Source organism: Actibacterium sp. D185-2 (genome assembly GCF_054954595.1).
Window position 1 is genome coordinate 1 of the sequence record NZ_JBPWNX010000018.1, and the last position, 49,457, is coordinate 49,457.

Here is a 49,457-nt window from a genome sequence, read left to right on the forward strand (position 1 = left end):
CCCTCGCCGGGAGGCAGGCTTTCAGGAGAGGGCCGCTTGCAGCGGTCCTCGCCAGAAACCCCGCCCCAATTTTCGGCACCAGACCGGATAGGGCATCACCACAAGGAGGCCAGACATGGCTAAAGAGCGTTTTGACATCAAACAGCACGTCACCGACACGATCATTGCGCAGATCGAGGCGGGCACCCCGCCATGGCGCAAGCCGTGGACGGGCGACATGAGCTGCGCGAGCTTTCCCTTGCGGCACAATGGCAATTCATATCAAGGCATCAACATTCTGATGCTTTGGGCGACGGCGCATGTTCGTGGCTACAATTCCGCGCGCTGGATGACCTTCAAACAGGCCCTTGAGCTTGGCGGTTGCGTGAAGAAGGGCGAGAAGGCGACGAAATCTGTTTTCTATGGCTCGATTGAGCGCGAGGACGAGAATGCGGCAGATGGCGAGGACGGCAAGCGCCGCATCCGGTTTGCCAAGACCAACAATGTTTTCAATGCCGACCAGATCGAGGGCTTGCCGGAAGCCTACTACATCCGCCCGGAACCGCCCCGCGATCTTGGCACGGAGGCCGACGCCGAGCTTGACGCTTTCTTTGCCCGCAGCGGGGCGGAAATCATCACCACGGAGGAACCGCGCGCCTATTTCCACCCGACGAAAGACCACATCCATATGCCTCCGATTGCGACATTTTACAGCGCCGCCGGATACTATGGGACACTTGCCCACGAGCTGACCCATTGGGCTTGCGGCGAAAAGCGGCTTGCCACTCAGAAGGCCCATGCGAACCGTAAGGAATACGCATTTGACGAGCTGGTGGCCGAGATCGGCGCATGTTTCCTTGCCGTTCAGCTTGGCGTCGAGCCGCAGTTTGACCAGAGCGCGGCATATGTCGAGGGATGGCTTGAGGCCCTGAAATCCGACAAGGAAATGATTTTCAAGGCTGCCGCCGAGGCACAGAAGGCCGTGGACTACATCAACGAAAAGGCCCGCGTCTCCGAGGGTGAAAAGCAGGTGGCCGCATGAGCGGCCCCCACACCCTGCCCCGCCTGTCCTGCCGTAAATTCGGCAGGATAAACCCGCCGGTCTATTTCGCGCCGGTGACGATCGAGGGCGAGGGCTCTTGCATCTGCTACGCTTGCGCCGAGGCGCGGCAATGGCTGGACCAAGACGGCAACTTGCGCCCCGGCATCGAGCTTTGAACCTGTCAGCCCCCGCCCACGGCGGGGGTTTCCTTTGCCCTGGTGCTATGTTTGACGGGGCCGGGGCCACGCTTGCGCGCGGCCCCGGCCCCGCCCGGCGCTTCGCGCCGAGCCTGCTTTCGCAGGCGCAAGGTCAGAGGCAGGTGAAGGGCATGGGATCGCCAAGCTCAACCTCGGTCGAGCTGTCGCCAATCGTAACCGTGACTGTCTGATGCACGCGGAATCCGGCGATCAGAGTTTCCCATTCCACGGGGTTGGCCGTCGCTTTTCCGTAGCGCCCATGCACCATTGCCGCGCCAATCCTGTTGCCATCGGGAAAGCTGAAGCCCACCTCGGCCGACAGGTCGGGGTTGTCCCCGGATTCGATCAGGACGGCGCTTTCCGTGGTCCCATAGACCGTGTTCGGATCACAAACCAGCGAGACCACGACGCCCGCATTCTCCGTCCGGTAGAGATCGACCCCACGCTCATGCTCATGTTCCCAGGCACTTGCCACAGCGGGCGATGCCGTCAGAATAATTACGCTGCAAATCAATGCTTTATGAAACTGCATAGGCTGCCTCCTTTTGGGAGACAGCCTAGCATTTTTGGAACAAAAAGGGAAGATTATTCAAAGGTTTCGGCGGTTTCCGACCATTTGTCTTGCCACACGTCGAAAGAGGCAACCGCGCGCCCCTCGGCGTTCTTCAAGGTGATTTCCCCGCGCGTCTTCGGATCGCGCATGTAAGCCGCGCCAAACTCGCGCAGGGTCTTCGAGCTAGTCGAGTAGACCGTGCCAAGGCTTCGCCCGTCTTCCTCGGCCGACAGCGAAAACATTGGTGTCTTACTCATAGATGACATTTTCCCTACGCTCGTCCTTCCAGCGCGGAAGTATCTCGCCGGTGTTCCACTCGTAGAGCCATCCGACGATTTCGCGCGTCCTGGCATCGAGGATGCGCTTGATTGCTTTCGCTTCCAGTCTTTTTTGCCTCGGCATGGTTTTCACTCCGTTTTTTTTTGATCCACGGAGCGCCCCGTTCCCGCGCCTTCTTCATCATTAAAGGGAGGGTAAGCGCCCGCTTACCCCTGCCGAGCGGCGAGCGTGAGAGGATGGGGGTGAAGCAAAATCGACAGGGGTGGTGCGGCCCGCAGGCGCAGCCGAGGACACGGCCCTGTCTATTTTGCTTCAGGGGGAAGGAAGCCAAAACTCCTTCCCCCTTCTATGCAACAACGTGACGCGGCAAGCCGCGTCTTCTAATCCTTCTTATGTCGTAGCTCTTCGATCACTTCATCAAGGCAGGTCCAGAACACGGGTTCGAACTGGCCCCGGACCATCGCGCTATCGGATTGGAGACGAAGCGGATCATGCTTTTCGCGCAAATCGTCCAGGATGTTTGCGGGGAGCCGCTTCGTTGTGTGGTAGCCTTCGCGCATCGGGAGGCGATCTGCCTCGGGCTTTTCGATATATTTGGCCTTCAGCTCGAACTTGGCCGTTGCCCTGCGTCCGGCAAGCACGATCACATCGCGGGCCGCGATCCCCTGCCCTTCCAGAGCATCGAGCTTCTTGCCTTGATCCACCTTCACAGCAGCGTCGAGGCGCGTTTCCCGTTTTTCGGCGGCAGGCTGTGGTGCCTTGGGGGCCTGCGGTTCTCGCTCTTTCTCCACGCGCGGGCGAGCGGGCTTTTCAGCTATGGGCTTGCTGGCAGAGGGAGGGGCGGTTTCAGGATCGGGCTTCGCAGGAGTTGGCGTTTGTTCAGCCGCAGGTTCCACGGGAGCGGAGGGTTTCGGGCTTTCCGGTGCGAAGGCTCCGGCACCTTCGCGATTGGTGCCGAAGTTGGTGGTGTATTCAGGGTTGTAGCCCCTGATGTTCGGGCGTTGCTTGCGGGCCATTATTCGATCCCTCCAATGTCCTGTAGGATCGACAACGCCTCGTCCAAAGCCTCTTCATAGTGCTTAGCGTGGGTGCGCAGCAGAGGGTTCGGATCGTTGCGCCGTGCTTCAGCGAGATAGTGGAGGAAACCGAGGCTGGCGGCGTCTTTATGCTGTTTGCGCTCCATAAAGTAGTTCTGGACGACCGGGAAGGATTGAACCGCTTCCAGCTCAAGTTGCTGTTCGGTTTTACTCATCCGTGCGGGAACGCTGGAAAGAACGACATGGAAGGTCGGCAGGTTTTCGGGATCTTCGGTCCTTCCCCGGAGGTCAACATACCATTTGTGGGTGTCTTGCGTGATTTCCATGTCGTCGTTGGACAGCATCATGGGCACCACAAGAATGTCGCTGAAGGCCGCGAGATCGTCGGCCCAAGCACCAGCGGCCCCAAGCGTGTCAACGAAGATGAAATCCGTTGATCCTTCTTCCCAGGCAGCATCCACCCGCGCCTCGAATGCTTCGGGTGACTTCAGCTCTTCGATGGTGAAATTCGGGTCTTCGATCTTCAGCTTATCAGCCCATCGAAACAAGGCTTGTTGCGGGTCAGCATCTAGGACAAGGCATTTCTTGCCTGCGTTCATAGCTGCACTCGCCAGGGCACGGGTCAGCATGGTCTTTCCGGCGCCGCCTTTGCGCGTCATGACCGTGATGACTTTCATGTTTTCGTTCGGCATTGCTCGGCCTCATGTTCAGTGTTGCTTGTCCGGTGTTCCGGGTTGACTGTCGCTTGTCGCTTGTCGCTTGTCGCTTGTCGCGTGGTTACTGTTGCCTGTCACTTGTCCTCTGTCGCGTGTTGCAGGTCAAGTGTTATCTGTCCAGTGTCCAGTGTCCAGTGTCCAGTGCTGCTTGTTGCCTGTGGTATGTTCCGTGTTGCTTGTTGTTTGTTGCGTGGCAACTGTTCATTGTTACGTGTTACGTGTTACGTGTTACGTGTTACGTGTTACGTGTTATGTGTTGCGTGTTATGTGTTGCGTGCGGGGCGTTAAGGAGGCGATGGAGCCGAAAGGGCCGGCGTGCTGCCTCTCTTCCTCATCGCAATCAGACCTTTCGCTGGGACTGTCTGCTTCGGTCGGGGGCGGCATGGCGCACAGGAGCGCCGCAGCGGCTCGCTGAGGGCGCTTCCGAGGCTTCTGAGGGGGTAGGGTGCAGAGAGGCGCTTCTAGCGCCTCACGGGGCATTTTTAGAGGGGTGGGCCGGAGCGGCCCAGATCGAACCACGGTTCGATCACGGCACGGGCAAGCCGTGCCTGATGCGGAATACAGCCGAACTTAACGGCTTCGACACTCGACACAATCCCCGGATTGCGTCGAAGCCTATTCGTCTGTATGTAGGTGGCAGGAAATAGGGAGTGATTGTTCAGTATGTCATTGCGCCGTCGTCTGACCCGTGAGGAACGGCTCGCCATCGTCCGCGAGAGCGGAAAAGGCGTTTCCGCAAAGGCACTTGCGGCGCGTTTCAATGTGACCGAACGGGCGATCTACTACACGCTTCGCACTGAAAAAGAGCGCCGACGTGAGAGCAGCCATCGCAGCAAAACGATCACCGTCACCGTCTCGCCAGAGGAACTTCAGGCGTTCGACACGCTGCTGGGGAAACATGGGATCAACAGCAGATCGGAAGGTTTGCGTCGATTGATCCAGTGCGCAAACGGCGTTTTCATTCCCGATGAACATCTGTCATCTGAGCTGGGCGGCTTCCGTTCAGCCCTGAATCGGGTCGGCAACAACGTCACGCAGATCGCCAAACGCATGAACGAAGCGAACAAGAAGGGCCTTCGACCGCCCTTCGGGCCGGGCAGTCTATCGCAGATGCGGAGCCTCGCCGGGTTCGTTCTGGACTTTGCCGATCAGGTTCATTCGCTTGCGGAGCGTCGCCGCAGTCACCTGACATTGACAGTCAATGCCGCCCTGAAGGAGCTGGCCGATGGCGAAGAGTAACGCGGTGGCCGCTGTCACTGGTGAGCTTTTCCAGGAGGGATGGAGCAAGGTTCGAGGTTCCATGCAGGGCCTCGGACAGAAGCGGCAGCAGATGGCCCGCGCCGGGGCGGGCCATCGAGCAGCCGTGTTCAAGGCAATCCGGTCTGGCGGAACACACACGCGGGGTCAGCTCGTCAATCAGCTTGAGTATCTGACCACCAAGAGTTCGCATATCGTGGACAGCCGTGGCGTCCTCGATGGGAAGCGCCAGTTGAGCGCCGACGAAATCAAGAGTGTGGCCGATCGTTTCACAGAGCGGTGGGACAAGGGCTTCAACCCCAAGATGGGGCACACGACCCATTTGCTTATGTCGTTCCCGGTTGGCACCCGTGGCGCGGATGTTCGAGACATAGCCAGCGACGTATGCGAGCGGTTCTTCGCAACGGAAGACCGGAATTTCGATTACCTCATCGCGGTTCATGAGGACCGGGCTCACCCTCATGCCCATGTCGTCCTGAACCGGCGATCCCAGGAAGGCGAGTTCTTCTATCTGGGCCGGGATCATCATTTCAACTACGACGACTTCCGCACAGCGATGGTCGAAGAGGCTGAAAAATATGGGGTTTGTCTCGAAGCAACGCGCCGTTTGGATCGGGGTGTAGTAACATATCAGCCGCGCACCAAGGAGGTCTACGCGGCCAAGGAAGAGGGCAGGGAGCCCGTTGGACGTGCCCGCGTCGGGCGCGATCTGGACCGGGCGCTGGCGGAGATCGCCAGCAACACGAAGGTTTACCGCTCACTGGCCGCCGAGGCGTCGGCCGAGAACCGTGAGGATATTGCAAACGCCTTGTTCCGTGCCGGTGAGCTGATGGCGCGGGGCGGGCATCTTGAACAGAATGGAGAAGTTTACATGGCCGAGGAACAGTCCTTTGATGATCTGAGAAGCAGCTTTGCCGCACGGATGGAGCGCGTTGAGGCGATGGTTGCCAGCACGCCCGAGGCGCAACGACCCCAAGCGCAGGCGCGTCTCAACGAAATCTATCGGGGGGTTGCCCACATGCAGCCTCTGGGCGCCCGTTCGCAGACGCTACTTGATGCGCCTTCGGCCGATGGGGTCTATTCCGAGGCCAACGTGAATCGCGATGCCGTCGAACGGCTGCGTGAACCCGAGACACGGGCGCAGATCGAGACGGCGTTGCGTGGCACCGGCATTTCGTCCGAGACGATCATCGCACGGATTGAGACCACAGCGAATAACGCTGCGCTGGAACGTCAATGGCTTTCGGACGATTTGAGCCACATCGCGGAGACTGACGGGCTCAATCTCGAAAAGCGCGAGGATCTACAGCAAGCGGTGGACAAGCTGGACCAGGTGCATGTCCAGCTTGGGACCGCGCTCGAACGGGCGGAGGTTCTGCGCGATGATGGGGTGTTCGAGGACGATCCGGATTATCAAGATTTCCTGCGCGATCAGGCGAACGATGAAGCCTATCGGGAACGTGTAAGCGATGAGCTGCGGACCGAGGTCGGCATAATTCGAGCCGAGAATGAAGGCATTGCGGCGCGGGAGGCTGCCGCCGTGGCGGAGGTCGAAAAGGGCGTTCGTGACAATTTCGACGGGCCGAACAACGATTATGCCACGTTCGAGCCCTTGGTCATTGGCCGGGATCGTGCCGCTCAGGGTGGCACCAATGTCAGCACCAACGCGGAGCTGGGAGTGGCGTTTACGGCCTTGGCGAAAGAGCGTGCGGAGGGAGCTATGTCGGTTGAAGATCAGCGCCGGGCCGATGCTCTATTGCGCGACACCGCCGACAGATACGGTGAACAGATGCGCGACGGGTTGCTGCGCGAGGATACTCGCGAGTTCCGGCCGCATGAGCATGAGGATTTCGAGGGCTACAGTGCAGAGGTAGAGCGGTTCGAGCAGGCCCGCTTGCGCGAGTTCGATGACGCGATCCGCCCCTATGAAGTCGAGACCGACAACGAAGGCAGGGCTTCTCATCAGGCGCATATCGAGCAGGCCAGCCTTGATCGCATGAGCAGCCGCATCCGTGACGAGCTTATGTCAGCAGATCAATCGGAAGATTTCGACACGCGCTATGATCGTGTCCAGGCTATGTCTGAAGATGGTCAGATCGACGCGATGGCGCGGGAGCGGATTGCAAGCGAGCAGGCCGAATATCTCCGAGACAAGCCCGAAATCCTCGCGTCGCCGGACCTGATCTATCGTGACCAGCCCTATCAGGAAGCGATTGTCGATCGCGACCTATACGACCGGATCGAAACGGAGGCCCGCGCCGCCGGAGCCGACGATTCCGCCGATGTGAAGGCGGCTGTAGAAGATGACTTCAAAGCCCGGTATCCGGACATGCCCGATCATCTTGCGCGTGGTCTGGGCCAGACTTACGCCACGGCGATGAGCATTCGAGACAGTGAGCGGGTTTCTGAGATCGCGGCGCAACGTGAGCTGACCAGCACCGGGCGCAGTCCTGAGATCGAGCGTGTCATTGCCCACGAGCGGGATGACAAGATCAACCCGACCTTCGCAGACGAGGCCAGCGGCCGCGCCTATCGCGAGGAAATCGAACGTGAGCTGGATGACGAACGGATAGAGGCATTGCGCGAAGGCGATGCTGATGCCTTGGAGAACGTCATTGATGATCGTCTGGAACGGCTCTACGCCGCGAAAGCCTATCTGCAATCTGATGAAGCGACGGCCAACAGCGAGGCCACCCGCGAGGTCATTTCCGAGATTGCCGATGAAGAATACGATGCGCAGCGTCTGAAGCATGTTCAGAGCCACAGCGAGAAGGGGCAGACGCATGGATAAGGGCAAGATCGCGGTTGGCGTAATCCTTCTGACGCTGGTTTCGGCCGCTGTCGGCTATGTGATTGCGAGCGCCTATCTCACGTTCCGCGACTATGGGCTGTCGGCCGAGATCGACTTCTTCTGGCTGGCGCAGAACTACCTTGAAATGCGCACCGTCCGACCCAACGACTTCGAGCGTGTCAATCTCATTATCGGCGGGTTTGCCCTGGCCGGGATGCTTCTGAGCGCGGTTCTGTCCGGGTCAGCTCTCACTCGTTTCGGGCGGACCCATTGGCAGAAGGCCGCTGAAATGGCCCGCAATGGGTTTTTTGGTAAACCCGGCACTGGGTTTATCCTGGGCAAGATGGGCAAGCCGAAGTCGCGCGGGAAGCTCATCACGTCGAAGGTTTTCCCCCACGCACTGATCGTCGCACCGACCGGGCGGGGGAAAACCACCGGCTTCGTTATCCCGAACCTTCTCACCTTCAAAGGGTCCGCCGTGGTCCTAGACGTGAAGGGGGAGAATTTCGAGCATACCGCCCGGCATCGAGCGTCGGAGGGCGACAAGGTTTTCCGCTTTGCTCCGACCGATTGGCACGACCGGCGCAGCCATCGCTACAACCCGCTGCTGAGGATCTTCGAGCTGGACGATCCTGACCGAAAGCAGATGGAGCTTCAGCTTCTCGCCTCGCTCTTCCTGCAAGCAGACAGTGATCGTGTGCAGGGACTTCTGAAAGGCGGTATCGACCTCTTTGTTGCCGCTGGTCTTCTGGCCTTCGAGCGGAAGCGGCCCACTTTGGGCGAAATCTACCGGATCAGCGCGTCCGGCGGCAACAAGCAGAAGGAGTTCATGAAGCGTCGGGACGAAGTTCGGAACCACGCTGCGAAGCTGATTTTCGAGCGGCTTGCATCCACGAACAATGACACGCTGACCTCTTATGTGTCGCTCCTGATGACCTCGGGCCTCGATCAATGGAGCAACCCGGCGATCGACGCGGCCACCGTTGAATCGGACTTCGATTTCAGGACGATCCGCAAGAAGCCGTTCACCGTCTACCTGGTCGTTGCTCCGAACATGGTGAAGCCGATGGCCCCGCTGATCCGACTGTTCTTCTCCGACCTGATTTCATCGTTGCAAGACAAGGAGCCGGGAAAGGATGAACCTTGGCCGGTGATGATTATGCTGGACGAGTTCAACCGCCTCGGGAAGATGCCCATCGTGGTCGAGAGCATCGAGACGCTGCGCTCCTACAAGGGGCACCTGGCTATCGTCACGCAAACGATCCCGGCGCTGGACGAGATATATGGCGAGAACACCCGCCGGGCGTTGCAGGGCAACGCCGGTGTGAAGCTCTACCTCACGCCGTCCGATGAAAAGACTGTCGAAGAGCTGAGCAAGGCCGTGGGCAAGACAACCAAGCGCGTGGTCACGCGATCCCGGTCGATTGGTCGGAACCCCTTCGAGGGTCGCAGCATGTCCGAACGGACCGAAGAAACGTCTCTCTTGCCCGAGGACGAGGCGCGGCGGATGCCGCTCAATGACATTGTGATGGTTGTGGACGCCCAAATGCCGATCCGGGCAAAGCGCATCCAGTATTACGATGATCCGTTTTTCAAGGCGATTCACGGTGCGCAGAAGGGCGAGTTGCCTTTCCCAGAGCGGATACTGAAAGCCGTCGAGCCAGAGATTGCGGAAGAACCGGAGGAAGAAGCGCAGCCGACGCCGGCGGCCGCGCCGCAGGAAGCGGCCGAGAACCTTTCGGTGAAAGAGGCCAGCGATCAGCCCCATCGAGCGAAGCTGAAAACGTCGAAGCGCAAACGGTCCAAAGCCGTCGCCCAGGCAACGCAGGCGACTCGGGACATGGACGAGCGCCAGCGCGAGTTCGACCTGGCTGTCCAGCAGAGGCTCGATCTGCCCGAGCCGGGCGACGTTACCGACGCTGACGTGCAGGCGCTGCGTGACGCTGATGCGAAGCTGGCAGAGTTCGAGGCGAGTTTCACGGAAGGGCAGGGGGGCGCGCGCGCGACCGCGGCCGAGTAGCCGCGCCCTGTCCGACCGAAGTAAAGCAAAAGGCCCGCTTTCGCGGGCCTTTTTCAATCTCCGAGGCGGTCGGCCCGGTCTTTCATGCGCTGCATCTTAGCGCCGGTGCCGGTTGAAGGCGGGGTATTTCCACCGGCGTCAGTGGTGTCAGATGATGATCTGCGCAGAGAAGTCATCGCGCGACGTGCCATTTGGTTGGTTCTCATGCCGGCGAGATCAGCACCAGACGCATTTCCCATTTTATAGCGATTTTGCGCTTGTTGACTTCCCATCGCGGCTCTCGCGAACTGATAGCTGCCGCCTGCCCCGGCCATCATAGCAGGCATGACGATGTTGCCAGAGATAGAACGCGCGATGAACGGGGTGGCCAGAATGAACCCCTTACCCATGATAACCATCATGAAAAATGGCAACAGGGCACCAATGTTTGACGCGCTTGTGGGGTCTCCGAGCCGGTCTATCAGCGCATTCGCAACGCCAATGATCGTAGAAAAAACCCCGGCGATGATAATCGGATAAATTGCAAAAGAGATCAGTGCCGACAGCCAACGCGAGAAGTAGTCCTTCGTAACTTCAAACAGCGTGAGAAAGATCATCACCGGCGCCATGCCGATCAGCAGGGCGATCAACATACGCGACATGATGGTGAGGAAGGCTGCGAGAGCTCCTAAAAGCGACAGAAGCACAACACCTAGCATGTCAATCAGTGCACCCGCCATCCAGTTCAGGTTCTCACCGATTGCGTTCAGGTATTCACCAAGTCGATTGATGAGTTGGTCGAACTCTTCAGAATATGTTCCCGAAGGACCAGGCTCACCGCCACCAACAGACGCGATGAGAGATCCAGCAATGCTGTCGATACCGTTTAGGATGCCGTCAGCCAGATAGTTGAACTGCGCCCAATTGGTAGCAAATATGCCTACTAAGGCGATTTTCACGGCAAGCCAGAACGAGGTTCGACCATCGACGGTCCGAACCTGGAACGCCATGTTAATAAATATCAAAATCACGATCAGTGTTGAAGATAACGCGATCACGGTGCCGACGGTTGCGGCTACAGCGCCGAACTGCGACTCGGCTGCTGTATCTAGAAAGTCATCTGCCGTCTCAACGAAAAATGTGACTACGCTCATAAGGCCCTCACCAATTTTCCTGCTCTTCGCAGATTGCTCTAGCAGTTGGCCTTAGCTCATTGGCAGTGCCGCTATAGTCCGAGGTCCGTTCAAGAATCTCGTGCCTATCCAAGCCTGCATAGTTTTCAAAGTAGTAGTCCGACACGGCACTCCACGAAGGAAACCGGGTCTCGCACGAGCAATCGCCCGTCTCCACAACAGCATTCAGGCTCTGCGCACGATACATCTGTTGAACGAGGATGTTCTTGTGTGCATCCCGAACATGAGCATTTTCCATCCAGTCGGGTCTGGGCGGTCGATCCGGGCATACTCGTGGCTCGGGGTCCAGCGTCGGAACGAACTGAGCAGCGGCAGGGATGGGTGATAAGACGAGAACCGCGATGAGGGATGTTTTAATCATACTGCGTTCTCCTTGTCGGCCGAGACACTTTCGCGCGTCAGGAACACATACAGGTTCCATCCACCGCGCCCTTCGGCGCTGGCTTCAACCACCGACACCACTTGAAATCCCGCCTCGCCCCATTCCCTGAGTTTATCCGGCATGCTCTTCATACTTTTTGCTGACTGCGGGTCGAAGGTCAGCACTTCGTTTTCAAAGGTTTTCATTGCTCTGATCCTCACTTTCGTTGCCCGGAAGATAAAACTCGGTGATGCCCCGGTCGCCATTGTGTCGACCGGCCTGGATAATCACGTCAATCGAGCTTTCGATATACTGTATCATGTCGGCATAGGTCATCGGCACATCCGTCTTCAGGGCGGCGATGGCGAGGCGCTGCACCGCCAGTTGCGGCGTTTCTGCGTGGAGCGTTGTCATCGACCCCCCGTGTCCGGTGTTGATGGCCTCTAGGAAGGTCATCGCCTCGCGCCCGCGAACCTCGCCCAAGACAATGCGATCGGGCCGCATCCGCAGCGTGGAGGTAAGAAGGGTGTCAGCGGATTGCGTCTCCACATCGCGGTTCGCGATCAGCGTCACGACATTCGGCTGGTTCGGCAGCAGCTCGGCCGCTTCTTCGATTGTCACGATGCGCTCGTCTTCCCCGACATAGGAGAGGATCTTCCTGGCCGCGACGGTTTTCCCGGTGGACGTGCCCCCGGAGACCACCATGTTCATCTTGTTTTCGACGCAAAACTTGATCGCGGCGTAAATGTCGCCGCTCTTCACGACCTGGCGCAGCTCGCGGTTCCGTTCCTGTCGGACACCTTCAAGGCTGCGTTCCGCACCATAGAGATACTTCAGCTCGATCTTTTCCAGCGGCAAGGTCGAGAAGAAGCGCAATGAGATCGAGTGCCCTGTCTGGACGGCAGGCGGTTGGATTACCTGCGCCCGGATCGGTCGGCCGCGATACTCGATGCTCACGGAAACGATGGGCTTTTCCTTCCCGATCCTTGTATTCGCCCCGGACGCGATCTGGTTTCCCAGGTCGCGGATTTCCGTCTGGCTCATGGACGCATCGAGCAGGCGCATGAAGTGATCGCCCTGAAATTCGCCCCAAACCCGGCCATCTGGGTTGATGCAAATCTCGATCACATCATCCCGCATGGCGTCGGACAGCTTGTCGAGCGAGGCTTGGAGGTAGCTAGAAGTCATTCAGAAGATCTCCACGTCCCGATCCACCATGACGGTGATCCGCGCACCTTGATCGACGTAGATCACCGGGCCGAGGGACAGGTAATCGCTCATCACATCGTCAGTCGCATCTTGCAGGTCATCGCCCACGTCCTCGGCCACATCCGAAGACACATCGTCGTCGATCTGGCTCGCCGCTACGGCGGGCACCGCGCCAAGGATAGAGATCAGGGCCGCCGATCCGAAGCGTTCTCCGAAGCGCGTATCCACAAAGCCCGTGACGCCCGAGCGGCCCAATTCATCGCCCCCGAACGAGCTGATGGTAACAGTCTGGTTCGTCGGCAGGATAATCCGATCCCATGCGACGGTCACACGTTGTTGGCCGACATTGAGTCCGGAGCGATAGCGCCCGATCAGGCGCGACCCGCGCGGGATCAGGACACGCGACCCGTCATAGGAATGCACGTCTTCAGAGATTATGGCCCGGATTTGGCCCGGCAGAGAGCTGTCCAGCGCTGTTTCGGTGACGGCTTGGATCATCGTGCCCTGGACCACCGTGTTCGATGGATTGGCGATGACCTCAGCCTGCGTCACCTGCGAGGGCGATGCACCATTGAGAACGAAATCGGTCACTTCACCGAGCGTTCTTTCGGACAGGGCGCTCTCGTCGCTGCCTGCACCGGAGTTGCCAAAGGCGATCATGGGTGAATTGATCCGGGCCTCCTGAAACGCGGCCGCCTCCGCTCGCCGGCGCTCCAGCTCGGCAAGGCGCGCGTCCTCTTCATTGCCAGCCGGTCGCATCGGGTTTTCTTGATCCAGCCGGGCAATCTCAAGTTGGGAACGCAGGCGCTGAAGCTCGCGATCCCGCGCCGCCAGTTCCTCCTGAAACTCCGAGCGGGCATCTTCCGAGGCAGCCTGAAGCGCGGCTACCTGTGCCGTCAGAGCTTCGAGCGCGGCGGCGGCCGATCCATCGTCGGCAGGTGCGTTGCGCAATTCCGCAATCTCGGCTTGGAGGGCTTCGAGCTGCGCCCGAAGTGCCGCGTCTCCATCGTTTTCCACTTCTACGACTTCGGGCTCAGGCGGGGCAGGGGGAACGAACGGCTCGATCGCACCGAAGCCGTCGCCCTCTTCCTGAAATTCGGCGGGCCGCGCGGTTGGCAGCGGGTTTTCCGCTTCATCAGACGGCAAGGCCAGGTATGCGATCAGGCCAACTGCCGCGATGGCACCGACCCCGGCCAGTGCCACCTTGGGCGACGGCCGCTCTTTCTTGCGCCCGCCTTCGCCTCCGGCTTCGAGCGCGGCCAGGCGCTCTTCAAGGTCCTTTTCGTCGCTCATGATCCGGTTCCTCCGGCGCTATTTTCCTGAATGCAGATGACGGTATCGCCCAGGCGCAAAACCCACTGGCGGTTCACCCCTGACACGCGAAGAACGCCGTCCTCGATCTGCTGGCTGTTCACCGTCCGCTCGCGGCCCGCCGAATACTGGAAGATCGCAGGGACCGGGGCGTTCGGAGCAAAGCGGAAATAGGTGAATGTCCCATCGTCCCACACGGCTGTCGGAGTGATTTCCGAGCGCCCCGACGCCGCATAGTTGTAATTCGGTGCCCTTTGCGCGACGGCGTTCGTCGGGCGCGCTCGATCCTGCGGATACCGGAATTGGACAACGTAGTAGGTCGGGGAGGACGATTCCGTGACGTTGAAATAGTAGCTGCGGCGGTTTGTATAGACCGTGATGTTCGTGTGAACACCCCGAGCCAAGGGCTTCACGGCGAAGGCACGGCCGCCCGGAACGCCGTCGAGCTGAAAGCCTTCCGTGTCACCAGCAATGATCGAGCGGATGGTTTCCCCTTCACCGAACTCCACGCTGGTAACATGGGTCAGGCTGACGCGAAGGCGGTAGACCTGTCCATCGGTGTAGGTTGCGATTCGAACGCGGCTGTCGTGGCTTCCGGCTCTCGGGTTGCTTTCGGCAAACGCAGGAGCAACAGCCAGGGCGAGAGCGACGGACAGAAGGCCGGTTTTGAGCATCTTCATATCAGTTCTCCATTCTGTCCGAGCGAATTGCGTATTCGGTGACGGTGAAGCCGAACGGGTTCGTCCATACCTCATCAATCTGCCGCCGCTCTTCGGGCCGGAAGTCGAACATCAGCGTGACCGTGAACAGGCCAGCTTGGACGCCCTGCTGCGACGTGAGCCGCTTGCGAAGGCGCACAGTGGCGCGGTTGTCCCCGATCCTGTTGATGCTCAGAATTTCAACATCGAGCCGGGCATCCGGGCCGTAGACGTTGGGCGGATAGTTCTCGCTTGCGCTGTTCCAGAGCTGGCGGAGCGAGGCAGCGGCGTTGCCGTCCGACATTGCCAGCACCCCGCGAACGCGCAGGTCATTGTCGAGCTGGTTGTAAATCTCCCGCTGCGTGACATAGCGGAAGACCGCAGCTTCAATGACTGCTTGGTTCTCGGTGACGCGCACGGCCCCGACAGAGGCATTCGGCAGGGCCATGCCGGTATTGGGGTCGTAGGGAACGACAACCGGCGCAGGATCAACATCGAGGACCGCGACCGCCATTCCTCCAAGGCATCCCAACACGCCGAAACCCAAACCGACGAAGGCCAGCTTCTGCCAGAGCTTTTCACGGCGACGGGCACCGTAAATCAGCTCTTCCTCAATGATTTCTAGATCCTTAGCCACTTGCCTGCCTCGCTTAGTCTGCCGAAAGATCGGGCATGGTGAAGTCCATGTAGCGATCCTCTTCCGCCCGATCCGCCGCCTCGATGACGCCGGCCTGCCCCTCGCCCACGGTGCCAACCGCGAGAAGCTGCATGATCGAGACCAGAATGATGCCGTTCTCAGCCACGACGCGCGTGTTGAGGTCGATGCTTTCCTTCAGGGTTTCCATGTCACCCGTCAGGTCCACGAGACGGTCGATCCGCTCAAGCGACTGCCCGGCTTCGGTGTAGCTGTTCTGCGCGGCGGCCGAGACCATCGCGCCAGTCGTGGCTCGGGTGGCAACCCGTTCCGCGCCGCCGTTGCCGCTGTTCGCCATTTCCGAAAGCGTGTCTTCATCGAAACCGTGTTCGGCCAGAACTTGCTCCATCTGTGTGCGGATTTGACTGGAACCGGAGCCAGTAAGGCCACTCCAATCGCCTTGCTGGATCGCGGCGATGGTGCCCGTAATGTCGCCAAATTCCTGATCGAGCAGCCCGTTCAACCATTCCTCCATTTCCGTCGAAATGATCTCGGGAAGTTCGGCCAGGCCGGTCAGGGCTGCATAGGTGTCCTGGAGCTGCGCGTATTGCTCTTGCAGCGTTGTCAGTTGTTCCTGGAGCTGAAGCAGTTGATCGTTCTGAAGGATTTCATCTTCGATCATCTGCTGAAGCTGGCGGATTTCCTGCGCGATATTCTGCGTGTCCACGGTGGGAACGCCTTGCGCATAGGCAGCCGGTGCCGTGGTCCCGAGCAGCGAAACAGGTGCGACTGCAAGGCCAAGGCCGAGGAAACCGGCGGTTGCGATTTTGCGGATCACCGCGTTGATATTCATCGACGGTTTCATCAGTCGAAATCCTCCATATTGAAGTCCATGAATTGCTGTTCGCGCTGGCGGTCGGCCGCGAGCGCAATTGACTCGGCACTTGCCGGGCGTGCCCGAGCTGCAAGGAGCCGTGCCATGATAGAGCTGAGCCGCCCAAACTCGGCACGGGCATAGGTGTTCAGCGCCATAGCCTCCTGCACATCCTCGGTTTCGCTGATCCGCTGGATGATGCTCTGAAGGCGGCGCGCGGCAGCTTCGACCGTCGCCATACTGTTGTTCGCGTAGAAACTGGCCCCGGCACCGGTGAAGGAGAGGTTCGAGTTTGCAAGCAGGGCCGGGTCGATGGTGCCAACGGCATCGCCGCCGCCACCACGCGCCAGATATTCGTTGTATTTTGCCGGGATCACCTGAACGTAGTGCTGCGTTTCCTGAAACGGCGGCACTCCCCCATAATTCTGCACGTTGCCAGGACCGGCGTTGTAGGCAGCGAGGGCGTGGATGATGTTGCCGTCGAACATGGCAAGCATCTGCGCCAGATAGCGAGCGCCGCCTTCAACCTGCAAATATGGGCTGTCGTAATACTCGGGATAGATGCCGAGATCGCCGGCGGTGCCGGGCATGATCTGCGTCAGGCCAAAAGCCCCGACCGGCGACCGAGCGCCGATGGAGAACCGGCTTTCCTGCCAAATCAGGGCTTGCAGCATGTAACGCCATTCCCTGACCGAAAACCCCGCTTGGCCGACACCGGAAAGGCCATGCGTTTCTTGCGCGACCTGGATAATCAGCTCTTCGACGTTCTTTGCCGCGTCCCCGAACATTTGCGCAGCGCCGGGGTTGCTGTCTTCAGGGTCATAGACCACATCGGCCGACGCTTCGGGGTCTGCCCCATCTTCCAATGCGGAGACCATGCCCGGAATGCCTTGGCCACCGAGGCTGGTCTGGGCGTCGAGGATCTGTTGCAGAATGGAGAGCTGTTCTTGCTCAATAGCCGCAATCTCTTCCTGCACCGCGAGCGTTTCGCGCTGTGTGGCGAGATCGCTTTCCCGATGAGCGTTCGACGCCTCGTTTCTGATAATCAGGCTACCGTCGACCGTGGGGACACCCTGCGCTATCGCGCAGGTTCCCCACAGGAAGGCAATGGCCGTCAGTGCAGCCGTCTTATCCATCGCCACGGCCCTCCGGGCCGCCGATCGCGGTAAAGGTGCAGGGTGCGGATTTGGTCGAAATCCGGGCCTGCGGCTGCGGTTCACTCGTCGGAAGGAAGGCCATGCTGTGACTGCTGCGCGTCACCGTGTCGAAACAATTCGCTTCGGACGGCCGATACTCGGCACAGCCAGCGACGCCCAGAGCGGTCAGCATAATCAGGATTGCAGTAGGTTTCATTCGACCCTCCAAAAATCTTCACGCTGGCGGTAATCGGCACCCACCAACTGTTCACCTTTTTCCATCCCGCCGAGGACGGTTAGGAGCGGCCCGAGGGCGCTCAAATCTGCATTGATGACGACCGATCCCTGGTCATCCCGAACCAACCCCATGCGGGACGCCGGGCTGGACGTGAGCAGCACGTCCAGTTCCTTGTCGTGAAGGTTCAGCATCGCGTAGTCCGATGCCTTGGCCCGGATGTTCGGCAGAAGGATTTGCGTCGGCACCGCTTCAACAATGGTTTTGCCGGTGCGGGTCTGTTCGAGCTGGCTGGCATACTGCGTCATCATCACGACGACCGCGTTCTGCTTCCGGGCCGTCACCAGCCAGTTCGACAGGCGTTCAGCGAAATAACCGTTGTCGAGAGCTTTCCACGCCTCATCAATGACAATGATGGTTGGCTTGCGGTCCTCGATAACCCGCTCAACGCGGCGGAAGAGGTAGGACAGCACAGCCATCCGCTCTTTCTCGCTTTCGCTGTCGAGAATGCCGGTCAGATCGAAGCCAACGACCTCGCCGTCGAGAGAGAACGTGTCTTCACGGTTCTGACCGAAAATCCAGCCATACCGGCCTTCGGCCGTCCACTCTTGCAGTCGCTCATGAAGATCACCGCCATCGTCGGCCGAGATAAAGAGCGAGGCCAGATCGTGCCAGTTGCGCAGGTTGGCGTCGCTGGCGGTCGCATTTTGACGAACCACCTGCTGAATAAGGTTCGTCTGCGCCGGGGTCAGCGGCTTGTCCGAACGATGAATCAGCGAGGCAAGCCAGTCGGAGAGCCATGCCTGCCCACGTTCGTCAATCTCGGTCCAGAGCGGATTGAGCCCGGTTGCGTCGCCGGCCTTGATCGAGGAATAGCGGCCACCGTTCGCGCGCACCGCCATTTCCATGCCCAAGCGGTAGTCGAACACGAAGAGACGCGCCCCGGCCCGGCGGGCCTGCGTCATCAGAAAGGCCGACAGAACCGATTTCCCCGAGCCAGGGCGCCCGAGGATAAGTGTGTGACCACCAGTCGGCTCTTTGTCCGGGGAACCTTGTTCGTGGTAGTTGAACGAGAAGGCCGAGCGTTCCGGCGTTGGGAACATGGTGATGACCTTGCCCCACGGCACCTGGTCCGCCGTCTTTCCGAGCGGCGTCCGATGAAATGCCGCGAAGTCCGCGAAATTCCGGTTCGTCACCGCCCCTTTCCGGCTCCGGGCGTGGCCGTTTCCGGGGTGCTGTGCAAAGAAGTGAGTGGCGCTGGCGAAGCCTTCGGAAATCAGGTTCACACCCTCGGTTGAGGCCGTATTTTTGATCTCACCCCCGATGTTCGCCAGTTTTTCCTCGCTATCTGCGAAAACGGCCACAGACATATGATGATCGCCAAAGCTGAGGCGCTTCGATTCCAGATCGTCCAGAGCGTCTGGCAGCTCTTCGAGCAGCGAAACCGCACCGTCACTTGCCGAAGCGCGCAACCGCATTTGCCGTTTGATGCGCCCCGCCATCCAGTTGCTGTTGATTGGGGTGAAGCTGTGCGTTACGATCATATCGACCGGCAGGCTCAGTTCATCGAACATCGTGCAATGGGTCTTTTCGGGATAGTCCTTCACCGCAAAGATCGAGCCAATGCGAGGGCCGGTTGCGCCTTCAGACAGGTAGAACTTGTCACCCTTGAAGGTGACGCGGGTGTTGGCGACGTTTTCAGCCACTATGGTCGTGCGCGCGCCGCGATACAGCGGCAGCTCTTGTCCAATGTTCAGCGCACCCAGGAAACCGAGAAGCTCACCCGAAGGTTCATCGAGTAGCCGGGGGTTCATGTCCGCGAAGGACGACATGAGGAAGCGCACAACCTCCTGAAGCCTTCCCATCCGTTTTTCTGTCTGAGCGCGCAGCAGCTCCACCGATTTCGCGGCCCGAAAGGGCAACCTGGTGCCCGCAGCAGGCCGGTTCATGACGGTGAGTGTGAGTGTCTTGTCCCGCAATTGGCGTTGGCCGAGAGCTTGGTGCCACTGGCGATCGACGGCCGCCGCGAACGTATCGCCTTCAACCGGCGGCAGCTCAGGCGAGATCGCTTTCGAGACCTTGTGGACATAGAACGCGCATTCCGGGCCGATCCGGGCCACCACCGACGCAAAGAGGGCCCGGGTCCGGTCGAGGTATTCGTCATCGGTCGTGTTGCTGTTTACGCCGTCGAGCCGAATGCACTGAAAAAGCTCATTGCCCCGCGTCCGCACGGTCTTGTCGTCAACGAGGCTAATATAGGGAAGCATGGAGCTGAGCTTCACTTCCCGCCCGAACCACGCGGGCAGCAGGGATCGGGGATCGTAATTCATATCACGGGGCATAGCTGTCTCCGCCGTGGATTTTGCGATTGAGGGTCGGGCGCGTGACCTGCAAAGCCGTCACCACCACATCGAGGAAATTTTCGTCCCAATCTGCCGCTTTCCACAGCAGGGGGTAGGCAGCCGCCGCGATTGCCGCGACCACCCAATGCTGGACCCAGAGGAAGATCAGAACAGACCCGAAGAGCCAGACCATCGCATACATGATCGGCAGCCCGAGAAGTTTGGGAGGCCGCACAAGGCCGAGGAAAAGACGAGACTGTTCCGCCATCGTGCCAGTTCCTTACGAAGACCAGATTGCGGAAACGATGGTCGGCGCGGCAGCGATACCCGCGATTGCCACCACGACCCACATGGCCTGACGGAAATCGAGGATGCCGAAGAGCCACGACAGAAAGACACCGATCAGCGCCAGCGTGCCAATCACGATCCCAAGGGGGCCGGTGATCGCGTCCACAATACCCTGAAGCACATCCTGGACTGGCGATAGGTCGATGCTTTGCGCCAGCGCGGGTTCTGCCAGCAGCAGCAGAGCCCCGCAGAGCGCGACGAAGACGTTAAATTGAGGCTTCATGAATGTTCTCCTTCGAGCCTGTTGAAAACTGCCAGCACACGGCTGACGTGGTTTTGCGTCTCCCGAAAGGGCGGGATGCCGCTATGCCGCTCCACTGCATCGGGGCCCGCGTTGTAGGCGGCCAATGCCAATCGAGCTTCCCCAAAACGGGCCAGCATCATCAGGAGATACCGAGCAGACCCGTCGAGGTTCTGTTGCCAGTCGTGGGGATCGACGCCGAGGTCGGCCGCCGTCGCTGGCATGAGCTGCCCCAACCCAATCGCGCCAACATGGCTGCGGGCGTTCGGGTTGTAGGCGCTCTCAATTTCGATGTTCGCTTGATAGAGCAGCCGCCACTCGGTCACGCTGATGTTCGCGCGGCGCAGAGCCGGATGGCTCGCATAACGAAGGGCGGTCTGGTCGATGGCGTTCAGGATCGCTGGCCGGGGTGCGATAGCGCGAGGCGCAATCGCTGCCACCCGGAAGGAACCATCCTCTTCGTCGGCGGCGTCCCGGCCACCGCCGAACAGCATGAGCTCGTCGGACGCTGATCCTTGGCCGACACCATCATTGTAATTTCGGGCAAAGTTGGTTTGTGGGGTGGAGGGTCGAAGCGATCCATCGCCCTCCATCACCAGCACCATGCCCTGAGCCAGAGCGACGGTGCAGGACAGCGCCAGCGCGGCGCTAGTCGTCGTCAGATGGCGTGCTGCCGTTTGGCAGAATGTGGAGCGCGCGGCCCCCTTTTTGCAGGGGGATGTGGATCGGATCGAAGCCGAACCCTTCGAGGAAGGAGATGAGACCGTTCGCAGTCTTGAAGAGCCGCAGCGGGATTTCTTCTTCGTGTTTGTTCCAGCGGCGTCCAGGCACAAGCAGCTTCTCAATCGACCTGTCTTCGGTGACAGCCCGAATGAACCACTCTCCATACCAGACGGCATTTTTTCGGAATGCTGGGGTTTTACATACAACCTCAGCTTGATACCCCTGCTGCAAGAGGACCCTGAATTGCGTCTCTGTAACCACATTAGGCGCTTCTTTGTTTAGGTCTGTCCTCACGATCGGCGTTTTCCCTTCTGGCTAACGGACCGTGAACCCTCCTCGGGTTCCTCAGTCCTACGACATTATAAAATAGGGTGCAACATTGTAATCTTGCACCGCGCAGAAACTTCTGCTCTAACGCACCAATACACATGACCTGACCATTTCCCAAGCGATCTAAAGGGATAACACACGATGCCTAGAGGGCCGATCCGGGCTTACATGCTTATAATGTCGTCTATTTTTGTGGTGTCAGGGGTGCAAGCAAATACCTGCTTTCCGCCCGAACGGCCCTACGTTCCCGCCGAGATCGAGTCCGCAAGGGAGTATCGCGAGCTGATCTATGACGATTTCCAGATCTACTTCGCGGACTTCAGCGCCTACCTGCAATGTTTGGATGAAGAGCGGGCGCGGGCCTTCCAGGAAGGGCAGGAGGTCAGCGAGGAATACCGACGCTTCTTCGATCAAGTGGTCTCCGAGGACTGATACCCCTATAGTTGAGCGGGTTTTCGCTCACGGTCTTTGATCCCTATGCGGTCGAACCGGCCCGTTGAGCGCCTGCGACGAGCTGATGCAAACCGCCCTTGCCCCGACCTGCAAGATGATTTTCAACCGGAATATGTTGCCAATCGGCCTGCATTCGCCTTATCACAAGATTATAAGGGTGCGCCCTTCCTTATAGCACCGCCATTCATCGAAGGAGATACCATGTTGAACTTGCTCCGCACCACCGCACTGGCCTGCGCCGTCGCGGCGTCCAGCTTTGTCGCGGCCCCGGAGCGGGCGCAAGCACAAAGCTACCAGATCGACTGTGCCATCCTGCTCTGCCTTTCGGGCGGCTGGCCAGCCTCCGAGCCGTGTGCGCGCGCCCGCGCAGAGTTCATTCGCAGGATCACACCCTGGCCGGTCGAGCCGCCGCTGCAAATCTGGCGCTGCCCGATGGGCGCGTCATTCAACGTCGATCCGTCCGAGCTGAATCGGACACGCATCTTGGACATTCTCATGCAAGACAGCGCCCCTGCGCCGCTGCAATCGCTTCCAAGCGCACCACTCACGGACGACGCGCTTGAGCCGCAGCCCGCCGTTCTTCGCCAGAGCGGCGGGACTGCCCGGCGGCTGCCCGAAGGCTTCGCCCTGCATTTCGTGCAGGAAGGCGAATACAGCGACGACAACGGCACGGCCGACATCGATATCAGCGGGTCGGAGTTCGATTTCGTCCGCTCGATCCGCGTATTCAATGTCACATATGCCCGCCAACACGAAGGTCGTGACGATTGCAACCGCACAGCAAGCGTCCGCATGGGTTCCTACGGCACCCAGGGCGACTTTCATTGGCGCAATTCATCCGTTGGCGCATTGCCCGAGGCTCACACCGGCATGGAGCGGTATGGCGACCATTGTCCGAGCATCTGGCATCGCTCTGTGTTCGTGGATTGGCGCGATTACGAGGGAAACTACGGCTTCGAGCAGGTCAACTACTAAGCCTAGTGGCAGGCAGGGCTGCGCAATACTATAATTGCGACAGGCATCTAAAGAGAGTATGCCTGTCGTGAACGATCTTTAGAATCGGAAAACACAAGGAGAGCAGAACACCACCCACCAAAAGAAGAACCCCCCGCAAGGCGGCGACCAAGCGAGGGGGGGTCTAAGAACCTAGGAATTGGCGTTCCGAACAGTCCAACAGATCATGTTTCAGGATTGGTTCTATCACCCTCCCGACAGCCAAACAAGCAAAAACCGCATCTGTGCGAACAGGAGAATTTTGCATCGCCGCCTTGTCCAACGAGCAGAAAAGGACAAGGAAATGAACTACTCACCACAAGTCGCGTTGCCGCAGGGCATGACCCGCCGCGACGTAATTGCCGTCATCAGCGAGATCGGCCCGGACCTTAACCTGAGTGGCGCAGCCATCTTCGTGCTGACAAAACTTCTCGGCAGCACAAGCGAGAAGGACTGGGCTGAGCCTGGCGCGGCCCCAACCTTCTACGGCACTCAAGAGACGATGGCTGAGCGCCTTCACATGACCGCTCGCCAACTCCGCAGCCATGAGCGCAATTTCGAGCGCAAGAACATCCTCGTTCGCGATACCAAGGCGAATGGCGCCCGCGAGGCTGGAACCGGCCGGGGCCTGCTTTTCACTCCCCTCAAGGCGCATTTTGCCGAGCTGCTGGCGATGCGCGACGAGAAGCGCGCCGTGACAAAGCGGATCAAGGAGCTGAAGAGCCTACGCAGCGTTCGCCTGCGCAGGATGAAGGAAGCTATCGCTCGACTCACACCAGAAGCACTGGAAGACGATGCCGTTGCCTCGGTCCTCGCCCGTTTCAATGCCTGGCCGCGTTCTGACCGGCTTCATTCCCTCGGGCTGGATCCCCTCGAAGTTCATGTCGAAGCCGCCACTGAGCTGTGTATAGAAATCGAGGAGATCATTGAAAACCTACCTGATTCTTCCTGTGAACCGGCAGAAACCTTCCGGTCCTTTATACAAGAGGACAACAAGCAGATTCCTAAAGTAATCTGTAACGCAAGCGTTGATAAAAGGAGCGCGGGCAAGCCCGCGCACAATAGTTTCCTTAGATCGGGGCCTTCCGGCCCCGATATTTGCTTAGAAAGCAAGTGTGAGGCGGAGAGCGGCGTTATCAACCCCAAACTTGAGGCGCTTTTTGAACCGGAGCAGCTTTTCAAGCTAGCATCGTCTGACTTCCAGACCGCCCTTCGAGTAAAATCCAACCAAATCACCAAGGAAGCGATGATCGACGCAGCCCACGACATGCTTTCGCCCCTCGGCATCAACTATTCCGCCTGGCGATCCGCGTGCGGTGAACTCGGCCGCCTCGGCGCCACGCTTTGCGTCCTGGTCCTCGACGCAAACCGTGACCACCCACAAACCCCGGTGCGCAACGCCGGCGGGGCGCTGCGCGGCATGATCCGGGCCCACAAACGGGGTAATCTCAATCTTGTCGGTAGCGTGATCGGATTGCAGCGGCGACGCGGATACTAGAATGCCGCGATCATCCGTTCCCGCGAGCCGACCGCGATGGGTTGCAGCTATACATGCCAAGTTCCGCACCATCATCGCCGTGCGCGATGACAGTGCCGGCGATCGTCGCCCCCGCCGGTTCCAGCGCCCGCATTTCAACTTCTGCGCGGACGCCCTGGAACGTGCGCAGCGCCGCCAGCTCGCATGCCTCCACATCGTCAAACTCGGCCGTGATGACCTCCGAACCAGACTGCATGTTGAACAGCACCAATATCAGAATGATTTTCATATGAGACCCTTTCTACGAGAGAGGGCCGGCACCTCGCGGTCCCGACCCTCTTGGAGAACAGCGCATGACGCTTTCACCTTCCGCGATCATCGGCATCCCTGCCTGTATCGCACCCCGTCAATATCATAATCATGGACTCTGGACAATAACATTGCGCAAATTTCCGCCCTTTCATCTTCCCTGAAATATCCTGGGGGGAGTGCCGCTAGGCGCGGGGGCCGACAGCCCCCATGCGATCATTTACGACACCACCCTACGGCCGAACTTTGGCTGTTGTTGCAGGTTACTGATATGCCGATCCGCCGCGAAAATGACCCTTTTTGCAGCGATTTGTTGCTCTTTCGTAAGTCACTGAACTCTTTATGGGTGGACTGCCGCAAAAACCTCGTGCAAAAAGATTCCATGAAAATAGGCTACGCACGGGTTTCAACGGAAGAGCAGAACCTCGATCTCCAAATCGAGGCGCTGACCGATGTGGGGTGCGACCGTATCATTACTGACAAGGGGCAAAGCGGCAAGCGCGCCGCTGAGACCCGTCCCGGTTTTTCCGAGGCGCTTGACCTTCTCGGCCCAGGTGACCAGATCGTCGTCTGGAAGCTGGATCGGGTTGGTCGGTCCATCGCAGACCTGATCCACCTTCTGAAAACCTTTGAGGAACGCGAGGTCGAGTTTCGCAGTTTGACCGACGGGATCGACACAACGACTGCTGGTGGGCGTTTGGTGTTTCATATCATGGGTGCCTTGGCCGAGTTCGAGCGCAGTCTGATCCAGGAGCGGACCAAAGCAGGCCTGCGGGCTGCGAAAAAGCGCGGGAAACGGCTTGGCCGCCCCCCTGCCCTTACGCCCGCCCAAATCGCCCATGCCAAGGCGGCAATCTCCGCCAAACGCGAGACCGTCACCGGCATGGCGGAAATTCTAGGCGTGAATCGCAGCACTATCCAACGCGCGCTCGGAGAGTCGGCGTGAGACGGTCTAAGCATGGATAGCCTCCAACGCGCGTTCTTTCAGTTGAAATTCCGGATCGCCTTCCTTGAACGCAAGGCAAAGGCGTTCGAGGACTTGTTCTCAAGGATCATGGGCCACGCTGCCCCCGGTGATTTTCAGGCTGTGCGGCCCTACGGAAATCGCGGCGACCTAAAATGCGATGGCTACCGCGTCAGCGACAAGACCGTTTTCCAGTGCTACGCACCGTCCTTCATGAAGCTGGCGAACCTGCTCGCCAAGATGGATGAGGATTTCAACGGAGCGGTAGCGCATTGGGGCAACCGCATGGACCGCTGGTCCTTCGTGCACAACGAAGATGACGGTCTGCCCGCCGACGCGACGCAAAAGTTGGCGGACCTTGGCACGGCGAATCCGACCATCCACCTCGACCAGACTGGGTATTCAGAACTGTTCGCAGTCGTCATGGCGCTTTCTGTCCCGCAGCTCGAAGACCTGTTCGGTTCGGTCCCGTCACAGCGCACGATGGCCCAACTGGACTACGAGGCCCTGCGCCCTGTTGTGTCCCTGATCCAAAAGCTCTCCCCGGACGACAACCCGCCCCTATCAGCCCCTTCGGCGTCGAAGCTGGACGCGAACGATCTCTCGGCCGACGCCGCCGAGTTGCTGCGCCAAGGCCGCCGTCGTGAACCATTGGTCGAGCGGTTTTTCAACGACTGGCCCGATCCGAGTTTCGGCGAGGAGATTGCTCAGGGGTTTCGAGAACGGTATCAGGCATTGAAAGCAGAAGACCTGTCGCCCGACCAGATCTTCACTGCACTGCAAACCTTCGCCGGAGGCATGGAGGGGACACCGGCGCATCAGGCGGCGGTTCTCGCGGTCATGTCCTACTTCTTCGAGCGGTGCGACATATTTGAGGATCAGATCGGGGAGGACGTGGGAACATGATCCTGCCGACCAAGCATATCAGACCAGAACGCGCGCTACTGACTATCGGAGCGGAGATTTTGGGTTGTTTGCGCGAGCCGATGACCGTCTCCCGTGTCTGGGACGAGCTTCGCAAACGGCGTGGCGAAACGCCGGAACCGTCTGCGATCACATATGATTGGTTCATTCTAGCGCTGGACCTTCTTTTCATCGTGAAGGCTGTGGATTTCGACAGCGGTGTGCTGCAAAAGGCAGCCACATGATCCATACGATCACGAGCGATCTCGATAGTTTCAAGGCGCTGACGTTTGCGCCAGGGCTGAATATTCTTCTCGCGGAGAAGAGCGCCGACGCAACGGACCGCCAGTCTCGCAACGGGGCGGGTAAGACGAGCTTTGTTGAGTTGATCCACTTCCTGTTCGGCGGCAACGCCAAGCCAGACAGCATTTTCAGGACGGACGAGTTGGTCGCATCCGCATTTGAGATGCAGATCGACATTGGCGGGCATGTCATTTCGGCAGCGCGATCCGGTTCGAAGCCATCTCGCATCCGAATACAGGGCGAGACTTCCCACTGGCCAATAGAACCCGCCTTGGAAGCCAAGACCGGAGATCTTATTCTATCGAACGACAACTGGAAATTTGACCTTGGGGTGCTGATGTTCGGCCTCCCCGTGGACCCTGACGCCCAAAACCGCTTTGGTGCAACGTTCCGATCCCTCTTCTCCTACTTTGCCCGCCGCCAGAACAGCGGAGGGTTCGTTCAGCCGACCCAGCAATCGGGTCAGCAGCAAAATTGGGATCAGCAGGTAGCGGTGTCCTACCTTCTCGGTCTCGACTCCGGTATTTCCCAAGAGTTTCAAGAAATCCGAGCGCAGGAAAAGGCGATGGCGGAGCTTCGCAAGGCCGCGAAGCAGGGCAACTTGGGGAAGTTCTACGGCAACGCTGCTGATTTTCGCACACGTCTGGCCATTGCCGAGACCAAGGCGCGGCAGCTTCAGCAGCAGCTCGCCACGTTCAATGTCGTCCCGGAATATGCGGCGATTGAACAGGAAGCGTCAGAGATTACTCGGACCATTTCGGCCGTCAACGACGAGAACCTGATCGACCGCGAGCTGATCCTGCAACTCACGTCCTCGCTTGAGGACGAGCGCCCACCCGCCGCCGACAACATCGAAAAGCTCTACAGCGAGGCCGGCGTCGTACTTCCGGGCACGGTTGGCCGGCGCTTCGATGAGGTCGCGCAGTTCCACGAAGCCATCGTTCGGAACCGTCAGGCCCATCTATCGGCTGAGATCGCAGCCGCCGAGATACGTATTTCCACAAGGGTTGCCGAACGTATCGATCTCGATCGGCGGCGGGCACAGCTCATGGGAATACTTCAATCTGGCGGCGCTCTAGAGCATTATTCGAAGCTCCAGGAAGAGGCTGGACGGGCCGAAGCGAATGTCGAAGGGCTTCGCCAGCAGCTAGAGATTGCCGAACGGATTGAAAGCACGAAAGTCCAGCTTGAAATCGAACGCGCCCGTCTCCGTCAAGCTCTCCAAAACGACCTCCATGAGCGCAGCCCCATTGTGAACGAAGCCATTGTCATATTCGAGGAGCTTTCACAGGCACTTTATGAACAGGCGGGAAACCTGACCATTGCGGCAACACCGAACGGCCCGACGTTCGAAGTGAAGATCGACTCGCAGCGCAGCAAGGGCATCACGAACATGCAGATTTTCTGCTTTGATCTGATGCTGGCCGAGTTGGCTACCCGTCGTGGCATTGGCCCAGGTTTCCTGATCCATGACAGCCATCTGTTCGATGGTGTTGATGAGCGTCAGGTCGCGAAGGCCCTACAACTTGGCGCTGACCATGCGGCCAGAGTTGGGTTTCAGTACATCGTGACGATGAATTCAGACGCTCTCCCCCAGGATGGTTTTCGTAAAGACTTTGATGTTCAGAGCTTCGTCAACCCTACCAAGCTAACAGACCAAATAGAGACTGGTGGATTGTTTGGTGTTCGATTTGGCTGATACGGGCCCACACCATAATCCACTATATCAGGCCAGTAGCGACGGCTAAAGACATCAAAAAGAACCGCTCTCAACTCAATTTTAGAGACCGGGCAGAAGGGGCAGATTGAATATGCAACTTATTGGATTATTGGAGAATTACCGCTCTGCTTCCACCAACGAACGCGAGAAGGGCGACTATTTTGAACGTCTGGTTCGCGTGTTCCTCACCCACGATGACGTCCAGAAGCAGTTCTACTCTGCGGTGGTTCCCTTTGCGGAATGGGCCAAGGAACAGGGCTGGAGCAATGCCGATACCGGGATAGACTTGGTGGCAACGCTGGCGGACGGGTCAGGATATGCGGCCATCCAGTGCAAGTTCTATGCCCCGAGCCATGTGATCCAGAAGCCAGATATCGACAGCTTCATATCAGCGGCGTCAAACGATCTCTTCACCCGGCTAGTCATCGCGGATACCACGCAGAAAGACTTCGGGCGCAATACCAAGGAAACCCTCGACAAGCTCTCGAAGGACTGGAACCGGATCGGTATCAACGAGTTGGAAGCCAGCCGGATTGACTGGTCGCAGTTCATCCGCACCGGGAATGTCAGTCTCGCGCCTAAAAAGACGCTCAAGGATCACCAGCGCGAAGCCTTGACGGCAGTGACCGAAGGTCTGGAAGAGACAGATCGTGGCAAGCTGATCATGGCCTGCGGCACGGGGAAGACCTTTACTGGCCTTCGGATTGCCGAAACCATCGGGGGACCTGGTAAGCGCGTGCTGTTCATGGTGCCGTCGCTCGCGCTGATGTCGCAGACCGTTCGGGAATGGAAGAACGACTGCCAGGAAGAGTTCACGGCCTTTTCCGCTTGTTCGGATACAAAAGTCGGACGCAACGCTGATGCGGACAGCCTGGATCTGAATGTCCACGACCTCGCTTTTCCAGCGACGACAGACCCAGAGAGGCTGGCCCGACAGGTCAAAGACGCTGATCCAGCGAAGATGACGGTGGTGTTCTCGACCTATCATTCAATCGACGTGCTGACGCGGGCACAAATGAACCACGGCCTGACCGCGTTTGACTTGGTGATCTGCGACGAAGCGCACCGAACCACCGGTGTCACCCTCAAAGACGAAGACGACAGCAATTTCGTCCGCATCCACAGCAACGACTACGTGGCCGCAAGCAAGCGCCTCTACATGACGGCCACACCAAGGATTTTTGGGGATGCGGCTCGGCGCAAAGCCGACGATCACGATGCAGAACTGGCCTCGATGGATGATGAGATCAAGTTCGGCAAAGACCTGTTTCATCGTGGCTTTGGTTGGGCCATCGAGAATGACCAGCTTTGCGATTACAAAGTCATCGTTCTCGCAGTGGATGAGGGACTGATTTCCAACACCATCCAGAATCGTCTTAAAAATGGGCCTGAGCTGACACTCGACGACGCAACCAAAATCATTGGATGCTACAAGGCGCTGACCAAGAGCGACCTGAAAGGCGATCTGACATTCGACCCTCGCCCCATGAAGCGTGCACTGGCCTTCTGCCAGAGCATCGACAAATCTAGAGTTATCGAACGCGAATTTGCCAAGGTTGTTGATGAGTATACCGGCAGCGACCTGTTTGACGACGGAGGACATCTGAGCACAGAGGTCCGGCATGTAGACGGCACTTACAACGCCAGTGCCCGTGACGAGCTTCTGAACTGGCTAAAGGCTGATGCGGGAGACGATATCTGCCGCATTCTCACCAATGCCAAAGTCCTGTCCGAGGGCGTGGATGTGCCCGCTCTCGATGCCATCATGTTCATGCACCCGCGCAAGAGCCAGATCGACGTTGTGCAATCAGTTGGCCGCGTGATGCGCAAAGACCCCAAGGGCGAAAAGAAACTGGGCTATGTGATCCTGCCCGTCGCAATCCCGCCTGATACGAAGCCAGAAGAAGCCCTGAACGACAACGAGCGTTACAAGGTTGTTTGGCAAATTCTCAACGCACTGCGCGCCCATGACGAACGTCTCGATGCGCGGATCAATCAGGCCGATCTGGGCGAGGATATCAGCGACAAGGTAGAATTCATTCGGATTTCGTCAGAAACTGAGATGAAAGACCTGACTGCTGTGGTGGACGACTTCGCCACCAGCAAGACCAAGGCCGAAAAAGCCGGGGCTGATATCGGCAATGAAGGCCGCGATAGCCAGCGTTCTGGCGATCCTACAGCCGTGCAGGGCGCATTCGTCTTTGACGAGTTCACCCGCGCCATCATGGCCAAAATCGTCCAGAAATGCGGCACCCGCGAATACTGGGATACCTGGGCCAAGGACATCGCCAAGATCGCTCAGGACCACATCATCCGCATAACCACAATTGTCGGGCAGCCAGGGGCCGAGCGCGACGCTTTCCTCGCTTTCCTTGAAGAGCTTCAGGACGATCTGAACCCCGCCATTACGGAAGCGGAGGCCATCGAGATGCTGGCGCAGCACCTCATCACGCGCCCCGTCTTCGACGCACTGTTCAAGGGCAGTCAGTTCACCAAGGCAAACCCCGTTTCCCGCGCGATGGAGATCGTGCTGGGCCAACTACACGAACACAACCTGGCCAAGGAATCTGACAGCTTGGCCAAGTTCTACGCGAGTGTGGAGCGCCGTGCGGCCGATGTGGTGACAGCGCATGGGCGGCAGGAGCTTATCTACAAGCTATATGACAGCTTTTTCAAAGGGGCCTTTCCGGTCCTAACGCAGCGGCTTGGCATTGTTTATACGCCGGTTGAAGTGGTCGATTTCATCATCCACTCGGTCAATGACGTGTTGAAGTCGCAGTTCGGTCAGACCCTTGGGTCCGAAGGCGTCCACATCCTCGATCCCTTCACCGGCACTGGCACCTTCATCACCCGCCTGCTGCAATCCGGCCTGATCGCGCGCGAAGAATTGGCACATAAATACCGCGAGGAAATCCACGCGAACGAGATCGTCCTGCTGGCCTATTACATCGCTGCGATCAACATCGAGACGGTCTATCACGAGCTGATGCAGGGCGAGTTGGCGGAAGATGCGCCCTACGAGCCGTTCAGAGGCATCCTGCTGACCGACACCTTCCAGATGTATGAACAGGAGCGCGACATGGTTGCCAACCTCCTGCCCGACAACTCCGAGCGCCGCACGCGACAGAAGGCCCTCGACATTCGCGTGATCATCGGCAACCCGCCCTATTCGGCGGGGCAGAAGAGCGCGAACGACAACGCTGCCAACATTGACTATCCTCAACTGGATGCGTCTATCAGCGCGACTTACGCGGCGCACTCCAAATCCTCGAACCTTCAGAACCTTTATGACAGCTACATCCGTGCCTTCCGATGGGCCAGCGAGCGCATCGGTGACGCAGGTGTCATGGCTTTCGTTTCGGGCAGCGCATGGATTGAACGATCATTCGCTGATGGGATGCGCAAGTGTTTGGCCGAGGAGTTCAGCGACCTCTACATCTTCCACCTGCGCGGTGACATCCGGAAAAACATGCTTTCGAAGGGGGCGGCACGCGAAGGGCAAAACGTCTTTGGTTCGGGCAGTATGACCGGCATTTCCGTTGCCGTTCTGGTTAAGAACGCCAACGCGAGCAAGCACGGGCAGATACATTTTCATGACATCGGGCCCGACCTGACAACCACGCAAAAGCTTAACATCATTCGTGATTTCGCTTCCGTTGACGGAATTTCGAAATCTGGCGGTTGGAGCGCGATCACACCGGACGAGAATAGTGACTGGCTCGATCAGGTGGATCGTAACTTTGATAAATTCATTCTCATTGGGTCAGGCGAGCGGGGCGGGCCAAGTGAGGACGCGGTATTCGAACTGGCCAGCCTAGGAATCAACTCCAACCGCGATCCTTGGGTCTACAACTCGTCGCGGCAAAAGCTGTCGTCCAACATGCAACAGATGATCGCGACCTACAACGCAGAGATTGACGCTGGAAAATCTTTGGCCGATGCGACCAATGATCCGAAGAAAATCAAGTGGTCAAGCAGTCTCACCTCCAAGTATGAGCGTGGCATCTGTGGCGAATTTTCAGGCGGTTGGATCACTGAGGCGCATTATCGCCCATTCTGTATTCAGAATTTCTACGGCGAACCTATCTTCGTTCACCGCTACGGAAAGATGCAACGCATTTTCCCCGACCCGAATCTGGAAAACTTGGTCATCCAAGTATCTGGAACGGGCGCGCGAGCGGGATTTGCCGCGTTGATGAGCAACAGGCTACCTGACCTCCACACCATCGACTCGGGCCAGTGTTTCCCCCTCTACCTCTACGAAGAAGCCCAACCCGAAGAGGGCCTCTTTGCCACCGAGGGCGATCAGGCCAGCGGCCTCACCCGCCGCGATGCGATCACCGATGAAGGCCTTGCGCATTTCCAAGCCGCCTATCCGGGGGAAGAGATCAGCAAGGAAGACCTGTTCTATTACATCTACGGCCTGCTGCACGCGCCCGACTACCGCGAGCGGTTCAAAAACAATCTCGCCAAGGCCCTACCCCGCATCCCGGCGGTCACGAGCTTTGCCGACTTCGCCGCCTTCCGCGACGCGGGTGGCGCCCTTAGCGATCTTCATGTGAATTTCGAAGCGGCTGAACCCTACATGGTGACCTTCAAAGAAGGTGATCACGCCCTTATCAATGAGGCGCAGAACGACCCGGTGAAGTTCTATCGCGTCACGAAGATGAAGTTCGGTGGTAAGGGTAAAGAAAAGGACAAGACCACCGTCATCTACAACGGCAACATCACGATGGAGAACGTGCCGTTGGAGGCCTACGATTACGTGGTCAACGCTAGACCCGCGCTCGAATGGGTGATGGAGCGGCAGGTGGTCAAGCAGGACAAGGCCAGCGGCATTGTCAACGACGCGAATGACTACGCCAATGAGACAGTGGGCGATCCGCGCTATCCCCTCGACCTGTTCCGCCGCGTGATCACCGTGAGTCTGGAGACCATGAAGATCGTCAACGCACTGCCAGAGTTGGATATCGAGACGTGATGATCATCTCTCGGAGCGGTGCCGAAAAGCTGGACCGGCCCGCTGCCCCCGATCTCTTTTACGTGAGGGCTGCGTGAGGACAGACTACAGGAAGCTCGCCAGGGCACCAAGAAACGGCGCGAAGACGGTAACGTGGTTCGCCGCCGCGGCCATGAAGCTCTGGTAGCCTTCTTTGAACCCTTCTTTCGAACTGGCCGTTTCCATTTTTTCGATAGCTTCACGGATGGCGTGAGCGTCGTCAGCCGGAATGCTGGACCTGTCCAACTCTTCCCGAAGCGCGCGTAAGGTTTCCGAGGCGCCAATCTCCATCGCCAGGTTCTGCGAGTTGTCTGTGGAATTGATGTTCACCCGAGCATTGTTGCCCTGGATGTTGTTGATGATCGTGCTGGGTTGTGCTGCTGGTGCATCGCTACGCTTCACCTTTGTCTGGAAATGCGCCTTCATGCCACTTAGGCCAGAATAGAAACCCGGCTCGTTCACAATATACTCGTCCACAAGCCCTGACGGTAGCAAGCGGAGAAGCCTGTCCCCCGGTTCAATTGGCAGGGTCGCATCGTCCATGAAAATGGTCTTGGGTTGCACCATTGCATGGATATTCTCTTTCGCTACCGTGCCGTCTTTCTTTACGAGCGTGACACGATCGTTCAGCATTCCTTCAAACATTAATCATCCTCTCAAATTACTTAGCAAAATTGAAAGTAAGGGGGCGCTGATCAACGTGCAATATAGCAGGAACGCCGGAGGGTGATCTTCCCTGTCTTTTCATCTTCCTGAAAGTATCCTCGGGGGAGCGCCGCCAGGCGCGGGGGCCGACAGCCCCCTCAGCCCGCACGCGGGCTGTCGCCACAGTCTTTCTTTTCTCCCACCCCGTGCAAGACGATCCGCATCCTGTCTGCCGGGAATGGCCGGACCAGCGCGGCCGCTTCATCCGGGCTGCCCGCCAGCCAGGTCTCATAGCCCGTCGGTTCGAGGATCACCGGCATTCGCCCCTTCGCATGGATAGGCCGGATCAGCTCGTTCGCTTCGGTCGTGACCACGGTATGCCGAAGATCCGTTTCATCATCTTCGATCATCTCGCGATTCTCCGCCCGCCAGAGCCCCGCGAAGGCGAAGGGCGGCCGTTCATCGGGATCTTCGCCCGTGAGCGCAAACCAATAATCCGTCGCCGGCTGCCTGCCCTTGGTCTCGTTGAAGCTCGTGACAGGGACCAGGCAACGCCGATCCTCAAAGCTGCTGCGCCAGAGGCCACTTTTTCGTAGCTTGTCGTCGCGCGCATTGTTCCAGGCGGCGGGCTTGATCGGCTTGCCGGTTTTCTTCGACACCTGCGGCGTGAGAAAACCCCATCGCATTTCGATCAGCTCGCGCTTTCCGTCAGCATCGAGGTGCACCACCGGCGCCAGTCCCTTCGGGAAGATAGCCGGCCTCGGTTCAGCGTTCCCGAGCCGATCGAGGTCGGCCGAGACCTGGAACAGCCGGCGCATGGCCTCTGCCGTGGCGATGTTCGCATATAGATTGCACATTCCGCGCCCCTACAGTCCGGCCCATCCTCGGATCATCTTCGCCACGCGCAGGGCCTCCGCCCGGCGCAGGCTTTGATTTTCGATCCGTAGTGCCTTGAAGAAGGCACCTGTCAGCATCGGCCCTTTCTCGATGTTCTTCCGAACATAGAGCATGGCCGAGAGAAATTCTTCTGTCTCCACATCGCGATCCGCGCAATCGGCCGCGGCCGTCTCGACGAGGGCAAGCACCTGGCGCAGCTCGCCCACGATCAGAATTTCTTCTGACCAGTTGCCACCGAAAGCCACGTTCCGAAGTTGATCCTTGCGTTCCGCCATGAGAACAAAATAAGAACATATGGTATTTCTCTACAAGCAGGATCGTGACGCATGACCCCGATGCGGTCTTTATACATTGATATGAATAGCTTTTTTGCCAGCGTGGAGCAGCAGGCCGATCCGTCGCTGCGCGGAAAGCCTGTCGGCATTACCGCCATCAGCGCCGAATCGGGGGCATGTGTCGCGGCGTCCTATGAAGCCAAAGCCTTCGGCGTCAAAACCGGAACGCGCGTCTACGACGCGCGCCGGTTATGCCCTGGCATCATTTTCCGCCCGAGCCGCCATCGCCTCTATGTCCGCGTGAACCAGAAGATCGCCGGCGTCATCGACCAGATCGCTGAGCTTCAGGCCGTCCGCTCCGTCGATGAATTTCAGGTCGCACTCGGCGGTCAGACAGCAGAGCTGTCGGCCGCGCTCGATCTCGGCCGCCGCCTGAAGGCCGCGATCCGTGAACAGGTCGGATCGGAGCTGCGCTGTTCTGTGGGTATCGGGCCGAACCACCTGCTTGCGAAGATCTCCGGCAAGCTCGAAAAGCCGGACGGCCTGCAATGGCTTGCCCCGGAAAACATGCCCGACCGCATCGCGCATCTGTCGCTTGACGATCTGCCGGGGATTTCCCACGGCATCAAAGCCCGGTTGCAGAGAGCCGCCGTGTGGGGCGTTGCAGAACTCTATGCGCTCGATCCGCGCCACGCCCGGCAGATTTGGCGGTCTGTCGAAGGCGAGCGGTTCGTTCGAGCGTTGCAGGGCATGGATATTCCGCTCTTGCCCACGCAGCGAAACGGTTACGGCAACTCAAAGGTTCTCGCTCCGCAGTATCGCCGGCCGGATGCAGCGCGTTTGGTTGGCCGTTGGTTGACTGAAAAAGCGGTCGAGCGAATGCGGCGCGACGGTTATTGCGCCCGGCGGTTTTCCCTCATGATCCGGCTGCCTGAAGGCCGCGGTTGGACCCGTGCGAAAACCCTGACGCCGAGCCAAGATTCCACGATTTTCCTGAAGCTGTTCGAGGGCCAATGGGCGCAGTTTAGCGATGAGCGGCACGGATATGTGCTGTCGATCGGCGTCCACCTGGGCGAAGTCATCCCGCTTTCCGAGCGGCCGGGCGAGCTGTTTCTACCGCTGGTGCCGGGTGAGCCGAACAAGCAGGAGAAGCTGGCAGCAACCATCGACCGGATCAATCGCCGGTTTGGACAGAGGGTTATCAGCTATGGTGTGCATCAGGATCATCCGGGGTTCTTCGAGAAGGGGTAGTTTCCGGGCGAATCCTGGTCGTTTGCTATCGCGCCCGCCCAGGAGCGCGCCCTAGGCTCCGGCCGGCAAGCGGCCTGCGCCCCGAGCCTTTCCCCCTGCCCGTCCCTGCGCCAAGGGTAGCGCCGCCCGCCGTCTCGTCCCGAGCCAACGGGCAGCGCGGCGCATGGTCCTGTCAGGGGGCCAGTCTCGGCCCATTCGGGTAACGGTCGCTTTCGCAGCGCCAGACCTTACCACAGGTCGCCTCACTTCCCTTCGCTGTGTGGAAGGCGCGTCCAGCTCGTCGCCTGCAAGGCCCCTGCCCCGTCCCCCTGGCCGGGGTGGGCTGGAAAGCTCTGGCGGGAGGGGGTTCGGAGATCCCCGCGCGAGCGCGGCGATCACACGGCAGGGGGGATTCGGACAAGCCGAACGCCCCCTGCATCCTTGGGCCAGGCCGCGCGAGCGCGTCCTGTCCGTATCGGGAACCGCCGGTTCCCCCACGCAAGCCCCATGAGCGGCGTCAGGGGGGGTGTCCCCAACCACGGTCTCGGCCGGGGGCCGAGCTGCGTGGCCGGGTGATCCCCCTCCCCCCCTTCCTTGTCATGGAGCTTGCGCGGGCCCCCCTCCTGCCCTCGCCGGGAGGCAGGCTTTCAGGAGAGGGCCGCTTGCAGCGGTCCTCGCCAGAAACCCCGCCCCAATTTTCGGCACCAGACCGGATAGGGCATCACCACAAGGAGGCCAGACATGGCTGATATTCATTCGGAAAACACCGCAGATGCGGCTGTCGAGGCAGCGCGGGTCGCGCTGATCGCAGAGCAGAACGACCAGTTCCGCACCACATGGGGCGCAGACTTCACCGTTCCCGGCCAGATCGTCATGACGCGCGGCGTGGCCGCACTGTCGCACGATGCACAAGTGGCGATCATGGTCGCGGTAATGCAGTTTTCCGAGTTCACCGAGGACAACGACCCTTACGGCACCCACGATTTCGGCATCTTCACCGTGGCCGAAGGCGAACGCGAGGTTCGGCTTTACTGGAAAATCGACCTTTACGACGCGGGCTATGAGTTCGGTTCCGACGATTGCACGGACACCGCCAAGACCCGCCGCGTGCTGACCATCCTTCTGCCCGAGGAATATTGAGTTCGGCCCGCCCCGCGAGGGGCGGTGTCCGATAGGCGCAGCCCGCGCCGGGAAGGAGGTGAGCAAATGAGCAATGATTGGAGACTGGCCCGTATCGCAGAAGCGTGGGCGCTGGTTGGGAAAGGCGGCCTGTCGGCCAAGATCGGGACCGCCTTCCTGAAACAACACGGGGCTATCTAAGCCCCCTCGCCTCAGCCCGTCAGGGCTGGGGCACCAATAACACGAAAACTCACCACACGACAAGGATAAGACCCATGACAAAGCAAGAGACGATCATCGCCCCCATCGAACAGGTTCCCTTCGATGATCTGTATGTTTCCGACCTGAACCCGCGCACCGTGTTCAGCCCCGAGGGGATCGAGGCACTGGCCGAGAATATCCGCCAGCTTGGCCTGATCCAGAACCTCGCAGGGCTGCGCGACGAAACCGGCAAGGTCGGCATCGTGGCCGGAGGCCGGAGGCTTCGCGCCCTGGCCCTGCTGCAAGACGATCCGCGCTTCGCTACGGTTTCCGTTAAGATCGCGCCCGATCAGGCGACCGCCGAGATTTGGGCATCGAGCGAGAACCACCACCGCGAGCAACCCCATGCCGCCGATGAAATCCGCGAATATGGCAGCATGGCCGAGCGGGGCGTTCCTGTTCCCTCCATCGCCATCGCGTTCGGCGTCAATGAAAAGCACGTCTATCGCCGCTTGAAGCTGGCAAGCCTGCCCGTGTCGGTTCTGGACGCCTTGAAGGCCGGGGAAATCACCCTGTCGAACGCCGCCGCCTTCACTGTCAGCGAGGACGAGGCGAACACGTTGGCCGTGCTGGAAAAGGTGCGCGGCGAGGGCTACAGCGATCACCAGATCAAGCAGATGCTCAAACCGGACTCGGTGCGCAGCACGGACCGGCGCGTGAAGTTTGTTGGCCTTGAGGCTTACGAGGCCGAGGGCGGGCGCGTCACTGGCGACCTTTTCGCAGACCAGACCTATTTCGATGATGTTGCCCTGCTGGACGAACTGTTCAAGGCGAAGCTGAAAGCCACCGCCGAGGCCATGACCGGCGACGGTTGGAAATGGGCCGAGGCGATGGACACCACCTATCTCGGTTATTACGAGATCGAGGAACGGAAACTGGACCGCATCTATCGGGATGAAGGGACGTTCACCGAAGAGCAGTCAGAGCGTTACGACGAACTGGCGGAATTGGCCGAAGGTGAGGTTCTGGACGCCGAGGGCGAGGCCGAACTGGCGGCGCTGCAAGCCGTGTTGGATGGTGCATTCAGCGCCGAGCAGAAGGCCGTTTCGGGCGTCCTTGTCTACGTCAACCAGAGCGGCGAGGTTCAGACCGCCGAGGGGCTGGTGACGCGCGAGGACCGGGCCGCCGCCATCGAGGCCGGGTTCCTGCGCAAGTCCAGCCATTCGAGCGCCGAGGCCGAGCCGAAATCCCCCATCAGCCAGAAGCTGCGCGACGACCTGTCCCGTGTCGCACAGGGCGCACGGCAACATGCGGTGTTGCGCGATCCCGATCTGCTGATTGACCTTCTGGCTTACCAGTTGAGCCACGCCCTGCGCTGGAACGATCCCCTTGGCATCGCCACGACCGAGGTTCCGAACTGGCCTTCGACCGAGGCCGAGGGCTATGCCCTTGACGAGCGCCTGACCAGCAACCCGCCGCGCGATATGTGGGATGCGAAAGACCTTGGCGCATCCTTCCGCGCGTTTCGCAAGAAAGGCCCGGAGCATGTGCGCGGTGAACTGGTCCGGTTCCTTGCCGCTCAATATCGGGGCGGCGACGAGAAGCTGGCCGCGATGATCGACAAGGAGACGCAGCCGAATATCCGCGAAGTCTGGACCCCCAATGCGGCGAACTTCTTTTCCCGCGTCGGAGGCCCCTACCTCAACGATCTGTGGCGCGATCTGCTGGACCTGTCCGACGATCACCCGACCGCCACCAGCTTCGCCAAGCTGAAAAAGGGCGAGAAGGCCGACAAGCTGGAAGCCCTGTTCCGTGGCGACCACGATCTGCGCAGCGCCCTTGGCGTCACCGACGAGCAGGCCGCGAAGATCGGCGCATGGCTGCCCGAAGGCATGAAGTGAGATCGAGGGCGGGGCGTCAGCGCCCCGCCCGCCGATGGAGGTTTCCCATGAGATTCAAGCGTTCACCCCGACACCCGTTCACCGACACGCCCCGCAAGCGGGCCGCGCTGCGCCGGAAACAGCGTCTTGAGCGTGAAGCCCTTCCGTTGCTGGCCGATCAGATTGCCGAGGCACAGCCGAGCGAGGACCGCGTTATGGCAGACCGCGCTCTGGCATGGTCCGAACAGGAAGTCAGGGAACGTCGCGCGCGGGCAGAGAAGTGGCATGAAGCCCGCCGCCAGATCGACGCCCTGCCCGGCGATGAGCGCCGCGCCGTGCGGCGGGCATGGGACTGCGCCCCATACCCCGCCGACCCGTCTTATCTGTTGAGCGTCCTGCACAGCTACAGCCAAGGCAGGATCGACTTGAAACGCCCGCCTTTCCCGCTGTCGCGCACCGACGCCTCGGGCGCGAGGATCGCGAACCTGTTCGCTTCATCTGACCTGTTCGTAACGATCCTCAAGGCACGGGAGATTGCCGCCGATCCTGATCGTCACCCGCTGCCGGAACGTCACGCAGCTTATCACCATCTTCAACTGGCGGCATCGAAGAACAAGGATCGCGACCGCGCCGCCCAGGATCGCGTGTTGGCCTCACAGCTATTCCTTCGCCTCGGAGAATTGGAGAACGCCCATGCCTGATTTCACCGCCCACCGTCATCCGGTCCTTGCCGTGCGCTGCCCCGATTGCGGCAGAGCGCCCGGCGTCTGGTGCCGTCGCCCGAGCGGCCACATGGCGAGCGACTTTCATCACAGTCGCAAGGTGGAGGCGGATCGCGTCTTCATCGACCAGCACGGACCTGACGCCAGCATCCTGCGCGACGGCGACGGATGGATCATTGATCCACGCGGGCGCGTCGGCATTCGGCCTCAGCCCGAGCAACTGGCTTTGTTCTGAGGGATATTCATGGCGCTGGCGAGAACTGATCGACTGTGCTACGACTGGAACTAAAGGAGAACTTAGATGTTTGATCGCCGCGCTCACGCTGAAGAAATCATTGCCGAACTGATCGGCAAGATGTGGAACTGGTTCTTTATCGGAGCTGCTGGCGCGACTATCGTGATCGCCGCTTGCATCGCGTTCTTCGCGGGGGTCAACGTCCCCAATCTGATTTACTGGATCGGCACAGCCATCGCCTTCGGGTGCTTCGCACAAGCCGCCAATCTGTCGAACGAAATTCGGAGCCGCCGCGCGCATCTTTGACGCCGGGCAGGCCAGCTTTTTGAGAATATCCTTGTGGTGAGGATAACACTGGCCCCGCTCGCGCGGGGCCTCTTTTTTCCAGGGACCGACATTCAGGACGATCATGCACGACGACGACGAAACCACCTTCAAGGATAGGCTCGATCTGGTTCAGTATCGCATGGCCGAGATCGTCTTTTGTCCGGGCCGTGTCGTCCGGGCCTGCTGGCGTGGCGGGCGACCGACGATCAACCGCTATATGCTGGCCTTCCTGACTGTGTTCCTGCCTGCCCTCGGATTCGGCATCGTCATGGGATGGGCCATGAGCGGGTCCGAGCATTTCCTGTTCGGCGCGGATCGGACATTCACCCGGCAGCTTGGCGAGGCGTTCATGCTGATCTGGATGATTGCCGTTCTCTACCTGCTCGCCATCGGCATCACGATTATCGTCATGGGCTGGTTCCGAAAGGGACCGCGCCGAGGGTGATGCCCGGTGCGCCGGGACTGCGCCCCGACGCACCGGCCTTGCGCTACCCGCGCAGGGGCCGCTGCGCGGCTTGGCCGTCAGCACCAACCCTGCCGCCTGCCCCCATTGTATTCCCGCGCCAGCCCTTCCCCGATCAGGATACCGGCCACGTCCGCACGACCGATGTAAAGCCGCGCTAGCCCTCGGTCATATCGGTCGCGGCCCGGCAACACGATCAGTTCCACCAACTCGCCCGAGCCGATCAGCTCGCGCAAGCGCCTCGTCGCCTCGTCACCAAGCGCCTTTTCATATGCACATTGCGGATCGTAGGTTTCCGGCGTGTCGAGACCGACCAGCCGGAACCGCTCACCGCCCAGGTCAATCGTGTCGCCGTCGATCACATAGACTGAAGCCGGATTGATCGGCTCTGCCGCCGTCCCGGTGTCGATCGACAGCAAGGCCGCGACGATCATCGCACCTGTTGCCGCAACTCCAAACAAGCGCCTGCGTCGCGCATGTTGTCCGCGTCTCGATCCAGTTTCTCGCCGCCAGTTTCGCAAGCCGCTCTGCCCTCTTCTGTTCCTGTGCCGGTTGTCGCTAGGCCGCCATCGGGTTTCCCTTGACCCATTTGCCGCTGCGCAGATGAGCATCCGTCGCCCCAGGTTTCGACCGTCGCCGTGATTGTCCTTGCAGTATGAATCGAGCCCCTGTCGAGATCCACACGCCGCTGCCTTCCTTGATCTGGAACCGACACTGAAATTCGTGCAACCTAGGTATTCACCCGTCTCCTTGGCCCGTGTTTCTCAAACGGAACATTGCTTGTTCCTCTCTTAGCGACCGTCCGGGGCTAATGCCCCGCCCTTCAATCAAAAAATCGGTTTCCGCTTTGCGGACCCTCCGATTTTTGGTTTGATCGCATCGAGGACCAGCATGACCGTTTTTCATCGAAACACTAAGATACCAAGGAGACAAAAAATGAATACCTTCGCTGAGTTTGAAATCATCGGTCGGGTCGGTCAGATCAAGGAAGGCAACGGCGTCCTCTGGGTTTCCATCGCCGCCGAGTATGGCCGCAAGGACAATCACGGCGACTTTCAGTCGAAACCCTTCTGGAACGACGTGAGCATCTTCAACGAGAACGTCATCAAATGGGTCAAGGAAAACACCGTCAAAGGCGACCTGGTTCGCGCGACCGGCACCATCCGCTCCGAGAGCTACGAGACCAATAGCGGCGAAACCCGCCACGGCGTGAAACTGGCCTGCGACAACTTCGCCAACCTGGCCCACATGATCCGCAAGCAGATGGAGCGGCAACAGGCGGGCTGACCGCCCGGGCGGGCCTCACGGCCCGCCTGCCCTTCGGGCGCGGCGCTGCGCCCCGACCAATCGGCCGCCCCCATCGAGAGGGCGGCCGATCGCGCTTCACAGCCTTCAGCTCCGAACCGCCGACAAGCGGCAATGCGACACTGGACCCCTGCGAAGGTGCAGGGTCTGCCTCCTTGAAAAACAGCGGCCACTCTACACGGCGCGGCGAGCCGTCAACACCAAGCCCTTCGGGGCGCTGCGCGCGTGTTGACGGCCCGCCTTTCCCGCCGTGTCGCCGAGCCTCGTTTTTTCAATCAGGAGACAGACCATGAAATTCATTCGCAAGCGTTCCATCAAACTTCGTCGCATCGCCGCTCGCCGGCTCCGAGCCATCCGCAAGCTGCTGCGCGCAATCGACCTCAGCCTTACGATCTCGATCAACCTCGGCTTCCTGAAGGTCGGGATCACCCTCAAGCGCCGCCCCGAGTAGGGCGGCTGCAACGGCCAGGCCCTCCGGGGCTTGGCCTTTCTGCATTTCATCTTCCCTGAAATATCCTCGGGGGAGCGCCGCGAGGCGCGGGGGCAGACAGCCCCCTACAAGAATGTTTGGTTTCCTTCGAGCCACAGTTCTAATTTAGCTGTGTGCTGGCGTGCATGATATACGGTCTCTCGGACTGTCCAGAATGTGCCGAAAGCACATAAAGCTGCTATCGTGTAAAACGTTCGATCTGTGAACAAGCTGAGATCCCAAACGACGTAAGCAACCAAAGCGACAAGGGGGAAGATGCCGATCAGGAGCGAGAGCAATGCGGCTCGGGAGCGATGCCGATATACCTCCGTCAAGAGTTGGTCGTGGCCGCTCGCCAAGATCGGATCGACCACGCGCTCTTCCCAGCTTTCGCGCTTTTTCCGACTCGCGATGAACCGGCCTCTGAGTTCAAGAAGGGATCGGAACGGGTTCAGCATGAGCATGAAATATCACAGAACACTGGCAGAGAAAACAGAGCGGAGCTGTCCAGCCTTTCCTCCGCCCCTTTCATTTTCCCCAAAAAATCCTCGGGGCAGCGCCGCCAGGCGCGGGGGCAGACAGCCCCCTCACCGCTCCGGGCACATGCGCCGCAGCGCGGCCATTCCATCCGTAATGGCCGGGCCGTTGGGCACCTGAAGCTGGCCCAGGTTCTCGGTCACGGCCGCCGCCGCCGCCAAGGCGTCGTCATCGCCGCTCGTCGCCAGATGCGCCAGCATGGCGGCCTGATTTTGCAGCATGTTGCCGGTCACTTCGATGTTGGCGATGTTCGCCTGCACCATCTGCGACATGGCCGCGCTCACAAGCTCGCAATCGTCAGCCGAGCCTTCCTGCGCATGGGCTGCTGCTGCGCCAACCAGGTATGCCGCCGCTGGCAGGCTGCGCATCACGTTTGCCGCTATCAGTTTCATCGAAAGCTCCTTTCTTCCGACCTCATGCGAGATCGGTCTTCGCAAAATCATCGCCCTTGTAGAGCAAGGGGGCATGAAACGCCTTAGCGGCGGCGTAGGCGAGGGCGTCACCCATGTTGAGTTTCGCCGGATGACCGGCCACCTTGCCGTATTTCCTCAACGCCGCGATCGCCGCCGAGCCCATGCTTTCGGTGAGGTGCATTTCACGAACGCCGAGTGATTGGAGCAGGTCTGCGACAAGCTCGCTCGCCTTGTCGAAGTGCGCCTCGCTGATATGCGTTACGCCATCCTTTTCCTTCAGATCCCGTGCGATCCCGAGCGTCGTTTCTACCCGCACAACCGGCGAAATCATCAGCTTGCCTCGGGCCTGTTCCATTGCTTTGAGCATCGCCGGGGCTTCCGGCTCATTCAGCAGCACGGCGCAAAGCGCGCTGGCGTCGATGAACATCAGTCATCACCCCACAGCTCATCCATGAACGGCTTGTCGTCGGATTCGCGCGGTTTCAGACCTGCCTCGGCTGCCTTTCGCTGAACCTTCGCTACACGTTCCGCGAGGGTTTCCTGCTTCTCCAACGCCGCTATACTATTGAGCAAGGCCGTGCGAACCGCTTCGGTTTTGTTCCTTGCGCCAGAGGCAGCAAGGTAGCGGTCAACGAGCTTATCTACGTCAGGGTCTTTGATGTAGAGGGGCATGTGCATATCCTTTCAGGATATACAATATAGCCGAAAAGTATATCCCGCAAGTGCTAGTATCTTCGATTGTTGAATTTCGTGGCGAATCCCGGTCGTTCGTGACCTCGTGCGGTTGCTCGAGGACACGCCCGCCCAGGACCGCGCCCTAGGCTTCGGCCGACAAGCGGCCTGCGCCCCGAGCCTTTCCCCCTGCCCGTCCCTGCGCCAAGGTGCGCCGCCCGCCGTCTCGTCCCGAGCCACCGGGCAGCGCGGCGCATGGTCCTGTCAGGGGGCCAGTCTCGGCCCATCCGGGTAACGGTCGCTTTCGCAGCGCCAGACCTTACCACAGGTCGCCTGCAAGGCCCCTGCCCCGTCCCCCTGGCCGGGGCGGTCTGGAAAGCTCTGGCGGGAGGGGGTTCGGAGATCCCCGCGCGAGCGCGGCGATCACACGGCAGGGGGGATTCGGACAAGCCGAACGCCCCCTGCATCCTTGGGCCAGGCCGCGCGAGCGCGTCCTGTCCGTATCGGGAACCGCCGGTTCCCCCACGCAAGCCCCATGAGCGGCGTCAGGGGGGGTGTCCCCAACCACGGTCTCGGCCGGGGACCGAGCTGCGTGGCCGGGTGATCCCCCTCCCCCCCCTTCCTTGTCATGGAGCTTGCGCGGGCCCCCCTCCTGCCCTCGCCGGGAGACAGGCTTTCAGGAGAGGGCCGCTTGCAGCGGTCCTCGCCAGAAACCCCGCCCCAATTTTCGGCACCAGACCGGATAGGGCATCACCACAAGGAGGACGATTTATGTCCGCACGTCTTTTTTCTCTATGGTCCGAATATGACGGTCTGCCCGGCGCGGAAGTGGTCTATTCCGCCAATCCCGACCTGCTGCGCAAGATGGGCCGCGATCATCACGCAGCCGCCACGCACAAGCCCGATCTACGCTTGCTCGATCCCGAAGGCAAAACCGTCGCAACGATGGATACTTGGGCGACTGACTGGACGGAGATGGGGGCATGAGTGCCCCCAACAACACCCCCGACATTCAGGCAGCGCGCATCCTTGATGCACTGACCGCGCTCTATTCTGACGCCTCCGGCCAGGTAGCCGATCTGATGGAGTATGCGCTTTGCGACCTGCGCCATCTGGCCGATCAGCATGTGATCTGTTTCGGCAGCACGGATCAGAAGGGGTATCGCACCTACCTTCAGGAGAAGGCCCAATGAAACCGCAGATTTCACTCATCGAGGGGCGGCACCTGACCGCCTCCGACAAGCGCAATATTCTGGCTTGCATCGAGTATCAGCGCGACAAGCATCCCGCCACATGGGGCGCGGATTGGCTGGGCCGGAAATCTTCGCCCAAGCGATACACCGTCGCGCCGATCCCGGAGACGACGAACCGCTACGAAGTCCGAATCCGCGAGCACTACCGCAACGATTATGGCTGTCCCTGTGAGCGCACGGCCCGCCTTGTGATCGAGACCAAGGGTGTCGATCCCCTGCCCGCCGCCAAGTCGCACCCGGCTTGGGACAACGACGACCTTTTCGCAGCTCATGCCTCGGGGAACCGAGGCATGAGCTGGCGCACCTTTGAGACCCGCGAACACCCCGACGACCTGCCCCGCGTCCACAAGGACGAGGCAACGGCATGGCGCTACGCCAGCCGCACCGGGCACGAGGTTTGGGAAGTGATCGAATATGGCCCGAACGCTGGCGAGCGGTTCCTGGGCCAAGGATGAAGGACGAGAGCATGACATTTCACAGCGAATTTCCGAAGATTGGCGAAACCGACCAGAAGGACCACGGCGCACCGGCAATCCGGCGCAGCCTGTCCGAGATCGTCGCGGAGTATGATGCAAAGGCCGAAAGCATCCCCGGCGCCATCGAGGCTTTCAAGAGGGCCGAAACCGCGATCAATGCCGCCGCTTGCATCGGCGGCACCTACGGCGGGCGCGTCTTTGCGACCGATCCGAGCCTATACGAGCGCGACGTGCGCCTGACCCTGCTGCGATCCGCATGGAAACACGTCTACGAAGGCTTGAATATCGAGAACATCGCCAGCGCCAAGGACCGGCAGCAGCTCGACTTGAAGCTGACCAAACCCCTGCCCTTCACCTTGGAAAATATCGCTGAGGTGTTCGGGAGCTATTTGCTCGATCAACGCTTTCACGTCCTCAAGGGGCTGGCCGAATGCTTCACCGATCTGGACCCGGCCTATAAGAGCCATTCCAAAGTGAAAATCGGCGTTGAGGGCCTGCCGAAACGGATCATCGTTTCCTATGTCACCGGCTGGAACAGTTGGGGCCGGGAGCGGGTGAAAGATACCCTTAACGCCCTGCGCGTCTATCGAAGCCAGCCGCGCTATACCTACCGCGAGTTTGAAGACACGATGGACGAGGCGCAGCGCCACGGCGAGGCTGATTTCTGCGGTGGCATCATCCGCGTTTTCAAGAATGGCAACGGCCACCTGATTTTCGACCCCGAGGGCCGAAAAGACATCAACCGCGCCCTGGCCGAGTTCTATGGCGAAGTGTTGCCCGACGCGCCAAACGAGGCCGAAGCGAAGCGGCCAAGCACAGAAGTTGCCCGCGATCTGCAATTCTATGCCAGCCCCCGGCCCGTGGCAGAAACCGTGATCGACGCCCTGCACCTTAGCGGCGGCGAGGAAATCCTAGAACCGTCTTGTGGCGACGGCGCACTGATGGACGAGCTGGCCCGGCGCAACGCCGATCTGCGCGAAAACCGGATGAGCGGGGCCGTGTCCGTCACAGGCGTTGAATACGACGCCGCCCGTGCCGACCTGGCCCGCGCGAAGGGCCATCACGTCATGACCGCGAATTTCCTTCAGGTCGCGCCCGATCCGCGGTTTGATAAGGTGGTCATGAACCCCCCTTTTTATGGGCGGCACTACAAGAAACACCTCGATCACGCGGTGAAATTCCTGAAGCCCGGCGGCTGTCTGGTCTGCATCCTGCCCGCATCCGCCTACTACGACCACGGCACCACCATTGGCGACTGGCGCGATCTGCGCGTAGGCAGCTTCGCCAGCTCTGGCACGAACATCCCCACCGGATACTGTGTCTATTACAAGCCCCGCGCCTGATCGTCGGGCGGGCCTTCCGGCCCGCCCTTCCACCTAGTATTCTGGCTACAAAGGAGTTTTCGACATGATGCAGAGCATCTATCTTCGCGCCTATCTGGCAGGCTACACGGGCCGGCATATCCCCCGTTCGATCCGACGCATGTTCGCCGGTAGCACCCTTCATCGCGCCTGGCTACTTGGGAGAATGGGCTTTTTCGAGCAGGATGGTGTTCGCTATGGCCCCGCGAACCCCTACGGAATCGGTGACGACCAGACCTTCGCATGATCTTCGATCTTTCATCTTCCTGAAAATATCCTCGGGGGAGCGCCGTGAGGCGCGGGGGCAGACAGCCCCCTACGCCCTTTATCGCCAGTGCATCCCTGTGGCAGGAATCCGCCATTCGGTGATGCACTTTCTGTCTGCAATGCTATAATATTGCTGCGTAGCAGACGAGGAATTTCCGTGGCCAACAAGATCCAGCTTACCCCGAATGTAATCAGCGAGCAGGGCTTGCGGCAAAGCCTGGAACATGGCGGACAGCTCGAAATAGAATGCCGTGAAAAGCCATTCCGCAAGGGGCCGAGCTGGCACGGCCTTTGGGTCATGAAGAGTGTCGATCCATCCGGCGATGTTCAGATGCTGGTGACGGCCCGGATGGATGCCGCGCGGGGCGGGTTCAAGGTGAGAGAGTTCAAGACTGCGACCGGGATTATCTCTTTTCTTGCCGACTGCGGTTTCGCCGTCGCCCATTTCCCGCTTCGCGCCGGTGAAACGACGACACTGCGCCTTCAGCTTGCGGCTTGATCTATCGTCGGCTCATGGGGGGTCGGACTAGCCGAACGCCTCCATGAGCGGCAGGGGAATCGCCGGTTGCCCCGCCCAAGGCTGTCCGATTGACGGGGCGAAGGGGTTTCCCCGGCCTTCCTGCGCCTCCGGCTTCGTGCAGGCCGGGTGATCCCCCTCCCCTTCGCCCCTACGAACAACGTTGCGTGACCTTACCCATGAGTGCCGGTCTCTGGCGGGAAGGGGTTCGGAGATCCCCGCGCGAGCGCGGCGATCACACGGCAGGGGGGATTCGGACAAGCCGAACGCCCCCTGCATCCTTGGGCCAGGCCGCGCGAGCGCGTCCTGTCCGTATCGGGAACCGCCGGTTCCCCCACGCAAGCCCCATGAGCGGCGTCAGGGGGGGTGTCCCCAACCACGGTCTCGGCCGGGGGCCGAGCTGCGTGGCCGGGTGATCCCCCTCCCCCCCTTCCTTGTCATGGAGCTTGCGCGGGCCCCCCTCCTGCCCTCGCCGGGAGGCAGGCTTTCAGGAGAGGGCCGCTTGCAGCGGTCCTCGCCAGAAACCCCGCCCCAATTTTCGGCACCAGACCGGATAGGGCATCACCACAAGGAGGCCAGACATGGCT

56 protein-coding genes are annotated in these 49,457 nt (G+C 59.8%); 28 read left to right on the top strand and 28 right to left on the bottom strand.

The window, feature by feature from the left end; genetic code table 11:
- The first annotated feature begins 115 nt into the window (after positions 1 to 115).
- Together ACSR1C_RS17980 and ACSR1C_RS17985 are read left to right on the top strand one after the other, a co-directional pair.
- Positions 116 to 1,021, top strand: a complete 906-nt coding sequence (locus ACSR1C_RS17980) for an ArdC family protein (protein WP_460260552.1) — start codon at positions 116 to 118, stop codon at positions 1,019 to 1,021.
- Positions 1,018 to 1,197 carry a hypothetical protein gene (locus tag ACSR1C_RS17985; RefSeq protein WP_460260553.1) on the top strand — a complete coding sequence of 60 codons (180 nt, stop codon included), beginning with the start codon at positions 1,018 to 1,020 and terminating at the stop codon, positions 1,195 to 1,197. The genes ACSR1C_RS17980 and ACSR1C_RS17985 overlap by 4 nt, the downstream gene beginning before the upstream one ends.
- Positions 1,198 to 1,330: 133 nt before the next feature.
- Here ACSR1C_RS17985 and ACSR1C_RS17990 read toward each other — a convergent pair whose 3' ends face one another.
- From ACSR1C_RS17990 to ACSR1C_RS18010, 5 genes are all read right to left on the bottom strand, one after another.
- Positions 1,331 to 1,750, bottom strand: coding sequence for a hypothetical protein (locus tag ACSR1C_RS17990; RefSeq protein ID WP_460260554.1), 420 nt, complete (start codon positions 1,748 to 1,750; stop codon positions 1,331 to 1,333).
- A 53-nt stretch (positions 1,751 to 1,803) separates the two neighbouring features.
- Positions 1,804 to 2,028 carry a hypothetical protein gene (locus tag ACSR1C_RS17995; RefSeq protein ID WP_460260555.1) on the bottom strand — a complete coding sequence of 75 codons (225 nt, stop codon included), beginning with the start codon at positions 2,026 to 2,028 and terminating at the stop codon, positions 1,804 to 1,806.
- Complete coding sequence (locus ACSR1C_RS18000; protein WP_460260556.1) at positions 2,021 to 2,173, bottom strand: hypothetical protein; 153 nt, start codon at positions 2,171 to 2,173, stop codon at positions 2,021 to 2,023. Before ACSR1C_RS18000 ends, ACSR1C_RS17995 begins: the two co-directional genes overlap by 8 nt.
- A 257-nt stretch (positions 2,174 to 2,430) precedes the next feature.
- Positions 2,431 to 3,066 (bottom strand): hypothetical protein, encoded by a 636-nt coding sequence (locus ACSR1C_RS18005; protein WP_460260557.1) that lies wholly within the window; start codon positions 3,064 to 3,066, stop codon positions 2,431 to 2,433.
- Positions 3,066 to 3,779, bottom strand: coding sequence for an AAA family ATPase (locus tag ACSR1C_RS18010; RefSeq protein ID WP_460260558.1), 714 nt, complete (start codon positions 3,777 to 3,779; stop codon positions 3,066 to 3,068). Before ACSR1C_RS18010 ends, ACSR1C_RS18005 begins: the two co-directional genes overlap by 1 nt.
- Before the next feature lie 687 nt (positions 3,780 to 4,466).
- Here ACSR1C_RS18010 and ACSR1C_RS18015 point away from each other — a divergent pair.
- The 3 genes from ACSR1C_RS18015 to ACSR1C_RS18025 are packed head-to-tail and all read left to right on the top strand — an operon-like array spanning position 4,467 to position 9,871.
- Complete coding sequence (locus tag ACSR1C_RS18015; protein ID WP_460260559.1) at positions 4,467 to 5,042, top strand: ribbon-helix-helix domain-containing protein; 576 nt, start codon at positions 4,467 to 4,469, stop codon at positions 5,040 to 5,042.
- Positions 5,029 to 7,851, top strand: coding sequence for a relaxase/mobilization nuclease domain-containing protein (locus ACSR1C_RS18020; protein ID WP_460260560.1), 2,823 nt, complete (start codon positions 5,029 to 5,031; stop codon positions 7,849 to 7,851). Before ACSR1C_RS18015 ends, ACSR1C_RS18020 begins: the two co-directional genes overlap by 14 nt.
- Entirely contained in the window at positions 7,844 to 9,871 is a 2,028-nt protein-coding gene (locus tag ACSR1C_RS18025; RefSeq protein WP_460260561.1) for a type IV secretory system conjugative DNA transfer family protein, read from the top strand. Before ACSR1C_RS18020 ends, ACSR1C_RS18025 begins: the two co-directional genes overlap by 8 nt.
- A 53-nt stretch (positions 9,872 to 9,924) precedes the next feature.
- On the opposite strand, the gene ACSR1C_RS18030 is transcribed toward ACSR1C_RS18025, so the two are convergent.
- Genes ACSR1C_RS18030 through ACSR1C_RS18100 form a run of 15 tightly spaced genes read right to left on the bottom strand, consistent with a single transcriptional unit; the run spans position 9,925 to position 21,416 of the window.
- Positions 9,925 to 11,004, bottom strand: a complete 1,080-nt coding sequence (locus ACSR1C_RS18030; protein WP_096705176.1) for a TrbL/VirB6 family protein — start codon at positions 11,002 to 11,004, stop codon at positions 9,925 to 9,927.
- Positions 11,005 to 11,011: 7 nt separating this feature from the next.
- Positions 11,012 to 11,404 (bottom strand): hypothetical protein, encoded by a 393-nt coding sequence (locus tag ACSR1C_RS18035; RefSeq protein WP_460260562.1) that lies wholly within the window; start codon positions 11,402 to 11,404, stop codon positions 11,012 to 11,014.
- Positions 11,401 to 11,610 carry a hypothetical protein gene (locus tag ACSR1C_RS18040; protein WP_460260563.1) on the bottom strand — a complete coding sequence of 70 codons (210 nt, stop codon included), beginning with the start codon at positions 11,608 to 11,610 and terminating at the stop codon, positions 11,401 to 11,403. The genes ACSR1C_RS18035 and ACSR1C_RS18040 overlap by 4 nt, the downstream gene beginning before the upstream one ends.
- Positions 11,597 to 12,592: an ATPase, T2SS/T4P/T4SS family gene (locus ACSR1C_RS18045; protein ID WP_460260564.1), complete on the bottom strand. Its 996-nt coding sequence runs from the start codon at positions 12,590 to 12,592 to the stop codon at positions 11,597 to 11,599. Before ACSR1C_RS18045 ends, ACSR1C_RS18040 begins: the two co-directional genes overlap by 14 nt.
- On the bottom strand, positions 12,593 to 13,906 hold the full coding sequence (locus ACSR1C_RS18050) for a TraB/TrbI/VirB10 family type IV secretion system protein (RefSeq protein WP_460260565.1): 1,314 nt from the start codon (positions 13,904 to 13,906) through the stop codon (positions 12,593 to 12,595).
- Positions 13,903 to 14,598 carry a TrbG/VirB9 family P-type conjugative transfer protein gene (locus ACSR1C_RS18055; RefSeq protein ID WP_460260582.1) on the bottom strand — a complete coding sequence of 232 codons (696 nt, stop codon included), beginning with the start codon at positions 14,596 to 14,598 and terminating at the stop codon, positions 13,903 to 13,905. The genes ACSR1C_RS18050 and ACSR1C_RS18055 overlap by 4 nt, the downstream gene beginning before the upstream one ends.
- A 7-nt stretch (positions 14,599 to 14,605) precedes the next feature.
- Positions 14,606 to 15,259 (bottom strand): VirB8 family type IV secretion system protein, encoded by a 654-nt coding sequence (locus tag ACSR1C_RS18060; protein WP_460260566.1) that lies wholly within the window; start codon positions 15,257 to 15,259, stop codon positions 14,606 to 14,608.
- Positions 15,260 to 15,272: 13 nt separating this feature from the next.
- Positions 15,273 to 16,121: a type IV secretion system protein gene (locus tag ACSR1C_RS18065; RefSeq protein WP_340249603.1), complete on the bottom strand. Its 849-nt coding sequence runs from the start codon at positions 16,119 to 16,121 to the stop codon at positions 15,273 to 15,275.
- A complete protein-coding gene (locus ACSR1C_RS18070; protein ID WP_460260567.1) occupies positions 16,121 to 17,266 on the bottom strand; it encodes a lytic transglycosylase domain-containing protein in 1,146 nt (381 codons plus the stop codon). Before ACSR1C_RS18070 ends, ACSR1C_RS18065 begins: the two co-directional genes overlap by 1 nt.
- Complete coding sequence (locus tag ACSR1C_RS18075) at positions 17,259 to 17,483, bottom strand: hypothetical protein (RefSeq protein WP_460260568.1); 225 nt, start codon at positions 17,481 to 17,483, stop codon at positions 17,259 to 17,261. Before ACSR1C_RS18075 ends, ACSR1C_RS18070 begins: the two co-directional genes overlap by 8 nt.
- On the bottom strand, positions 17,480 to 19,843 hold the full coding sequence (locus ACSR1C_RS18080) for a VirB4 family type IV secretion/conjugal transfer ATPase (RefSeq protein ID WP_460260569.1): 2,364 nt from the start codon (positions 19,841 to 19,843) through the stop codon (positions 17,480 to 17,482). The genes ACSR1C_RS18075 and ACSR1C_RS18080 overlap by 4 nt, the downstream gene beginning before the upstream one ends.
- Positions 19,833 to 20,111, bottom strand: a complete 279-nt coding sequence (locus ACSR1C_RS18085; protein WP_096705166.1) for a VirB3 family type IV secretion system protein — start codon at positions 20,109 to 20,111, stop codon at positions 19,833 to 19,835. Before ACSR1C_RS18085 ends, ACSR1C_RS18080 begins: the two co-directional genes overlap by 11 nt.
- A 12-nt stretch (positions 20,112 to 20,123) precedes the next feature.
- Complete coding sequence (locus ACSR1C_RS18090; protein ID WP_096705165.1) at positions 20,124 to 20,414, bottom strand: TrbC/VirB2 family protein; 291 nt, start codon at positions 20,412 to 20,414, stop codon at positions 20,124 to 20,126.
- Positions 20,411 to 21,037 carry a lytic transglycosylase domain-containing protein gene (locus ACSR1C_RS18095; RefSeq protein WP_460260570.1) on the bottom strand — a complete coding sequence of 209 codons (627 nt, stop codon included), beginning with the start codon at positions 21,035 to 21,037 and terminating at the stop codon, positions 20,411 to 20,413. Before ACSR1C_RS18095 ends, ACSR1C_RS18090 begins: the two co-directional genes overlap by 4 nt.
- A gap of 43 nt (positions 21,038 to 21,080) precedes the next feature.
- Positions 21,081 to 21,416 (bottom strand): hypothetical protein, encoded by a 336-nt coding sequence (locus ACSR1C_RS18100; protein ID WP_254683293.1) that lies wholly within the window; start codon positions 21,414 to 21,416, stop codon positions 21,081 to 21,083.
- A gap of 246 nt (positions 21,417 to 21,662) precedes the next feature.
- Between ACSR1C_RS18100 and ACSR1C_RS18105 the strand changes: the two genes are divergently transcribed.
- The 3 genes from ACSR1C_RS18105 (at position 21,663) to ACSR1C_RS18115 (ending at position 24,429) form a co-directional block, all read left to right on the top strand.
- Positions 21,663 to 21,917: a hypothetical protein gene (locus tag ACSR1C_RS18105; RefSeq protein ID WP_460260571.1), complete on the top strand. Its 255-nt coding sequence runs from the start codon at positions 21,663 to 21,665 to the stop codon at positions 21,915 to 21,917.
- 222 nt (positions 21,918 to 22,139) lie between these two features.
- Complete coding sequence (locus tag ACSR1C_RS18110; protein WP_460260572.1) at positions 22,140 to 22,913, top strand: hypothetical protein; 774 nt, start codon at positions 22,140 to 22,142, stop codon at positions 22,911 to 22,913.
- Positions 22,914 to 23,118: 205 nt separating this feature from the next.
- Positions 23,119 to 24,429 (top strand): helix-turn-helix domain-containing protein, encoded by a 1,311-nt coding sequence (locus ACSR1C_RS18115; RefSeq protein WP_460260573.1) that lies wholly within the window; start codon positions 23,119 to 23,121, stop codon positions 24,427 to 24,429.
- Positions 24,430 to 24,439: 10 nt separating this feature from the next.
- On the opposite strand, the gene ACSR1C_RS18120 is transcribed toward ACSR1C_RS18115, so the two are convergent.
- Positions 24,440 to 24,697: a hypothetical protein gene (locus tag ACSR1C_RS18120; RefSeq protein ID WP_460260574.1), complete on the bottom strand. Its 258-nt coding sequence runs from the start codon at positions 24,695 to 24,697 to the stop codon at positions 24,440 to 24,442.
- Positions 24,698 to 24,988: 291 nt separating this feature from the next.
- Between ACSR1C_RS18120 and ACSR1C_RS18125 the strand changes: the two genes are divergently transcribed.
- The 5 genes from ACSR1C_RS18125 to ACSR1C_RS18145 all read left to right on the top strand — a co-directional run bounded on the left by ACSR1C_RS18125 (position 24,989) and on the right by ACSR1C_RS18145 (position 33,588).
- Positions 24,989 to 25,663, top strand: a complete 675-nt coding sequence (locus tag ACSR1C_RS18125; protein ID WP_460260575.1) for a recombinase family protein — start codon at positions 24,989 to 24,991, stop codon at positions 25,661 to 25,663.
- A gap of 12 nt (positions 25,664 to 25,675) precedes the next feature.
- Positions 25,676 to 26,587, top strand: a complete 912-nt coding sequence (locus ACSR1C_RS18130; RefSeq protein WP_096705227.1) for an ABC-three component system protein — start codon at positions 25,676 to 25,678, stop codon at positions 26,585 to 26,587.
- A complete protein-coding gene (locus tag ACSR1C_RS18135) occupies positions 26,584 to 26,829 on the top strand; it encodes an ABC-three component system middle component 6 (RefSeq protein ID WP_460260576.1) in 246 nt (81 codons plus the stop codon). The genes ACSR1C_RS18130 and ACSR1C_RS18135 overlap by 4 nt, the downstream gene beginning before the upstream one ends.
- A complete protein-coding gene (locus tag ACSR1C_RS18140; RefSeq protein WP_460260577.1) occupies positions 26,826 to 28,586 on the top strand; it encodes an ABC-three component system protein in 1,761 nt (586 codons plus the stop codon). Before ACSR1C_RS18135 ends, ACSR1C_RS18140 begins: the two co-directional genes overlap by 4 nt.
- Positions 28,587 to 28,698: 112 nt before the next feature.
- Entirely contained in the window at positions 28,699 to 33,588 is a 4,890-nt protein-coding gene (locus ACSR1C_RS18145; RefSeq protein ID WP_460260583.1) for a DEAD/DEAH box helicase, read from the top strand.
- 84 nt (positions 33,589 to 33,672) lie between these two features.
- Here the strand turns inward: ACSR1C_RS18145 and ACSR1C_RS18150 are convergent, their stop codons facing one another.
- The 3 genes from ACSR1C_RS18150 to ACSR1C_RS18160 all read right to left on the bottom strand — a co-directional run bounded on the left by ACSR1C_RS18150 (position 33,673) and on the right by ACSR1C_RS18160 (position 35,423).
- The gene (locus ACSR1C_RS18150; RefSeq protein ID WP_460260578.1) at positions 33,673 to 34,251 is read right to left on the bottom strand and encodes a hypothetical protein; all 579 of its coding nucleotides are present in this window, start codon (positions 34,249 to 34,251) and stop codon (positions 33,673 to 33,675) included.
- A gap of 158 nt (positions 34,252 to 34,409) precedes the next feature.
- Positions 34,410 to 35,108: an SOS response-associated peptidase gene (locus tag ACSR1C_RS18155; RefSeq protein ID WP_460260579.1), complete on the bottom strand. Its 699-nt coding sequence runs from the start codon at positions 35,106 to 35,108 to the stop codon at positions 34,410 to 34,412.
- A 9-nt stretch (positions 35,109 to 35,117) separates the two neighbouring features.
- A complete protein-coding gene (locus tag ACSR1C_RS18160; protein WP_460260580.1) occupies positions 35,118 to 35,423 on the bottom strand; it encodes a hypothetical protein in 306 nt (101 codons plus the stop codon).
- Between the two features lie 51 nt (positions 35,424 to 35,474).
- On the opposite strand from ACSR1C_RS18160, the gene ACSR1C_RS18165 reads away from it, so the two are divergent.
- The 7 genes from ACSR1C_RS18165 (at position 35,475) to ACSR1C_RS18195 (ending at position 41,582) form a co-directional block, all read left to right on the top strand.
- Complete coding sequence (locus tag ACSR1C_RS18165) at positions 35,475 to 36,674, top strand: DNA polymerase Y family protein (protein WP_460260581.1); 1,200 nt, start codon at positions 35,475 to 35,477, stop codon at positions 36,672 to 36,674.
- 720 nt (positions 36,675 to 37,394) lie between these two features.
- Positions 37,395 to 37,793: a DUF3768 domain-containing protein gene (locus tag ACSR1C_RS18170; RefSeq protein WP_460260802.1), complete on the top strand. Its 399-nt coding sequence runs from the start codon at positions 37,395 to 37,397 to the stop codon at positions 37,791 to 37,793.
- A gap of 254 nt (positions 37,794 to 38,047) precedes the next feature.
- Entirely contained in the window at positions 38,048 to 39,874 is a 1,827-nt protein-coding gene (locus ACSR1C_RS18175; RefSeq protein ID WP_460260801.1) for a ParB/RepB/Spo0J family partition protein, read from the top strand.
- Between the two features lie 47 nt (positions 39,875 to 39,921).
- Positions 39,922 to 40,554: a hypothetical protein gene (locus tag ACSR1C_RS18180; protein ID WP_460260800.1), complete on the top strand. Its 633-nt coding sequence runs from the start codon at positions 39,922 to 39,924 to the stop codon at positions 40,552 to 40,554.
- Complete coding sequence (locus ACSR1C_RS18185; protein ID WP_088716891.1) at positions 40,547 to 40,810, top strand: zinc finger domain-containing protein; 264 nt, start codon at positions 40,547 to 40,549, stop codon at positions 40,808 to 40,810. Before ACSR1C_RS18180 ends, ACSR1C_RS18185 begins: the two co-directional genes overlap by 8 nt.
- A 66-nt stretch (positions 40,811 to 40,876) precedes the next feature.
- Complete coding sequence (locus ACSR1C_RS18190) at positions 40,877 to 41,116, top strand: hypothetical protein (RefSeq protein WP_460260799.1); 240 nt, start codon at positions 40,877 to 40,879, stop codon at positions 41,114 to 41,116.
- Positions 41,117 to 41,219: 103 nt separating this feature from the next.
- Positions 41,220 to 41,582, top strand: a complete 363-nt coding sequence (locus tag ACSR1C_RS18195; protein ID WP_088716893.1) for a hypothetical protein — start codon at positions 41,220 to 41,222, stop codon at positions 41,580 to 41,582.
- Positions 41,583 to 41,659: 77 nt separating this feature from the next.
- Here the strand turns inward: ACSR1C_RS18195 and ACSR1C_RS18200 are convergent, their stop codons facing one another.
- Complete coding sequence (locus ACSR1C_RS18200; RefSeq protein ID WP_181180965.1) at positions 41,660 to 42,034, bottom strand: thermonuclease family protein; 375 nt, start codon at positions 42,032 to 42,034, stop codon at positions 41,660 to 41,662.
- Between the two features lie 502 nt (positions 42,035 to 42,536).
- Between ACSR1C_RS18200 and ACSR1C_RS18205 the strand changes: the two genes are divergently transcribed.
- Both ACSR1C_RS18205 and ACSR1C_RS18210 read left to right on the top strand, forming a co-directional pair.
- Complete coding sequence (locus ACSR1C_RS18205; protein ID WP_074647520.1) at positions 42,537 to 42,887, top strand: single-stranded DNA-binding protein; 351 nt, start codon at positions 42,537 to 42,539, stop codon at positions 42,885 to 42,887.
- A gap of 307 nt (positions 42,888 to 43,194) precedes the next feature.
- Positions 43,195 to 43,356, top strand: coding sequence for a hypothetical protein (locus ACSR1C_RS18210; RefSeq protein ID WP_157903891.1), 162 nt, complete (start codon positions 43,195 to 43,197; stop codon positions 43,354 to 43,356).
- Between the two features lie 605 nt (positions 43,357 to 43,961).
- On the opposite strand, the gene ACSR1C_RS18215 is transcribed toward ACSR1C_RS18210, so the two are convergent.
- Genes ACSR1C_RS18215 through ACSR1C_RS18225 form a run of 3 tightly spaced genes read right to left on the bottom strand, consistent with a single transcriptional unit; the run spans position 43,962 to position 44,996 of the window.
- Complete coding sequence (locus ACSR1C_RS18215; RefSeq protein ID WP_460260798.1) at positions 43,962 to 44,303, bottom strand: hypothetical protein; 342 nt, start codon at positions 44,301 to 44,303, stop codon at positions 43,962 to 43,964.
- 22 nt (positions 44,304 to 44,325) lie between these two features.
- On the bottom strand, positions 44,326 to 44,751 hold the full coding sequence (locus ACSR1C_RS18220) for a type II toxin-antitoxin system VapC family toxin (protein ID WP_088716897.1): 426 nt from the start codon (positions 44,749 to 44,751) through the stop codon (positions 44,326 to 44,328).
- Entirely contained in the window at positions 44,751 to 44,996 is a 246-nt protein-coding gene (locus ACSR1C_RS18225; RefSeq protein WP_074647545.1) for a type II toxin-antitoxin system VapB family antitoxin, read from the bottom strand. The genes ACSR1C_RS18220 and ACSR1C_RS18225 overlap by 1 nt, the downstream gene beginning before the upstream one ends.
- A gap of 771 nt (positions 44,997 to 45,767) precedes the next feature.
- On the opposite strand from ACSR1C_RS18225, the gene ACSR1C_RS18230 reads away from it, so the two are divergent.
- The 6 genes from ACSR1C_RS18230 to ACSR1C_RS18255 all read left to right on the top strand — a co-directional run bounded on the left by ACSR1C_RS18230 (position 45,768) and on the right by ACSR1C_RS18255 (position 48,852).
- Positions 45,768 to 45,983, top strand: a complete 216-nt coding sequence (locus ACSR1C_RS18230; protein ID WP_088716850.1) for a hypothetical protein — start codon at positions 45,768 to 45,770, stop codon at positions 45,981 to 45,983.
- On the top strand, positions 45,980 to 46,189 hold the full coding sequence (locus tag ACSR1C_RS18235; protein ID WP_460260831.1) for a hypothetical protein: 210 nt from the start codon (positions 45,980 to 45,982) through the stop codon (positions 46,187 to 46,189). Before ACSR1C_RS18230 ends, ACSR1C_RS18235 begins: the two co-directional genes overlap by 4 nt.
- Entirely contained in the window at positions 46,186 to 46,704 is a 519-nt protein-coding gene (locus ACSR1C_RS18240; protein ID WP_460260832.1) for a hypothetical protein, read from the top strand. The genes ACSR1C_RS18235 and ACSR1C_RS18240 overlap by 4 nt, the downstream gene beginning before the upstream one ends.
- Positions 46,705 to 46,715: 11 nt before the next feature.
- Positions 46,716 to 48,068 carry a DUF4942 domain-containing protein gene (locus ACSR1C_RS18245; RefSeq protein WP_460260833.1) on the top strand — a complete coding sequence of 451 codons (1,353 nt, stop codon included), beginning with the start codon at positions 46,716 to 46,718 and terminating at the stop codon, positions 48,066 to 48,068.
- 64 nt (positions 48,069 to 48,132) lie between these two features.
- Positions 48,133 to 48,333 carry a hypothetical protein gene (locus tag ACSR1C_RS18250; RefSeq protein ID WP_460260834.1) on the top strand — a complete coding sequence of 67 codons (201 nt, stop codon included), beginning with the start codon at positions 48,133 to 48,135 and terminating at the stop codon, positions 48,331 to 48,333.
- Positions 48,334 to 48,510: 177 nt separating this feature from the next.
- Entirely contained in the window at positions 48,511 to 48,852 is a 342-nt protein-coding gene (locus tag ACSR1C_RS18255; RefSeq protein WP_460260835.1) for a hypothetical protein, read from the top strand.
- Positions 48,853 to 49,457 lie beyond the last annotated feature (605 nt).

Coding starts and splice junctions, on each gene's coding strand:
- ACSR1C_RS17980 (WP_460260552.1), top strand. CDS start 116: ATGGCTAAAGAGCGTTTTGACATCAAACAGCACGTCACCGACACGATC.
- ACSR1C_RS17985 (WP_460260553.1), top strand. CDS start 1,018: ATGAGCGGCCCCCACACCCTGCCCCGCCTGTCCTGCCGTAAATTCGGC.
- ACSR1C_RS17990 (WP_460260554.1), bottom strand. CDS start 1,750: ATGCAGTTTCATAAAGCATTGATTTGCAGCGTAATTATTCTGACGGCA.
- ACSR1C_RS17995 (WP_460260555.1), bottom strand. CDS start 2,028: ATGAGTAAGACACCAATGTTTTCGCTGTCGGCCGAGGAAGACGGGCGA.
- ACSR1C_RS18000 (WP_460260556.1), bottom strand. CDS start 2,173: ATGCCGAGGCAAAAAAGACTGGAAGCGAAAGCAATCAAGCGCATCCTC.
- ACSR1C_RS18005 (WP_460260557.1), bottom strand. CDS start 3,066: ATGGCCCGCAAGCAACGCCCGAACATCAGGGGCTACAACCCTGAATAC.
- ACSR1C_RS18010 (WP_460260558.1), bottom strand. CDS start 3,779: ATGCCGAACGAAAACATGAAAGTCATCACGGTCATGACGCGCAAAGGC.
- ACSR1C_RS18015 (WP_460260559.1), top strand. CDS start 4,467: ATGTCATTGCGCCGTCGTCTGACCCGTGAGGAACGGCTCGCCATCGTC.
- ACSR1C_RS18020 (WP_460260560.1), top strand. CDS start 5,029: ATGGCGAAGAGTAACGCGGTGGCCGCTGTCACTGGTGAGCTTTTCCAG.
- ACSR1C_RS18025 (WP_460260561.1), top strand. CDS start 7,844: ATGGATAAGGGCAAGATCGCGGTTGGCGTAATCCTTCTGACGCTGGTT.
- ACSR1C_RS18030 (WP_096705176.1), bottom strand. CDS start 11,004: ATGAGCGTAGTCACATTTTTCGTTGAGACGGCAGATGACTTTCTAGAT.
- ACSR1C_RS18035 (WP_460260562.1), bottom strand. CDS start 11,404: ATGATTAAAACATCCCTCATCGCGGTTCTCGTCTTATCACCCATCCCT.
- ACSR1C_RS18040 (WP_460260563.1), bottom strand. CDS start 11,610: ATGAAAACCTTTGAAAACGAAGTGCTGACCTTCGACCCGCAGTCAGCA.
- ACSR1C_RS18045 (WP_460260564.1), bottom strand. CDS start 12,592: ATGACTTCTAGCTACCTCCAAGCCTCGCTCGACAAGCTGTCCGACGCC.
- ACSR1C_RS18050 (WP_460260565.1), bottom strand. CDS start 13,906: ATGAGCGACGAAAAGGACCTTGAAGAGCGCCTGGCCGCGCTCGAAGCC.
- ACSR1C_RS18055 (WP_460260582.1), bottom strand. CDS start 14,598: ATGCTCAAAACCGGCCTTCTGTCCGTCGCTCTCGCCCTGGCTGTTGCT.
- ACSR1C_RS18065 (WP_340249603.1), bottom strand. CDS start 16,121: ATGAAACCGTCGATGAATATCAACGCGGTGATCCGCAAAATCGCAACC.
- ACSR1C_RS18070 (WP_460260567.1), bottom strand. CDS start 17,266: ATGGATAAGACGGCTGCACTGACGGCCATTGCCTTCCTGTGGGGAACC.
- ACSR1C_RS18075 (WP_460260568.1), bottom strand. CDS start 17,483: ATGAAACCTACTGCAATCCTGATTATGCTGACCGCTCTGGGCGTCGCT.
- ACSR1C_RS18080 (WP_460260569.1), bottom strand. CDS start 19,843: ATGCCCCGTGATATGAATTACGATCCCCGATCCCTGCTGCCCGCGTGG.
- ACSR1C_RS18085 (WP_096705166.1), bottom strand. CDS start 20,111: ATGGCGGAACAGTCTCGTCTTTTCCTCGGCCTTGTGCGGCCTCCCAAA.
- ACSR1C_RS18090 (WP_096705165.1), bottom strand. CDS start 20,414: ATGAAGCCTCAATTTAACGTCTTCGTCGCGCTCTGCGGGGCTCTGCTG.
- ACSR1C_RS18095 (WP_460260570.1), bottom strand. CDS start 21,037: ATGGTGCTGGTGATGGAGGGCGATGGATCGCTTCGACCCTCCACCCCA.
- ACSR1C_RS18105 (WP_460260571.1), top strand. CDS start 21,663: ATGTCGTCTATTTTTGTGGTGTCAGGGGTGCAAGCAAATACCTGCTTT.
- ACSR1C_RS18110 (WP_460260572.1), top strand. CDS start 22,140: ATGTTGAACTTGCTCCGCACCACCGCACTGGCCTGCGCCGTCGCGGCG.
- ACSR1C_RS18115 (WP_460260573.1), top strand. CDS start 23,119: ATGTTTCAGGATTGGTTCTATCACCCTCCCGACAGCCAAACAAGCAAA.
- ACSR1C_RS18120 (WP_460260574.1), bottom strand. CDS start 24,697: ATGAAAATCATTCTGATATTGGTGCTGTTCAACATGCAGTCTGGTTCG.
- ACSR1C_RS18125 (WP_460260575.1), top strand. CDS start 24,989: ATGCCGATCCGCCGCGAAAATGACCCTTTTTGCAGCGATTTGTTGCTC.
- ACSR1C_RS18130 (WP_096705227.1), top strand. CDS start 25,676: ATGGATAGCCTCCAACGCGCGTTCTTTCAGTTGAAATTCCGGATCGCC.
- ACSR1C_RS18135 (WP_460260576.1), top strand. CDS start 26,584: ATGATCCTGCCGACCAAGCATATCAGACCAGAACGCGCGCTACTGACT.
- ACSR1C_RS18140 (WP_460260577.1), top strand. CDS start 26,826: ATGATCCATACGATCACGAGCGATCTCGATAGTTTCAAGGCGCTGACG.
- ACSR1C_RS18145 (WP_460260583.1), top strand. CDS start 28,699: ATGCAACTTATTGGATTATTGGAGAATTACCGCTCTGCTTCCACCAAC.
- ACSR1C_RS18150 (WP_460260578.1), bottom strand. CDS start 34,251: ATGTTTGAAGGAATGCTGAACGATCGTGTCACGCTCGTAAAGAAAGAC.
- ACSR1C_RS18155 (WP_460260579.1), bottom strand. CDS start 35,108: ATGTGCAATCTATATGCGAACATCGCCACGGCAGAGGCCATGCGCCGG.
- ACSR1C_RS18160 (WP_460260580.1), bottom strand. CDS start 35,423: ATGGCGGAACGCAAGGATCAACTTCGGAACGTGGCTTTCGGTGGCAAC.
- ACSR1C_RS18165 (WP_460260581.1), top strand. CDS start 35,475: ATGACCCCGATGCGGTCTTTATACATTGATATGAATAGCTTTTTTGCC.
- ACSR1C_RS18170 (WP_460260802.1), top strand. CDS start 37,395: ATGGCTGATATTCATTCGGAAAACACCGCAGATGCGGCTGTCGAGGCA.
- ACSR1C_RS18175 (WP_460260801.1), top strand. CDS start 38,048: ATGACAAAGCAAGAGACGATCATCGCCCCCATCGAACAGGTTCCCTTC.
- ACSR1C_RS18180 (WP_460260800.1), top strand. CDS start 39,922: ATGAGATTCAAGCGTTCACCCCGACACCCGTTCACCGACACGCCCCGC.
- ACSR1C_RS18185 (WP_088716891.1), top strand. CDS start 40,547: ATGCCTGATTTCACCGCCCACCGTCATCCGGTCCTTGCCGTGCGCTGC.
- ACSR1C_RS18190 (WP_460260799.1), top strand. CDS start 40,877: ATGTTTGATCGCCGCGCTCACGCTGAAGAAATCATTGCCGAACTGATC.
- ACSR1C_RS18195 (WP_088716893.1), top strand. CDS start 41,220: ATGCACGACGACGACGAAACCACCTTCAAGGATAGGCTCGATCTGGTT.
- ACSR1C_RS18200 (WP_181180965.1), bottom strand. CDS start 42,034: ATGATCGTCGCGGCCTTGCTGTCGATCGACACCGGGACGGCGGCAGAG.
- ACSR1C_RS18205 (WP_074647520.1), top strand. CDS start 42,537: ATGAATACCTTCGCTGAGTTTGAAATCATCGGTCGGGTCGGTCAGATC.
- ACSR1C_RS18210 (WP_157903891.1), top strand. CDS start 43,195: ATGAAATTCATTCGCAAGCGTTCCATCAAACTTCGTCGCATCGCCGCT.
- ACSR1C_RS18215 (WP_460260798.1), bottom strand. CDS start 44,303: ATGAAACTGATAGCGGCAAACGTGATGCGCAGCCTGCCAGCGGCGGCA.
- ACSR1C_RS18220 (WP_088716897.1), bottom strand. CDS start 44,751: ATGTTCATCGACGCCAGCGCGCTTTGCGCCGTGCTGCTGAATGAGCCG.
- ACSR1C_RS18225 (WP_074647545.1), bottom strand. CDS start 44,996: ATGCCCCTCTACATCAAAGACCCTGACGTAGATAAGCTCGTTGACCGC.
- ACSR1C_RS18230 (WP_088716850.1), top strand. CDS start 45,768: ATGTCCGCACGTCTTTTTTCTCTATGGTCCGAATATGACGGTCTGCCC.
- ACSR1C_RS18235 (WP_460260831.1), top strand. CDS start 45,980: ATGAGTGCCCCCAACAACACCCCCGACATTCAGGCAGCGCGCATCCTT.
- ACSR1C_RS18240 (WP_460260832.1), top strand. CDS start 46,186: ATGAAACCGCAGATTTCACTCATCGAGGGGCGGCACCTGACCGCCTCC.
- ACSR1C_RS18245 (WP_460260833.1), top strand. CDS start 46,716: ATGACATTTCACAGCGAATTTCCGAAGATTGGCGAAACCGACCAGAAG.
- ACSR1C_RS18250 (WP_460260834.1), top strand. CDS start 48,133: ATGATGCAGAGCATCTATCTTCGCGCCTATCTGGCAGGCTACACGGGC.